The organism is Sphingopyxis indica (assembly GCF_032879645.1).
Taxonomy (GTDB): Bacteria; Pseudomonadota; Alphaproteobacteria; order Sphingomonadales; family Sphingomonadaceae; genus Sphingopyxis; species Sphingopyxis indica.
The window spans coordinates 1,963,836-2,019,742 of the sequence record NZ_CP076394.1; the positions used below are offsets into that span (position 1 = coordinate 1,963,836).

The following is a 55,907-nucleotide window of genomic DNA, read 5'->3' on the forward strand; positions in this document are numbered from 1 at the left end:
GGCGACGGCGCCGCCACGACCATCACACGTTTCGTCCGGCAGGGGCGCGACAGCGAGTCCGCCTCGCGAGACTATGACTTCTCCGACATCGCGATCCGCGCCAACCAGCAGCAAGGCTATGCACTCGTGAAGGAAACTCTCCCCAAGGCCGCAAAAAGACAGATCGTAGCCGCGCGAAACCTGGCGGAAGAACCGGCCACGCCGCCGCGCTCGCTTCCGTCCGTCAGCGAAAGCGATCGAATGGCGCCCATTCGCAGTCGGACCACCGAGGCGAAACCACAATCATAGAGCCCTGGGCAAGGAAATGAGCGGAGAAGAGATCTGCCCAAACGGAGTCACAGCGAATGACGCGCGATGAATCTTCGACCTTCCTTCAGGCCGAACCTCATCCCGACGGCTCCACTGCCGAGCTGCCGAACAAAGATCGACCATATCGGCCTGCTCCAGGTTCACCCGACCCACGCCGTGACGCCGATCGCGGCGCTCGATCAGCTTCGACGAACGTATCGTCGAGGCGATCTCGTTCGAAAGCAACGATCCAGACTTTGCCGGAACGATGACACTTACCATGACCTTAAGGCCGGTTACCGGGGGTACGAAGGTCTCCTTCTTGGCAGAAAATGTCCCGCCCTGCATCAAACTGGAAGACCATCGCGAGGGAATGGAATCGTCGCTTAAGAACCTTGCGAACCTGCTCAAATGACGCGGGGCCTGGTCCTGTGCAGGATCGGTATCGATACGCACGCAGAGCTTGCGACCTCGCTATGGACGGCCCGATTCCCTGTGTTGGCCATCTACGGCTTTGAGTGGTGTGTACCCTTTGCCAATGCACCCGCTTCGGACGTGGTAAGAGCTTGGTGAAGCTGCTAGCAGTGGCCTCGCCGATCCTCCACTTCGTTGCTCCAAAGCTTATCAATGAGTTCACGTCGGATGCCTGGGCGAGCGGGCCGCCGCTAGGGCCCGGAAAGCAATGACTGACGACTCAGAACCAATCCAGTCTGCGCAGGCAAGCGACCACGAACCCTCCATCCAAGCGACCAGCCAAAGCCCAGTCCAACAGCTTCTTGCCCTGCTCGAGATCGAATACGAGTCGCTACTGACGCGCCTGTCGGCGCATCTCCGCTCCCCCGAGGCGGCAGCCGACGCGCTTCACGATGTCTATGTGAAGCTGAGGGCAGAACCCGCCATCGGCGACCTTCGCAATCCGCGCTCCTACCTTTACCGAATGGCGGTCAATCTCGCCATAAACCGACGTAGAGGCGACAGGCACACGGTGAACATGGACGCCGTCGAGCTATCCGAATTTCCGGATGGCGCGCCGGATCAGGAGTCCGCTGCCCTCGCAATGGACGAGATGGACCGAGCTCTGCGGGCGCTTCATGCTCTGCCGGCCAAGCGGCAGGCCATCTTTTTGGCCAAGTGGCGCGACGAGAAATCGCAGGCGGAGATCGCCACCGAACTCGGTTTGCATAAGCGCTCCGTTCAAAAGGAGCTCGCTCGGGCGGAAACCTATCTCCGGAAGATCCTGCGTCGCCCCAAGCGACCGTTGTGATTGGCGCGCGATCCGTGGTCGATTGATCGGCGGCGAATGTCGAAGCCCCGGATTCCAAGGCAGATAAAAAAATGGGGCGTCTTTTGGCGCCCCCATGTGTCCTCCCGCTGGGAATAGTAGGGTTTCCTCCTTCGAGCACACGATGGTTTACGCCTCGTGTCTCAACGGTGGTGGCCGATAGGGCAGGGCGCTGAGGTTCCCGGCGCAAGCAATCTGTCCTGCAACCCATTGGGGGTCGCCATGGCGACTTTTGGGAGTGAGGGCGTGAGCCCGATGCGCTGCGCTCGACTGGCACAGACCAAAGTACATGCATCACCAACTGCACGGCAGAGGCATTTCGGCGGGCGACGAGCGGGCGCGGCGAGCAGTCAGCCGATGCTCGCTCCCTGGCAAGTCAGCCTCGCCATGCGAACCATGGGCCGCGACCTCGGCGGCCCGATCTCGATCTCCGAGGTCGCGTCACTATGCAGATTGTCGCTCTGTTACTTCGTGCGCGCTTTCACGAACACGGTCGGGATCGCACCCTATGCTTGGTTCGTGCGGCAGCGCATCATGTGTGCGCAACGCCTTCTGACCGATACCGCGCTTCCACTGGTGCAAGTCGCTCTCGAATGCGGATTCTCCGACCAGGCTCACTTCACCAGGGCATTTTCCAAGGCTGCCGGCATGACACCTGCAAAATGGCGTCGTCAAATCTGTGCGTCCTGAGCTTCAGCCGCATCAAAATTACAACCTGCGGCTGGCCTTGCTACTGTCCGCGATCGCCTCGTTCTCGGCCGCTTTGCCTTGTTTCCGAATGTGCCGGGAATCGCGAAGCGAAAAGAAAGGACGCCGGTTGCCCAGCGCCCTCCTATCTCGTCGGTCGGTACCCGATTTCCAGCTATCTCGTCCCTACGACGTGGCCGCTGGCGGCGCTGCCCGATCCTGCGCTTCCTTGTGAGAAACGCCTCATATTTACTGTAGGGACCGCAAGGTGCAAGTGCGGTCCGTACAGAAGTCGCGATAGGGCATCGTGTAGCCGAATTTGCCCTTGAGGGCGTAGATCAGCGGATTGCCGTCGTCACCGTCATGGGAGGTGATCTGCCGCCGGAAGACGCTCACGATCTTGAGGCGGCCATACCGTACCTTCGGGATCGGCCGCGTCGGATCAGTGACCACGCGATGTTGGTGAAGAGCGCTGAAGGTGACGACCTTATGTGCGTCGACATCGATTCCCATCTTTAGGCGTCAAATCCTCTCGCGCGATCTATGCGGCCCGGACATTTCCGAGGCCTGTGTTCAAATTCAGATCTCACCGGCACCCTATTCCTTCCTTTCATCATCCGCTCCCCGGGCAGCCGCACGGCGTTTGGCGAAGGCGAGCAGGGCGGGATCGTGCTCAGGCCGGTTCCAGCGCGCGGAATCGCGCAAAACCACCACATCCTCGAGGTGCGTAAGGAACGTGTAGACCTTGTTGACGATGTCGATCATCAACGCCTTCATCTCCGCATCGGAGATGCGGGATGCTTGGGTCCAGGGAATCTCGCCATAGGGCGTGACCACCTTCACATCGCTATAGTCGCCGATGAGACTGTCCGGGACGGTGCCGGCATGGAGGTCTTCCAGCCGGGTGTTGCGGACGCAATGCTCGACGAGCGCCAGAGCGATCCTGCGCATTGCTTCGTCTGGCACTTTCTCCTCGGGCATAAAGGTCCTCCCCGCCCGCAGGATTGGGAGGCGCGGTCTCCTCAGATCCGGGCGGACCTCCTGATGTTCTAAAGCTGGGCACGCAGCTCGGACAGCCTCTCCTGGCAAAGCTCGTTGACGATCGTGCCAAGCACCTCGACGCGCTCGGAGAGGAAAGCGAATTCCTCCTCCGTCATCTTGAAATGCTTCGAATGCCGGGCCTTCACATAGGCATCCTTGAGCTTGTTGAAGTAGGCTTCCTGCTTGCGCGTTTCCCTCGGCCACGCGTCGATGAGGCGGGCAGAAATCTTCTCGGCACGGCTCCGAAGAAATTTGATGTTGTGGCTATAGGGCGTGTAAAAGGTGTAGACGAGCAGAATACAGTAATAGAGGCGCTCGCACGCCTGCTGGAGGTTATAGGCCGCGTCGGGAAATTGCCGCGTGTCGTAGCAGAACTGGAAAATCCTTCGCGAGGAAACGGCCAGCTCAAACCACTGGTCGAAATATTCCTTCGCCATGTCATAGGCTTGCTGTGGGGTCTTGGGCTTTGGCTCGTGCAGTTCGCTATTGTCGACCTGATACAGCGCGATGCCGTCGCGCGCGAGGTCCATGAAGAAATAGCGGCCATGAGCCAGTCCATCATTCACTTCCTGCAGGGTGTGAACGATGAAATTGACCGGCGTGCGCAGGCGGTTGAGGATCATCGTTTCCCGGTCGAGGCGTTCTTCCGCCTTCTCCCAATATTCGGCTCTGTCCGTCAGTTCCTTCTGGTTGACGATAATGAGCAGATCGAAATCCGATCGATAGCCTCTCTCGGTATGCGGCTCATGCACCCAGCGTCCGGTCGCATAGGAGCCGTAGAGGATGATCTTGAGGATGCGGCCCAGCTTGCGATCCGAGGTCGGCTCGCCAACTGCGTCCTCGAACTCCTCGAAGAGGATCTGGATGACCCGGTCGAGTTCGCGCCGCTTGTTTACCGGAAGATGGTCAAGCTCGGTTTTCATCGTTTCAAATCATCCGGTTCAGGTGAGAGGGAAGCGGGATGGTTCGTCTTCCCACGGATTGAAGATCGCGGCACCGCTGTGCCGCGTGTCCTTGACGTTTCGGGTCACGAGGAAAAGGTCATGCTCGATCGCGGTCGCAGTGAGCAGGGTGTCGATCACCGGAGGCGACTGCCCGGTCCGCCGCTTCACCTCACCAGAGATTGCGCCCCAGCGGTATCCGATGGCATCGTCGATGGAGAGGAGCCTGTTGCTGAAGCGTTCGGCCAACGCATCGCGCGCCGCGACATAGCGCGACCGGTCGGGATGGTCAGGCTCGAGATTGTGAATGCCCTTGTCGTATTCCGCGAGCGTCAGAACGCTCAGGTACATCCGGTGTTCGGGTTGCGCCGTCGCCCATGCCTTGACGCTTGGCGCCCCGTTGGGGTTCGCCAACGCAGAGACGATATGGGTGTCCAGCAGCCAGCCTTTCACAAAGCGACGTCCCGCCCGCGGTCGATCTCGCGCTCAAGGTCGAGGCCATCGAGACCCAGGCTCTCGAGGAACGGCACGAAGGCAGGCTTGTCCGCATCCTTGGGCATCAGTCGGTCGAGTTCGTCTACGCTCATCACCACCACCGCTTCCCGGCCCCGGACAGTGACGCGCTGCGGTCCCTCACTCTGGGCACGCCTGACGACCTCGCTGAACCGGGCCTTGGCATCCTCGAGTTTCCAGGTGCCGCCTGGCGCGGATTGGTCGCGATCGCCCTTTCGAGTGGCGGTGCCCATCTTGTACACTCCTGACTAGCTAGTCAGATATAGCCGGACAGCTTTGGCTCTGCAAGCAGATCGGGAGTCGATCTATCGATTTGCGGCCATCCGTGTCAGGGCTCAACGATGGTCTTTCCGAAATGCCCGGCGAGCAAAGCTGCCGCTCCCGTTCCGATGATCAAATCATGCCGGGCTCCGAGCGAAATCGCGTCGGCTGCACGGTCGAAGATCGCTACGCAACGCTGATTGTCGAAGCGGGACGTGTATAGAATGCCGTCGGCCGACGTGGTTTCGTGTATGACCCGGCTTATCGCCCGGGTCTTCGCGTAGACATCGCCGTGAAGGTCTGTGAACGAAAGCCCATGTGCCGAGACGCCAGCGTCCAGAAGCGGGTAGAGCCTTAACGCGCGGGTGGTCACCAGTTCGCTGCGAAGCCGACTCTGCACAGCAGAATAGGTGATATGGGGAATTGTCGGTAAGCGGACCATGGTCTCGCCGAACGCGGTTTCCAGCGATCGCGCGGCATACAAAACCTTGTAGCTTCCGTCGGGCGCGTCGAAACGCCCTACCGGAATTTCATCCAGCGGGCCGAAGAAGATCGCGTCGTGACCCTTGCGATGGATCCTGTGAAGGCGCGCGCCGGCATTGATCCGGCGCAGTAGCGTGGCCGCCATGTTGGGTCAGGACGTCCAAACCGTCGCGAGGGCAACCAATTGGCGAACCGTCTCCTGGTCGGGCTTGCGCCGCAGAATTTCGAGCGCGGTTTCCGGCTCGCTGCTAAATCCCTCGAGCGGGGTGGTAAGCAGCATCAACTGTTCCCAGGGGTTGGTGTCGTCAAACGCTTCGAGTACCCGCCTGAGATGCGGGACTGTCTCGCCGTCGACAAACTGTGCGGCGGGGAAGCGATTTTCGGAACCATAGGGCACGCCGAGAATCTGACGCCGCTGCCTCTGCTTTTCGATCGCCGCCGGGGAGACGCCGAGCATTGCCGCGACATGTGCGCGATCGAACATCCCGCCGGCGCGCTTCGCCATATCCTCGCGGAATTGGCCGGTTCGCTCGCGCGCCGCTTTGAGCGCCTCCAGATCGGCGGGCGCTTCCGGCGCGATGTCTCGCGGCGCGACGACCAGGGCATGGCGCAAGTCATGGGAGCCCACGATGTCGGCCAGAGTATCGTCGCTCGCGGCTTCCACTGCCTTGGCGATGGCGAGCGTGAGCTTCTCCAAAGCCTTTCGGCGGAGCGTGTCGGTTCCTGAAACGATCCGACGAGCAGTCGGTCGCCGATCCGATTTGACGATGGAGGCGTTGCTGGCCATATCTGTCCTTCCTGTCCTGATAATAGGATGTTTGACGGGAAAGACAAGTTGCGTTCGCCATTTTCTGATGACGGTCCGCGACCGATATGCTAGGGGAAGGCCGAAAGGATTTCCCCGGTGGAATCTGCCATCGACGAACACCGCGCCGAGAGTGCCGCTGGCCGACCGAAGCTGGCGGCCTGGCTCTGGCGGCCATGGTACGCCAAGCTCTGGTGGACCGCCATTCCCATATGGTGGCTTGGAATGGCGGCGGCGACGCGCGTTGACTTTCTTGCTGCATTTTATGGCGGGGCGCTCGCGGGCTATCTGAATATCCTGTTCTTCCCGATGACGACGTTGATGGTGCTGGGTATCGGCTATGTCCGTGAACGCTTGGACGGATTCGTGGGGCCAGGCGATGGAACGCCGCTGTCCGATGAGGAAGCCTTAGCTGTGACGCGTCGCGTTTGGGAAGAGCATGACCGAGCCATGAATAACCTTCGTGCGGGGAGCGATGTATTCGACCCGCGGTCGGGACTGCTCTGGATTGGCAACCCGGCGAACCCTAACAATCCGGGTTACATTGACCCGCATACAGGCAAGCACCGTTAACGCTTCTTGAAGCTGCTGTCGCCGTCACCAGGGCTGCCTTTGATGTCAGTAGAAAAGCTTCCTCTGGAGAGGACAGAGTTTTGTTCCACTGACGTCAGCGGACCTGTGATGTCGAAAGTCGCGCGACCATCGTCTGCGTCCTGGAGGTAGCGATTGCGCATGCCTTCGCTACCGAGGATGCGGTTCGACAACTCACGCGAAAATGTGGCTTCCGGATTTGGGGAGCGCGCAGCGGCACGCTCAGCTGCAGCGATCGATTCGCGCACGTCATAGTTGACGATGTCAATCGATGACTGAGCGGTTTCGCTCGTGGTGCCGGTGTCACGGCTATTGAAGCCAACGCCTGCGCCGAAACGTCCTGCCGTGGCGCGGTTCGTTGTTTCGACCGGCCCTCGGGCCGCCTGCCGCCCTCGACCCGAAGCGCCGCCGCGACCACCAGACGTTTCGGTATTGGAGACACTAACATCTCCGCCAACATTGAGGTCGACGCTGGTTCCCATCGTCGTCTGATCCTGGGCCAATCGTGATAGCGATCTCTGCCACCCGGTCTGCGCCATGATCGCCTGCACATCGCGCTGGAGTGTATCGGCGACCTGCGGCTTCAGGCGCCATTCGCCCTTGCGGTCCATCTCGAACCCGCCGCGCAGCCAGTTGGCGAGTTGGGCCTGGCCTTCAGCGCCCCCGCCCATGAAATGCTCGATCGTATCCGGCCCCGCCTGTTTGCCGGCCTCGAACCGTGTGCTGGTATCGCTGCGCGCCGACCGGCTGAAGTCCGTCCCACTGGAAACCAGCAAGTCATTATCCGCGAAGCTGAAGCGGGCGTGTCCGCCGTTTGCGATCGCGCCGAGCTGGCTCTCGTTGATAAGGCCCGACTTCCACATCGCCGCCGCGGTTTCCGGGGTGAGGTTGAGGCTGAGGTCGCCGTTCTGGTCCATCGCGATCTGTCGCTTCGACAGCTTGATGCCGTTTTCGGCGAGCAGCCCTTGCATCCGGGTCAGGCGCTCCCGGTCGACGATCGACGTCAGGCGCTCGTTCCGCGCGCGGTCGGCGATGCCGACAGCGCCGCCTTCGGTCATATCGACCTGGTTGCCCGCCGTCCGGCTCAGCGCCTGGATGAAGCTGTCGAGCCGCGCCGCCTCGCGTGTCGAAACGCCTGCCGCGGCAGCACCCTCGGCATAACCGAAATTCTCCGATTGGCGCCGCTGCTCGCCGATCCGTGCAGCGCTGCGCGTGCCATCGGTTCCAACTTCTCGCTGCGCATCGAGCCTGCCTGAGCGCTCCGCGAAGTCATAGCCAGCCGCCTCGCGCGTGCGGCCATAGATGGTCGTCCCCTCCCGAGCGGCTTCGGCGCTGGCGCCATCGGCGGTTCCAACCCGCACGGCGGCACTATATCGCTCGAGCGCGGCTTCCACCTGCGCCTCATTCCTTCCGGTGGCGCGGGAAAGCTGCGAGATGGCCGTGCTGCGTGCCTCGCCGGACAGGGCATTGATGAAGCCGATGCGTCGCGAGGTCTCATCGACGGATAGCCCAAGCATCGAGGCCGCCTCGCGTTGACCCTGATTGCTACCGCTGCGCCAGCCCTGCTCGGTTGCAACATTGGCACGTTCGACACCCGCGACATTATCGCCCGCATAGTCGCGCCGCCCCTCCATGGCGCCCACCTGCACTTGCGCCGAAGTGAGATCGTTCCTCAGCATCTGCTCCTGGTCGAACGTGTTGGCGATCAGCTTGGCGAAGGTCGGGTCGGCCTGGGCCTCTCCGATCACACCCGATGCCTTGAGCTGCGCATCGCTGGTCGAATATCCTGCCCGCTCGAAATGGCGCGTCGCGGCCTGCATCATCATGCCATAAGCCCGCTGATCGCCGAATGCCCGCCACTGAACGAGGTTCTGGCTGAAGGCCGCGAATGTCCTCTCGCCGGCTTCTCCCTGACCAAAATAACCATTGCCAAGGTTCCGGAGGGCGTCCTTCTCTGCGAACTGATGGATCGCCGTGGTGGCGGCATTGGCCTGAACGGCGCGCGCAACCGCTGGATCGGCCATATCCCGGCCGGCCAGGGCCGGGGCGAGGCTGCCGAGCTGGCGAGAGCCCTCGATGCCGCCAAGCGCCATCGCTGTCCCGCCGGCGATACCGGGGCGCTCGCCGAGAATACGACCCGCCTCGCCGAACACGCGATTGGTGCCGAAGGTCGAGCGTTCTCCGAAGTCGCCGAAGCTCGACGCGGCTGCAGCGCGGGACCGTGTCCCCAAAGCCGAAGCCTGGGCCTCCAGCGCCGAGGCCTGCCCCTCGGCGGTGCCCATCGGTGTCGCGGCGGCCGTGCCCTGGCTCGCCACCCCGAGCGAGCCCGATGTGAAGGCCGTGAACACGTTGCCGCTGAAGCGGAACACGGTAAACACGAACGCGCCGGCTAGGCCGGCCGCTGCCGTGCGGAAGCTCCCGAAGATCGCGAGCGCCTTCATCGCTGCCGAAGGAGCGAGCAGCCAGGCGTTGGCCGCAAGCGCGTTCGAGCGAAGCTCCGCCAGTGTCGCCGTCGCGCGCCCGAGCGTGAGCTGATAGATGCCCGCGTCGATCACGCCCCAGAGCGCGACGAACACGAACATGCCGAGCGCAAAGCTGGCGACCCGCAGATTGATCGGCGTCAGGATGAACAGCAGCGCGATCGGGATCATGAACAGCATGATCCCGAATACGGTTGCACGGATCGTTGGCATCCATTCGTTCGCCACCGACATGGTAGCAAGCCCGTTGGAGATGACGGCCCGATTGGCCATGACCCGCGCCGCGCTCGCCGGCGAGTCCTCGAACAGCACATCGCCCACCGTGTTGCCGAGCAGGATATGGGTCAGGAAAGCTTGTGCGCTCAGCGGACGCCCCAGCATCATCTGGCCCATTTCGCCGAGCTGTTCCCGGCATCGCGCCATCTGCGCGGCATTCTCCGTATCGTAGCCCGTCCGGGCGCAGATCTGCTTAGTGTAGCTATCGAACAGCACCGGGTCGGACAAGCGATCCGAGATATGCGTCCAGGCATCGGTGCAACTGACCGTCGTGCCGCCCTTGTCGGCTTCGGTATAGACCGTCGAGAAGGTGGCGGGCCCCGCCATCGCCCCAAACGAGGCGGGGAGGTCGGTCGAGGTCCGGAAGAGCTGGTCATCGTCGACGCCGTAGGCCGCCGAGACCCGCGCGACGGGATAGCATTGACGGACATAGTCCTTGATCGTCGCATCCAGAAAAACGTCGGTCATCGGACCGCGCGGCGAGACGGCGTTCAGGAACAGGTCGAAGCTGTGCCCGCCGGCGCCGAACTCGATCTTGGCATCGGGATCGAGCGTGTTGTCGTCGATCGTCTCGACCATCGCCCGCTCGATCATGTTGGTCGCGCCGGCGACGAGCACGAGGAGGTTGGGGACGCCGCCGACCGGCTGATAGGCGTTGCGCACCCGGTCATAGACATGGACCGTGCCGGTCGTCGCGACGAGCCCGACGAACAGGCCGACACCGATCAGGATCTGGAACCCGAAGGCGACCAGCCCCATGCCCGTGCCGCGCACGCTCGCGAGGATCGCGCCAAGCCCGATCCCGACCGTCGCGACGATCATCACCAGCGTCTCGTAGCGTGGGTCGCCGAAGATCATCGACACCATGCGGAAGGCGTCGACCGTCTCGGCGAAGCCGTCATAGGTGTGGAAGCTTGTATCGACCGCCAATGCGGGCGAGGCGAGGAACAGGGCGGGAAGGGCGGCAAGAAGCCTTGCAAGCCGACGCATGGGGTCCGATCCTATTGGTTGCCGGCGGCGTCGCGGGCATCGCGGTCGCGGTCGCGCAGAAGTCCTGCGTAGTTGGCGGAGAGATTGGCCTGATTGAGCGCCGCCATGTAGCTTTGACGCATCCGCGCGCGCTGGCGCAGCACCTCGTCCCTGAGATCGCGCAGTTGCTCGATGCCCTTGGAAAGAATCCGCGTTTGGCAGACATTCTTGGTGTTCGCATCGCCCGAGCCCGCGACCGTCGCGCCGCGCTCGGCATTCGAGACGGTGAAGTCGATGGTCCGGGTCAGGTCGTTGAGCATCTGGTAGGCGAGGGTAAGCGCCACCAGCTCGTCGGTATCGGCGATCACGGAATCGACGACGCCCTGGCGTACCCCCCATTCGAGCATGCGATAGACGGGAAGCGTCCGGACATTGGCGACGAACTGTCTCTCGTCCGCCGACAAGGCAGCGCGCGTCCGAATCTTGACGGCGATCGACTGCATGCGCTCGCGGGCGAGCACAAGCGCACCGCGCCCACTGCCATCCTGCGAACAGTCGGCGCCCGTCGGCGGAATATTGAGGGAGCGGCGCTGGACCTGGCCGGTCAAGAAATCTTGCGCGCTTTCCGTGTCTTGTGCGGGGCACTGCGGAATAGCCGTGAACAGCGGCACGCGGTCGCCATCGTCCCACCGCATATAGACGTCGCCGACCCTGGCACGCATCACGCTGGCCCAGTCGCCCGCGCCGACCCGCGATGCGGCATGGGAAAGCAGCGAGCCGGTGCGGAAAATGTCAGTCACCTCCGCCGGGCAGTTGGCGAGAGCGTCCTTCAAGTCCTCGGTGGGATTGTTGTTGTTGGCCTCGATCCTCTCGCGGCTCTGTTGGTAGCTCTTGGCGAACCCTTGCTTGACCGAACGGTAGCCCGTCATCTCCTCGATGATGCCGCTCATGTTGTCGTCGCCCTTGGCGATCTGGACCATGCGGTTGGCGAGGCGGCAGTCGTTGACCTGGATCGAATTGAGGAAGTTGGTCGCCGCTTCCATCTTCGAGATGATATTGCCCATCTTTTCGTCGAGCGTCTCGAGCAGATACTGGAACGCGACCGCCGGCGCCGCCTGCAGGATGCTCTCCAGCTTCTGAACCAGATAGTCGGGGTCGAGGAACGACATGCCCCCCAGGAACATGTCTATGCCGCCGCAGCCGGCCCGCACTTTCGGCAGGCTCACCGACATGAGATAGTCATTGTGGACGTCCACCCGGCCGGACATGCCACCAGCCGTCACATAGCCCCGGGTCTGATCCTCGAAGCTGCCCGGCGAGGTGTAAGTGACATTATCGAACCAGCTCTCCGCCCAACTCTGCGCATGGGCAGGCGTGGCAGAAACAACTGTTGCCAGGGCGAGGACGATCAGCGCGCGGACGGTGGCGCGACGGCGAGCGAACATGGCGGACTCCGAACGATATGGGATGAAGGAGGAAGGACCGAGCCCGCCATCGCTCAGCGCCTTCCCGGGCGGGTCGCCGGCAGCCCCACGATGCCGGTGAACTTGGACATGGCCCGGACGCCGACATCGGGCCGCACGCCCGTCAACATCTTCGCGGCCAGATAAAGGTTTCGGGCCAGATTGGGCGCATGATCCGTGCCGATCGCCACCGGCACGATGCGCGCATCGTCGGCCACGGGCCGCACCCAGGCAACCGGATGCCCGACCCACGGCAGACCTAGGCGCCCCGAACGGATCATCGCCTCCTGATTGCCGATCGTGTGGACCTGCCAGCCATAGCGCGCGCCCAGCGCCGTCAGCTTGGTCCACAGGTCTCCGCACGGTACGCAGCCGGGGCTTGTCGTCATCTCGATGACGAAGGCGGCCCCATGGCCGCGAAGCGTCGTGGCGAAGTCGTCGGGAAAGTCACGCGTGACGGGTACGCGCGAGAGCCAAGTCTGCATGGTCTTCGCTTCCCCGACCGGGTGGATCGCGGCTCGCATCGCGTCCTCCCGGCTGACGGTCTGCGCGGCTGCCGATCCCATGCCAATAACGAGGCCCGGGATGCCGAGGAGAATGAGCCCGCGCATCACGGCCTCGGCTCGCTGGAAGCATCGACCAGGTCGCCGCCAAGCGCCCTCGGATCGGTCGCCGAGACAGGGCCGTTGCCCAGCGCGTCGAAGAAGCCGGCATCCTCGCCCGGGCCTGTCATGAACTGCTCAGGCCGGATGTCGCCGCGTAGCAGGCGCACCGCCTGATAGGCCATCTGCGCCAGATTGGGATAAGCCTCGACGCCCGAGGCGATGATCATGCGCTGCTGACTTCCCCGTCGGATGACCATTGTCGTCGGTGTGATCTCGACTCCAAACCGCTCCCTGATCTCGGGGCGCTTGTCGAGATCCATGAGGGTGACCTGCCAGCCCATCTCTTCCTGAAAGCGCTGGATGATCGGCCACTGGACACGGCAATAGCCGCAGGTCGAACGCGAGAACATCACGAGAGCGAACTCGCCGGCATGGGCGCGCAGGTAGGACCGCCGGATGGCATCCTTTTCGGCGGTCAGCTCCGAACGGGCGTCGCCGACCATCGGGTTCGCGGACTTCGAGTTGAGTTCGGGATATTGCAGCATCGCGATCTGCGTGACGCCGGCGAAGGCCCGCGCCTTACGCCGCGCGAAATCCTGAAGCCTCCAGAAATCCGCGACGGCATCGACCGTCAGCACTGTCGCTGCATAGTCTCGCTGCTCCTCGATGAGCTTGCGGATCCTTGGCGGCGTCCAGGTCGCCAACTCCGCCATCGGCGGGATCGTCGGCTTCACGAGTGAGTCGGGCTGCTGTTTCTCCTCTGCCTTGGGCTTCGGCGCTTCATACCACCAATAGCCTTGATGCGATCCGGAGGCCTGGCCGGCCGTCTGCGCGGCCGCCAGCGCGGGCGTGAGAAGGAAGCAGACGCCTGCAACTATGAACCTTGGCGCGCTCACAGGATGCGCTCCATCCGAGTGAGACGCACAATCGGCAGGAGCCCGAAATAACGGCTGTCGAATCCACGCGGATGCGTCGAGCCTACATAGACCATCCCGGGGGGAATGATCCCGCTCCACCGCATATGATCGAGCTTCATACCGTTATGGGCCTGCGGAAGGCTCACGCCCAGGAGCACGCCGTTGCAATAATAGTGGCCGTCCCGGCTGCGCGGGAGGAGAGGCGACGGGGTCTCGAACATCGTCAGCCGATCGCCCGCCATGCAGAGCGCGTGCTTTGTCACGGACACCGGATCTGGCCCGGCGATGGGGTGATGAAGCGTGAACATCACATAGTCGCCGCGCGCTATCGGCCCTGGGCTCTTGCGCACCGCGAAAGCATCGATCGACGGCGACATGACCAGCGCGACCTGCGGCACGATGAACGCCGCGATCGCAGCAATCGGCAGCACGACAAGCATGGCGCGTGCGAGCCGCTCAGGCCGTGCCGGCTGATCCGGCCCCGGTGCCCCGAGCGCAATCGCCGCCTTGCGCGGCAATCGGCGCAGACGCGGCCACAGGCCGGCGATCGCCCTAGCGAGCGCCCAGAAGAGCCTGAGCATGGCTTACCTCCTCCTTTCCGCCGAGGCGGGCATACTCTTCGAACATCCCGGAAAGCGCGCTGTCCCCAAAGACGACGTGGGCGGCACGGGGGCTTTCATCGTCGCGCTCGCAATAGGCCTGGGTCGGATCGCCCGGGATCATGGCAAGCGCCGGAACCTGGGATATCCCGTGCTGGCGAAAGACGATCGGATCGATGATGAGTTGAACGTCGCGCATCGCGCAGTTCGGCCCTTCGCAGCCCGGATCGAGCCGGAGGATCTGCGCTGTCAGCTTCGCCATGGGCCCCATTTTCCTGAGACCCCCCGGAGCGCCGCGAAACGCCATGACGCCGCGGACCTTCTCGAGCTGGATCGCATAGTTGCGCAGAGTCGAGATCGGCATGGAAGAGGACACGAACAGGACCGGGACCCAACCCTTGGCAGCGGAAGCTGGACTCGCCTTGGCGAGCGCCTTCTCCTCCGCAGGCTCAAGCCCCAGCGCCTGGCGCAGCGCCTTGGCCTGCCGTTCGCGCTCGGCCGCGAGGCTCGCCTCGCCGCGAGCCTGCGCGGCGCGAGCGCGTGCCTCCATGTCCGGCGCCGGAAGTCGCTTGTGCAGGCCGTCGAATGCGCGCCGTCGGTCCGCTGGGTTGTCGGTGCGTGGAAGCTGGGGATCGGGACGCTGGGCCGCATCGGCCTTGCCGCGCGAGACCACGCTCTCGAGCCGGTTCATGCTGTCTTGGCCCTGGTCTGCCGCTGACTGGCGCGCGCTGTCCTGCGCGAGCGCGGCGGTCGCCGTGCCCAGCAGCGCGAGAAGGACGGCGCTATGGATTGACCGCTTTGAGATACGCATCGATGCGCTCCCCCATGTCTATCTGGATGTCGGATTGGGCGCGGGCCTCGATGTCCGCATAATATTCGGAGAGATCCATCTTGCTGAAATCGAGCGCCTGAAACTCCTCGGGCGTGAACCCGCGGCACATCGGCTTTTTGGCCGTGCCCCAGAGGTTGCCGTTGAAGGCCTTGAGCTGGGGTCGGCCTTGCTCCTGGATGATGCGGCCGAGCTTGGTGTTGAAGCAGCAGTGCCCGCGCGCCTTCTGCAGGCAGATGCCGAGAAAGCTCGAGGTGCAATAGCTGCCGATCTCGTGGCACATGCCCGACGAGCGCAGCATCGCCGTCTCCATGTCCTGCTGGTCACAGCCCGAAAACAGGAAGTCGATCATGAAGTTGATCGCCAGGCTTACGGCGAGCGATGTCGGGTCGAGGCCGACGATCAGGGCATTGGCACCGGCGCTTGCGGCCTGGCTCGCGGTCGCTCCGGCCTTGAAGGCCACATAGGCGGCTTTCATGCCCGTGAAAACGCCCTTGGCGACCGCGATCTTGGTGCCGATCGACGAGATGGAGGACCCCATCCCGTCCTTCACGATCTTTCCCTTGTCCTTGCAGCAGTTCGCAAAGGTGGTCGAAAGCCCTGCGGGCCGGCACCGCACCCCGCGGCCCGAGAATATCTCGATATTCCCGAGGCAATTGCCGTCTGCATCGATGCCGCCATCGGGCTCCGTGCCCGGATCGTCCATCGGCGGCTCATCCACGATCGGATTGGTCGCGAGATCGGCGCACTGATTGGGCGAGCAGGCCGGCGGGCCGCCCTCGGTCTTCACCAGGCAGGCATATTGCGGGCCGACTGGGCAGCTATATTGCCCCATCGCGTCCGCGACGCAGTCGACCTTCTGGATCGGGCAAAGCCACGCGCCGCTGGTCGTCGAACGGCAGCTTGCCTGCTCGCCCTCATCGGCCGCATCGCCATTGTTGTTGAGGTCAGCCGCGCAGATATTCTGCGCGCGGGCGGCGCTCGGACAGCCAATCGCAACGCCCGCTCCGAGCACCAGCGCGAGCGCGGCGCTGCGCGGGTCGAGATACCAGTATCGCGTTGTCGCAAGACCCGTCATGGCACGTTCCCCGTGCAGACCATGTCGACCCCGGCGAGGCGCACCGTCTGCATCATCACCACCGCTTCCGGGAAATCGTCGAGGCATCCGCAGGCGGAGACAATTTCCTCGCCGGGGCCTGCCGGGCATCGATTGTCCGAGGTGCAGGCGTGGAAGAAGCTGTCGTAGCCCGTCGGCACATTCTGTTTCGCGCCCACCACGCCATCGGGCGCGGCTTCGCTATTGGCTTTGGGCGCGCGCGTCTTGCAGACGGGCTCGCACGCCGGCACGCTGCCCCGGTCGGGGAGGCTGAAAGCGCGCGTCGATGTCGCGTAGCTGCCGTCGCTTTGGAGCGTCCGGTCGGCCAGCATCGTCTCCGTCGAATGGTCGATGATATAGGCGCCGCGGCTCGTATCGGGCCTCGCGATATCGTCGACCGCGCAACGATAGGTCCGATCCTTCAGGAAGAAGTCGCGGGTGAGTTGTGTCGGGCAACTTGGTCCACCCAATATGCGGGTTTGGGGCAGGGGCCTCAGGCCGGTCGCGACGCCGTTGATCCATGTCTGGACACCGTCGACCAACTCGCTGTCGAGCTTGCATTGCGGGTTGGACACGATCGCTCCGCAACCGTCGACGACCTGCTCCAGCGTCTTGCAGCTATTGTCGACATCGACATGGACCTGCGCAAAACCTTCGCCGCCCGAAGCGACCGCGACACGCAGCCAGATCTCGTGATCGCCTTCTGTCAGGAAGGGCTTCAGATCCAGGTTGGGGTACTGGTAAAAAGTCTTCTTCAGCTCGCACTTGCCCGGCGGAAGTCCGAGCGTGGTCCAGGGCGAGGGGCCAGAGCCCACCAAAATCCCGTCGATCCGCACCTGCGCCCAATCGTCGGCGAAGAACTGAACAAGCCGTGCGTCAACGATCCGGTCGGGATCGTTTACATGCAGCACCATACGGAAGTCGATGAGCGTGCAGCTTCCACCGGCCAGGCTGTTATCCGCCGGTGAGCCCATCAGGAAGTCGAACGAGGTGCCGTTCTCGATCGTCGAATAACCGCCCGACGTTCGGCTGATGATATCCTCGGCGCCGGGTTTCAATACGGTCACTCGCCGTTCGATCGAGCAATGGCGATATTGGAGCGCCGTGCCGCTGCCGATCGCCGACCCCTTGAGCGCCTGAAACACCGAATTGCCCGTCGATGCGGCATAGGCATCCGATGCGATGGTCGCGGGATTGGCGCGATAAGCGGTCTGCGGGAGATCGGGGTTGGCGGAGCAGGCGGTCGATTGCGCGCCGACATAGCGGATAGAGGGCCCGTCGATGACGGCCTCGGCAACGCCATAGCGCGGGTCGGCCGTGGTGAGCGCCCCGATCATCCCGCCGCCAAGGTCGCGCAGCACCGAGGCCATGTTGCCCCAGGCGAGGTTGGTGCCGCAGCTATTGTTGAGGCAATAGCATCCCGCGAGCTTGGGCATGTCGACCGAGGTCAGCTTGAGCGCTTGTCCCGCGTCGACATCCCAGCGGAAGAAGCTGCAACCGTTCCAGGTTCCGGGCTGGCAGGAGATGACTCCGTTCGCGCAAATTCCCGATACCGGCACGGGAAGGTTCGCCGTGCTGTCGACCGATCCGTCGAGATCGGTGTCGCGGGCGATCGTGACCTTGCCGAGGTCGCCGGTCCCTGCCGGCTGCACGAGCACTTCGAGCATCGTCGCGGTCTTCTGGCAGGCGATGTTGGGCGCGAAGGTCCGGCTGTTGTCGACAGTCGAAATCTGCTGACTGGCGAGGCCTGGCGTCACATAATTCTGCTGAAGCGCGTCGCTGTCGCTGGTCTTTGCACGCGACGCCTCGGCGGCGGCGCGGGCGCGCTCTTCCATCGTCTGCGCCGATGCGGGCGAAGCAAGAGGAAGGGCCAGCGCGGTCGCGACGATGGAACAGGCGGAGAGGAAGCGCCGATCCCATCGGGGGTGTATCGCGGCCGCGCTGGCCGGGGGTGGAGCGACGCCGCCAAGGGGGCATAGCGGCGCCGCTCCGGTCCCGCACGGAAGCCATCGGCCGTAGGGGCCTTGGCGAACAGACCTCCGGAGTGGACGGCTGTCTCGCGCGGAACAGGGAGGAAGGGACCCGCTCACGGCACCGGTATCCCGGCGCAGCAGATCACCTTTTCGAAAAGCATGAACTGGGCGTTGTCCTTCCCCGGCGCATGCTTGGCCGAGGACCAAAGCGCGCCTGGGCGGCCAATGTTGACGCACTTGCCGCCCTTCACCGGCTCCATGATCTGGAGCTTGTAACGGGACTTGGTCCAGACGGGCTGGGGCACGAACGAGCAGCCGTCCGCCGAACTGACGGTAAGCGCGCCCAGCCGCCCCATCATGAAGACGCCGCGGGCCGCGAGCCCTGCCCAGGCTTCGACCGAGTCATCGAAATGAATATCGCCGGCGATCGGATAGGTCGCGCCCCAGCTCCCCATGCACCAGAACAGGGGGTCGATCACCTTGCCCGCCGCGGCTGCGGCGCTGTCGCCCATGCAGGCGAGGCCGGCAGCGGGGTTGCCGAACAATATGCCCTCAGGCTGGATGATCGCGCCGAGCGTCCCCGACTGCCAGGTCGGCAGAACCTCGGTGATCATGGCGACATCGAAGCCGTCATTCTCGAGGCACGGCAGGTCCGTGAACATGTCGAGCATCGCCCAGACCGGCGAGATGTAATAGTGCATCTGGGCAAACATCTTGCGCGTGTTCGTCCCGTCGGAAATCGACGATTGGCTGCCCTGCAGCTTGCCGCCGGTCGGCAGCAGATCCGCGCCCAGCGCCATCATGCAGCCCGGTTCGGTCACGACGTCGACCATCCGGTTCGGCGACCAGTAGGAGACCTTGACCCCGAACCAGAACTGGATGCCCTTGCGGCAGGCGCACAGAGGCTTGGATGAGGATTGCGCGTCGAGCGCCTTGTCGAGCTTGTCGAAGCTCCCCACCCGAATGCCGCCAACCGTGATCGGAAAGATGCAGGTCCAGCGCACTTTGGTGATCGGATTGAAGACGGTGCCCGCCTCGCATTTGGAGGCGTGGGCCTGGCTCGGCCAGGCGAGCGTCATCAGCAGCCCGATGATAAGACCCGTAACAAAGACGGGGAGACGCCCGATCATCGCGTCGCTCCTTTCGCCACGGCCGCGACGGCCCGGCTCTTCGGTCCATATTCGGTGAGGATGAGGCGGGTGCCGGACTGCTCGACAATGACCGGCGCCACGGTGAGCCCCAAGCGCTGCTTGACCCGTTCCTCGAGGATGTAGATCGGACGACCGGTCTTCTCACTCAGGTCGATCGCGTCGCCATTCTGAGTCCCAAGCGCCGAGAGCAGGATGAAATCGCTCGCGCGAGCGTTGCGCAGCGCCCAGCCGAGATCTCGGGGATGCACGACGATGAGGCGCTGTGGCAGCTTCACATAGGTCAACGGGTTGAAAGTGAAGCCCTTCGGGTAGAGCGTCTTGCCGCCCGGCAGCGTGATGTCGAAGTCGAGCGTGTAGAAGGGAACGACGCTGCGCACCCGGTCAGCGCCGGCGACCCCGAGCGGCGCGGCCTTGAGCGCGCTCCATTTGTCGCGCGGGCCGAACGCCTTGCTCATGTCGCTGGGCAGGGTCGCGACCTTGGCCTCGATCTCGGCAAGCGCGTCGGGCTCCGCGATCGGCCAGGTCCGGCCGATCGTGCTGCGCGATGGGGTGCTGCCGGCGACCGGCCCAGCCGCGGCGAACGCGGCAGCCGCAGCCAGCGCATTGCCCGTCAGGAGCACGAGGACGATGGGCCTGCGGCGGACCCGGCGTAGCAGATCAGCGGCCATGACGGCGCCTCCAATGCTGTTCGGGTGGCTCGGGAATGCCGATAAGGGCGGCGATGAACGCGCAGGAGGCGAGGGGGGTCAGAGTCCAGATCAGAACGCCTGCCCCAGCGCCGAGCGCCGGCGACATGAGCAAGAGCGTGCTCTGCACCAGCATGAGCAGGAAGCCGCTGACCGTGAGCCGGATCGCCGATTGCGACGGCGCGGAAGAGATGAGGCCGTTCATTTGCCTCTTCTCCTGCGCAGGCGGCTCATCAGCTTTGCTGTACCCGCCGAAAGGCTGAGCAGCAGGAGGCCGGTCGCGAAGCAAGAGGCAGCAACGAGGAGCGAGGCGCGCAGCACCATCATCGTCGGCTGTTTGAGAAGGAGTCCGGCGACCAGCACCAGCAGGCCGATCATCACCGTCTCGATCGCCACGAGCCGGAACCGCCATTGGAAGGACTCCGCTTCGAACCGCTCAGCAAGACGCCGCTCGACGATCACTTCAATGGCTTCGTTGTCGGACCAGTTGAGCGGCAACTGATCGGGATGCGGACGATGGCGTGCCATGACCGTCATGCTCCCGCGAAGGCCGGCGCGCCGGGCGCGCCGAGGATTTGCGAGGGCTCGACACCGGCCAGCCGGCACACCGCCTCGAGCGGCGAAAGGCCCTGGCGCATCAGCGCCTCGAACGCGGCGACCTCATCCGGCGCGGAGGTATTGATCCAATAAGAGAAGGGATCGACGACCAGCCGCGCAATGCCGAGGCCAAGCGGAGAGTCGATGAACACCTCGGAATAGTGGGGCTTTGAATTGCGCACCGACTTCAGGAGGTCGAGGACGAAGCCCGAATAATCGAGAATCTTGTTGTCGACCGCGCGATCGTAGGTCGATCCCTGCAGGAGGAACCGGGTCGCGGCGTTTTCGAGGATGACCTGGCCGGTTCCGCCGAACAGCATGAGGTCGTTCATGCTCTGCAGGACGACGCCGAAGCTGCCGCGATATTTGCGCGCGCGTCGATAGCCCTGGCTGATCGCTTCGGCCAAACGACTGAGATCTTGCCCTGCAGTGGGCGTGATGAACTGGGCGGCTTCCTCGCACAGCACGAAGCGCGGGCGATCGCGCGCGGAGAGATAGAGTTCCTGGGTAACTGCGTTGACCACGACCATGACGATGACGTTGAACAGGTCAGGCATTGCCTTGAGGCGCTCGAGCTCGAGCACCACGAATTCGTCGTTGCGGATGTCGAGGGTCGAAGGACCGTTGAAATAATGGCCATAGGCGCCGCCCGACCCGAAATCGCGCAGGTTGAAGGCGAGCTCACGCGCCGTCGGCACGAGATGGTCGACGCGGTCGAGATCGGTCTCTACCAGCGAGGGATAGGTCCCGAGCCATTCGCGCACCGCGTCGATGCCATGATCGGCCCGCCCCGTGTCGATGGTCCATTGGACAGCGGACTTGAGCAGGTTCCACTCGGAGGTCGTGACGCCCTTGCGGGTCGATGCATTCGCCATTTCTGCGACGATCGCCACGGCCATCGTAATGGCCGACTGCTTGTCGTCGCCATCGAGCGCGAGCCCCATGTCGAAGGGGTTCAGAACCAGATGCTCTTCACCGATATCGATGTAGCGGCCCGAACAGAGCGTGCAGAGTTTCCGGTAGCTTCCGCCGATGTCGATGATGCGAATGAGCGCGCCGCAGGCATAATATTGCTGGCAGAGGTTGTTGAGCAGGAAGCTCTTGCCCGCCCCGCTCTCGGCCGAGACAATGAAATTGTAGTTGTTGATCCTCGGATCGAACAGATCGAGCGTGACGAGTTGGCCCTTGCGGCCGGTATAAAGCAACGCCGGACGCCCGCCGCCGCGAAAGTCGGTCTGGATCGGCGCCATCAGCACCGCCGCCTTCACCGGCATCCGAAAGTCCCGCTCGAGCAGGCGCAGCGTCGTGCGGTCGGGATAGAGCCCGAAGGGCAGACTCATCACGAGCAGCGTCGGATTGAGATAGCTCTCCTCCTGCATCGAGAAGGGCTGCGGCTCGCCCTCCCACAGCCGCTTGGCGCGCGCTGCGAGATCGCGGGCATGGGCACGGTCGCGGCCGAACACCCAGATTGTCGGGATCACCCGGACGAACTTGCTGTTGCCCGCCTCGTCGAGGATCCAGCCGATCTCCTCGATCTGCTTGCCAACCTCGACTGCGAAGCTGCCCGCCGCCTTCTGCGCCGAGAGGATTTGTGCGCGTTTGTGGATCTCGAACTGCGAATGATCGAACAGGACGTTGAGCGTGTAGAGGAACGGCCCGCCAATCTGGTCGCTGTCCTCGGACGCGCCGCGCATGCCGCCCATCAGACGATTGGCGCGTTCGGCGGTGATTCTGCGCGCCGGCGCCTTGGGCGTGAGGCAGCGCGCGACCTGGTTGCCAAGGAACACCTCCGCGCCCTCGAACACGAGATCGGGGCCCGCATCGATGATCTGCTTGGCGATCGGCGGTGCGCCGGTGGCCGATCCGTCGGCGAACACACCCGGCGCCGGATCGGCGACGCCGTTGAAGATGCGTCGATAGAAGGCGACCATCTCCTGCGGGGGCAGGCGGCGAATTCCGAGCTTTGAGAGCTGCTCCTCGACCTGCCGCCGCAGATCCTCGCCGAGCGGCCGCCGCGTCTTGATCGAGAGCAGCGTGCGGAAGTTGCGCACCGGGATGCCATGCAGCGCCTTCAGGCCATGACGACCCTCGCTCAGATAGGCATGGGTGCGCCGCGCCGAGGCCTGGATCAGCGGATCATCGCGGGTCTTGAGGTCGAGGAAGGCATCGAGTGCATCGTCGATCAGCGGATCGGCGAAGGTGTGGAGCTGGAGGACCGTCCCGTCCGGGAAGTGGATATTGAGGAGACCCTGCAGGGCGCCCTGGACATGGCCGAACATATAGGCGGTTGGAACCAGCTCCCAGGCATGCCCCCAGGTATCGTCGATGCAGAGAAATGCCTCTGTCTCGTCATCCCAGGCGACGAGCGGCAGATAGTCCGAAAAGCTGTCGCGCCGGACGGCATTGCGAAGGCGGGCGTAGGAGAGGCCGCTGCTCGATGCCGGCGGGCTCACCGCTTTGGCTCCGGTGCCGGGGCGACGATCGCCGGCGCGGGCGTGGTGGTCTCGCTCGACGCAGGTTCGCCATCCGGCGCGGCAGGTTCACGGACCTGCCCGAGAATAGGCGCTTGCGATGCGCGATCGGGCGCGCCGACAAGTGCGCCGCCCACGACCCAGACGGGCTTGTCGACCACCGAGTAGACGTACCGAGGCATATAGAGGCGATCCGGACGCTGGCGATCGGCATAGGGCAGGATCAGCGTGCGCACGGTACGCGCGGGCTTGAGCATCGGCGTGACCGGCGCTTCGACCAGGTCTTTCAATTCGCGGTAGACGCTGTCGCGATAGCTGCCATAGGCGTTGCCCGCGGCCTCGTTCCGCGATCGCGTGCTCCTGCGGGCGGTGTCCTGGCCGCGCAGCATGGCGCGGTCGTTGGTCACCTTCGGGTCGGACTTCGACGCGACGCCCGCGACCGCGTCCTCATAGGCCCGATCGGGATGGATGCACTGGCCGTGGTCGCTGTTCTTGCAGTCGAACTTCTCCGAATAGGGCGACATCATCGCGCCCACCGTCGCGCAGCCGCCCAGGGCTGCGAGCAGGCCGAACGAGAACAAGGTTCGATGGAGAGATTTGTAGGCCAGCACGCGCATGGCGGAACCTCCTGTGGATTGGGGAAGGCGTCGCATCAGAACTTGCTTCCGACCGATGGCTTGATCTCGAGCGCGAGACCTTCCTGAATGACGACCACGACATCCTTGGCGGCGCCGACTTCGACGACCGGGCCCGCCTGACGGGCGAGGTCGAGGTAGAAATCGGTGAGCTTGTCCGATGATTTGGAGAGGCCGCCGGCAATGCCCGACTTGGCGGCATCGCCCGCGTCGAGACTGCGCACGCTGCCGAGCGCCGAGGTCGAGAGGTTCCCGAACGATCCTTCGACCGATTGCGAGATACCGGCGATCGTCCCGGCAATGAACGACCGCGCAAGCGTCGCGCCGGCCCGCGTCACCACCTTGCCGGACAGCCCTTTCTTGCCGTCGGCATCGACGAAGAAGCCCTTGATCGCCTGGTCGACCACCGCATGCTCGTCGAAGTCGACGCAGCTTATGGAGACGAGCTGAACCTCGACCCGCTCCTTGGCGAGGCTTCCCGTTGCGTTGCCGATGACGAAGCAGCCGGAGAGATTGGCCTTGACCTCGTTCGGGAGCACCGCAGGCGCCTGGACGCGGGCGATGATCGGCTCGGGGTTACTTGTGGCGTCCCGGCTCGCCAACGCGTCGATCCCGGTCAGCAGCCGAGCCTTCATGAAACCAGGTGGCAAATAGATCGTCCGCTTGCCTTTTTTTGACCCGGCCCCGCCGCCAGCGCCTCCCTCCGGTGCTTGCGTGGCAGTCGCCGCGCCGATTGCGCCGACCTGTCTTTCCGTGGGTGGCGCAGGCGGCGCTGGTGGCGCAGCCGGCGCGCTCGGCGGCGCCGGGATTTCATCGGCAGATCCCCTGGCCTCGGGCGGCGCGGGCGGATAGGCTGGCGCATTGTCGGGAAGGGCGGGGGGCAAATCGCCGTCTCCGCCCACGCTCGGGGAATGGCCACCGCCGGCCACACCGGGAACCACCTTCCCTTCCTCGATCGCGGTCACCCGGTCTCCGAGCAGGGTCTGCCCGTCGAGAATCTTCTGAAGATCGCCGCGCAGCTTGACTTCGAGACTGTCGCCACGAAGGCCGGCGCCCATATCGAGGTTGGATGCCTGTGGCGCCTTGGGCGTTTCCTCATGACCGCTGCGGCTTGCCGTGTAGAGGCCAAGACCGAGCAGCGCGATCGAGGACACCACGCCCAACTGCTTGGCGCGCAGCTTCTGGTCGGACGTCAGCTTCGCCCACTGCGCGGGGAGGTCGAATAACGCGGGCCGGGCGATCGGCGCATGTTCGCTGCCTTCCCGGGGGCGGGAGGCGGCGACCGCGGACAGTCCCTCCGGGGTCTCTTCGGGCGCGCTCATTGCTGGGCACTCCGGCGGACGACGATCAGCCGCGCGGCCTCGTTAGGCCGCAACGTCAGCCGGTCGATCGTGATGGCAAAAATGTCGGCGCCGAGCGCCGCGTCGAGAAAATCGCGTTCGTCGAGCGTCATCGCCGCGCTCGCGCGCACCAGATACTCGCTCACCGAAAGCCCCATGCCCTCGACCTCGAGGCGCCGATGCTCGTCGAGCGACGCGCCTGGCAGGCCCGCGAGAATCAGCCGATCCTTCGAGGGCGCCACTTCGGAAAAGGACGCGGGCACCCGGTCCTGCAGGATTGCGAGCGCGATGCCCACCGCCCGCTCTTCTTCGACGAGCGGGCCAAGCAGCGCGTCATTGGCACGTGCGCGCTGCGCGCCGCCGGGGACCAGTGTCACGGTCTGCGCCGGAATGTCGGCGGGCTCGGCATAGAGGGGGTAGATCGCACCGTTGCAGGAAACGAAGAATTCCGACGGCGTCGTCACATAGGTGCGCGTTTTCGTGCCCATGTCCTCGGTCTCGAGGACGAGGAACTTGATCCAGGCGTCCGAGCCGCCTCGTTCGACTGCAAGACCCTTCTCGGCCGAGAATTTGACGTCGTCGATGTCGCCGCCGACGCACACGACATGATTGACGTCGCGGTTGGACAGCCGGATCCGGCTCGTCTGGTCAGGCAACGCCACGATCGATTGCGCGAAGGCAGCAGCGGGGAGGGACGCGACAAGCGCCCCCGCGAGGCAGGCGAGCCTCGCGCGATTACCGGACATCGGCACTGAAATTCTCCTCCTGGAGGGCGGTCAGCCAGAAGCGGCCATTCTCGAGCGCGTAGCGAATGCGCAGATTGCCTCGGAACTTGCGGATAACGCCGCCGATCACGCGGACCTTCTCGACGGGAACGAGGATCTCGCTGCCGGTCCAGGTGACCGGCTGATCGCCGCGGATGTAGGTCGCGATCGAGAGTGTCGGATTGTTGCCGAGTTCGTCGAGCAGACGGTTCAAGCTGTCGCGCAGGCCATTATATGCGCTGGGATGCGCGATCCGCAGCAGCTCCTGGAACTGGCGGTCCGCCGAATAGGCCGAATAGGTGCCGACCAGGCCGACGATGTTGAAGGTGATCGAACGGAGATAGCTCTCCGAAGGCTTGTTGCCCGTCACATAGAGATCGCCGTCCGCACCGAACGGCACGATTACGGTGCGTGTGTTCTGGTTCGAGGTGTAGATGAGCGTACCGAGCACCGCGGTGATGCCGAACAAGCCAGCGATCGCGATCTTCAGGAGCCGGTTCTCCTCGAACAGGTTCGCAGAGCCCTGCAGGTAGCGATGCAGGTGCCAGCTCGGACGCGTATCGCCGATCATGTCTGCCTGAGCCTTGCGTCGGAAGGGGTGTGCCATCGCGCTCACTCGAAGAAGCGGGTCTGGGTCGGACCCGGATAGTTGCGGAAGCGGGCGAGGCCCCAGCGCCAGGCCAGGTGCGGGATGAAACCGCGCGGCTTGGTCCGCTTCCAGGGAATGAAGAGGAGAAGAGCGCCGATGAGCGCCCAGCCGATCATCCCGCCGACGACGACCGCGACGAAGATCGTGGCCATGACGACGATGAATTCCTGGCTGTCGAACCAGAGGATCTGGACCGGCCGATGCAGGAACTGTGGCAGACGTTCGTCCACGCCCTTCTCCCTTGCTTCACCACGCCGCTGGGCGTGGTCTCCGGAAGGTGACCATCACCCTCCGTTCCGGTGGACGGGCGCCGGCAGACCGGCGGCCCGACCTGTCTTCAGATCAGCATGCCGAAGGTCTGGAGGATCGAATCCGCCTTGATGAGGCAGACCGCCGCCACGATCGTCGGGATGCCGATCATGATGTTCGAGAAGAGCCGCGAGACGCCGAACAGGAACGCGGCCACGCCGCCCACGAAGCCGAGAGGCCCCTTGACGCCCTGGTTCACGACGATGTCGTAGATGTCGTAACCGAGGTCGCCGGCGGCGGGCGCCGCGAACGCATGGGCCACACCGGCGGCAGCGAACGCGGCCAGGATGAAAAGGGCGGCCGCGTCGATCGTGCGGAACGTCCTTCCCCGGATCAGAGTCAACATATGTAGTCTCCTTGTCGTCAATGAAGCCGTCCCGAGCATGCTTGCCGGCACCGATGGTGATCGTGTCCGGCCGGCGACGGCGCTGGACGGCTCCTGGAGGCGCGCTCCCGCCGGCATTCCGGTCCTCGCGGGCGCCATGGCGAGCGCACTCCAGCGAGGTCCGCCTAAGTTCGACCGGTTCGCCCTCAGGGGCTGGCCTTGGCTTTCCGCGTTTCCGCGTCGAGAAAGGCCTCGAGTTCCGCCTGCTGGAAGCCGGAAATGAGTCTCCCGTCGACGAAGAGGGTCGGGGTGCCCGAAACGCCCATCTTGCGGACGGTCTCAGCGTCGCGGACGACCTTCTCGGCGCCGGGACGGCATTTGTGCAGCGTCGCAGGCTGAGCACCGGCATAGACGGATTTGAAGGTCGCCTGCTGGTCCGGGGAGCAAAGGATATGCTCGGCTTTTGCGGCTGCCTGCGGGTGAATGCCGCTCACGAAGTAGATGAGACGCTGAACCGGCTTCCCCTCGGCTTCCTTGGCGAGCCAGAAACGCTCGAGCGCCTGGCAATAGGGGCAATCGGGATCCGTGAACTCGATGACTTTGGGCGCGCCTGCGGGACCGATCACGAGAGCATCGGCGGGGTTGATCGCGCCCAGCCGCTTCCTAGCGCTGGTGTCCTGCGCCAGCGCCGTCAGGTTGACCCCGTTCTTGTCATAGATCGCGGCGAACAGGAGGTGCTGGCTCTCCGGTGCGAAATAGATGACTCGTCCGCCCGCAATAGCCTGATATATTGGGCCCTTGACCGGCGCGGGACCGAAATCCTCGAAAGTCAGATTGGTGAAGGTCTGGCGCAATTGACGCTGAGCCTCCGCGGCCGCCTCCGTGAGCGGCTCGGGGCTGTTCTCTTGCGCATAGGCAGGCGACGATGCGCAAAGCAGCGCGGCCAGGATCAGTTTACCGTTGCGGGACATCGGAGGACTCCGGACGAATGAGGGAGGTGTGCGCGAAAAGGCGGCCGTCGAGCGTGAGCGAGTTTCCAAGTTTGATGGCTGCGGGGAGAGGCGTCGGGGGCGGCGCGGGGGCAGGTGCGGCACGGCCGGGCTTTTCGCGGATCGCGAAGCCGGTATCGCTCTGGACAACCGCGAGTTGGGCAGTGCGAGCGCAAGGGTAAGCGTCGGCGTCGGCTCGAGACGTCTGGGCGATGGCGGGGGTGGCGCCGATGGCGAGTAGCAGTGCTCCTGCACGCATGGTCGGGGAGCATGGAAAGTCCATGGCACACGTCTCCTCGTGGCGCCGCGAGGCGCTCGGGTCTGGGGTTTGGGCAGTCCGGTGCGGCGGGGCTGGAACTTAGGGCTCGAAACCCCCGCCGATCCGGTGCGCCCCAAGCAATGACCATCGGGAAAGTCCGCCGCAATAGGCAGGGCACTGAAGTGCCGAAACGGCGAAACAAAGCATAGGAGAAGCAAAGCTGCTCAAATGAGCAGATGAGCGCTGGAAAGAACGGGTTCAGGCGCAAGCGGCAATAAAGTGCCGCTTTTGTCTCGCTTCGTCGCGGAAATGCACCCGCTCGGGATCCGGCGCGGGTGTTTGAGCGCTAGTTTTGGCAGGAGAAGAAGGCGATGGGCCGAGCACGACGCAGCTTCAAGCTCCGACTTTCACCGGCCGGATTGGACATCCTGATCGATTCGCATTGCCACCTGATTCGCGTCACCAGGTCGCTTATCGCCTGGGGCACGACACTCCACGTCGCGATCGAGTATCTGAACAGCTTGCCCACGGATAAGATCGTCGATCAATTGAAGAGGCAGGAGTTGAGTTGCTTCGGTGGAGCAGAGGAGCATCACGTCGGCGCTTCCTGTCAGCTCCGGGAAATCGCAACCAGCATCACCGAACGCGTCCACGAGGATTTGCCTGGGTTCCGACAACCCGCTCTTGGCACAATCTACATCGTCGCGCTCATGCAGATCACAAAAGCAGACCACGGCGCATTGCTGCGCGCTTTTGATCGCGCCTTGCAATCGGGAGCAAGAACGCCGGCCCCGCGCGATGCCAATGATCTTGTTGGATAAGTCCCGACAAGTTGGCCGAGGTTCCGTTTGACGTGGTGGTAAGTACACCTTAGCGTCTGATTCATGGAATTGCCTTGGCGGGCGGTATCTCCCGTAAGGAGACGCGGATATGTCGCATCATATAGCGACTTCCGTTGCTGAAAGTCCGATCCTGTATGTGAAGGTTCAGTCGGGACGGCAAATAGAAGAGGCACGGAAGAAACGGCGCCTGACGCAACGCGACTTGGCGCGCGAACTCGGCATGGGAGTGCGTTGGCTTCGGGAGATCGAGGCCGGCAACCCACGCTCTCGATTGGATGACCATCTCGCCTGCGCTTATCGCCTGGGCCTGTCGACTGGCCATATCCTCATTCCACTCCTCTTCGCGGGGCAGAAGATGTGCTTTCCGCGGCAGTTGGCAATGGGTGACCTCAGCGATCTCGAGCGACTTTGCATCGAGATGATCGCCCAGCGAAACCTGGATCACTTGACCCAGGCACTTACACCGGCTTGGACGAACCCCCCGATCCCGGCAGGAGCGGGGATGTGATGTCGGCGATGGACCCTCCACTACAGGAGCGTGTCTATCTCGGCCTCAAAGCCGACTACCTGGCCGGCCACTTCGTGCCGGGCAAACGGATCGACCTCCAGGACCTCGCCAACCGGTATCATTCAAGTAAGACCCCCGTCCGGGAGGCAGCTTTCATCTTCGTAGGCGAGGGTCTCTTCGTGCACCATGCCGATGGAGGCTTCCTTGTGCCGACTCTGGAGCCAGCAGTACTCATCGAGCTTCTGGACTGGCACATGCAGTTGCTGATCACGGCCCTGACGACCCTCAAGGAATCGGCTGTGCGTCGCGCCCTGCAACCGTATTCGACCTTAGGTGGCGAAACATCACCAGTGTGCGTCGCACTTCGAGCTATGGAGATTTTCTCATCATTGGCCGAAGCGACAGGAAACCGCCAAGCTACTCATGAAGTGCGCAGATTGAACGAGCGCCTTCACTATGCCCGGATCACTGAGACTGCCGAGACGACCCATGCCGAGAAGGAGTTGGCAATATTCGCCAGCATGGAGGTAGGGAATTTCCACAAAGCAACTCGCCGACGAATTGAAGCCTATCATGCAAGGAAAATCGCCCGTCAGCGAACAATCATCCAAAAATCCTCATAGCAATTATTATTGCAGTAAATTCAAATAGATAGTAGCTGTCTTTCTTTCGGGAATTGGACCAGTTGAGCATTGTTCGGGCGCACTAGCGGATATTCCGCCAATCTGTCTCGATATATTCGCCCCCATAGACCCTGAGACACCGCTAGCGTGGGACTGCCGCTTCTATCGCGGTAGATGAAGAGGAGTGTGTCATGGAACGCAACAACGATCGCAATGCCGACGAGCTGCTCGATCTCGGCTCGGTGACCGCCGAAACGAAGGGCAATGCCCCGGGCCTCGGCGACTCGTTCACGCTGCAGCAGCAGCAGGCCGGCATCGGTCTCGCCGACGACTGACTTTCGGGCGTGCGTTCGCTGCGGTGGACGCACGTTCGTACCGAGGGGCTCAGGCAATGTATTGCGGCGTTCCAGAGGATCTCCCTTATTGTGTGGTGGGGCAGTCTGTCATCTTTCTTGATATGAAAACGAGCAGATACCTGGGCCTCCCGCAGTCAAGCGCTCCGGCATTCTCACGACTGATCGCCAGCGACGGCGAAATCGATGAGAACGATCGAGGGAGTTTGATGCCTCTTTTCACCCGCGGATACCTGACGCAGATTCCCGGGCCGCAAAAGATGCCCCGCTGCCCCGAAATAGCGGCGCCGAGAACGGACTATGTCGCAGCCAATTTAGGTTCGGCTCCTCCAAAATATGTTCTTCGAGCAGCGCTTGCGCAGATCGGCATGGCGGCTCGCCTTGCGACCTTCTCACTGCCCCAGATACTTTCCTGGCTCCGTTCCCGGCCTTTGCCCGATACAACGACGACAGCAGATCAGGAATTGCAACTCCCGCAGATTGCCTCCGCGTTTGCCTCCGTCAGCTACGCATTTGGGCGTGCCGACCGATGCCTTCTACGTTCTCTCGCTATGTTTGCGCTATGCCGCAAATTCGGAATCCTTACAAATCTTGTGATCGCCGTTCGATCGGATCCTTTTTCTGCCCATTGTTGGGTTCAACGCGAGAGCACAGTCCTAAACGACAGCGTTGAAAACGTCAGAACCTATATTCCGATATTGGTGACCAAGTGACAGCGCACTTTGCGGCCATTTGCGGACGTCCAGAGGCGATCGCCCGGGTCGCGGCCACTGTTGCCGACCAATCTGAAGTGGAAATCTGTGAAGTATCGCCTGGCATCTTCCTGCTGGTGAACGATCCGACCTCTGTCCACATTCTTCCCGAGCAATGCGGCGTCATAATCGGGACGCTGTTTCATCGCTACGGCCCGCCGGAAGCCGTTCACAGCCTAGGCTCGGCCGACAGTAGCGCTATCGTAGCCACAGGTGGAGAACTGCTTCTGCAGCGATTTTGGGGAAGCTATGTAGCCATCTTCTCCACAAATCGTGGTCTGATGGTGCTGCGCGATCCCTCCGGCACGATGCCCTGCCACTACATCATCCGCCAAGACATGGTCGTTCTTGGCTCAGATCCAGAACTGCTCTTGAACATTGCGTCGCTCAGACCCGAAGTGGATACCCGGGGCCTCCTGCACTCCATCGCATTCCTCGGATTGCCGAGCGAACGTACAGCGCTTGATGGCGTCAACGACCTTCTCCCGGGAATGAGCATCCGTGTCCAGGATAATGACGTAGTCGTAGAAGTTCGTTGGAACCCGTGGGACTTCGTTGCTATTGCTCAAGGAGAAGACGCGCAAGAAAATATAGTGCAACTCCGGCGGCGGATCGAATACTGCATCAGTAGTTGGGCCAGCGTTTATGACCGCGGATTGGCCGCAGTTTCGGGAGGTTTGGATTCATCGATTGTGGCTGCGTGCCTAGCGAAGACAGGCGCCCTGCAGGCCTGCTTAACCCTGGTGACCAATGATCCGCTTGGTGACGAACGGCCCTATTCCGGTCTCCTTGCGGAGCATCTTCATGTGCCCATCGCCGAGGAGTATTATTCTATCGAGGATATCGATCTCGATCGGTCATCGGTAAGTCATCGGGCACGACCGTTCGGACGGCTCGATGCCTTGGCATATGACGCCGCAGCAGTAAGGACTGCTAATAGCCTGGGGTCGACAGCGATATTTTCAGGTAATGGCGGCGATAACGTGTTTTATTTGAGCCATTCGGCTAGGGGATGGGCGGATCGCTATCTTGCTGAGGGCATATCGTGGGGCTTGGTAGAAACGGCCCGCAACATTTGCCAAGTCACCGGGGCCAACCTTTTGCAACTCTTGCGACACGGCATTCAGGCGGTACGCCTCGCTGATAAGCCATACAAATGGGTTCCCGATACCGCGTTCCTTTCGGGCGATGCGATCGCCGCATTGGTTGATCACGAAATCACCCATCCGTGGCTAAGAACGCCGCCAAACGGCAGCTTGCCCGGGAAAGCAGCTCACGTCGCCATGCTCATGAGGATGCAACATTCGATAGAAGGCTACGCAGAGCGCGCTGGCGTGCCGGTTATTCATCCACTCGTTTCCCAACCGATCCTCGAGCTTTGCCTAGCTATTCCGACCTGGCAGCAATGTTCCGGCGGTCGGGATCGTGCGATTGCTCGAAGCGCGTTTGCGGGAGCGTTGCCGGCTTCACTCATCGAGCGCCGAAACAAAGGGAGCCCGCAAGGTTTCGCTTTTGAGGCTTTTCGGCACTTCCGCGCCAATATACGCGAACGCCTGATGGACGGGTGGTTGATTGAGAACCGCATACTGGACAAGCAAACCGTCGAGGCAGCCCTTGAGCCCGACGTACGCCATGACAGCAGAGCAATGCTCCGGCTGTCGCTGTTGGTGGACACCGAGGCTTGGATAAATCAGTGGCGCCACCGTGCTAAAGATGCGGCGACTACGGCCCCGGATTTCGACGCTCCTGGTTTGTCGCCGACGATACGCGCCGGATAAACCGAGGGTTGATCAATTCCGAAAACCGGAGCCGCCTATGTCAAGGTTGAGCGACTTGCTCGGCTGACTTTGCCGACGCGTCTCTAAAGCTGTCCCATTCGCTTGGACCTTCAGCACCGCGTAACCAAAAATCGAACCATCTTAGGTTCCGCTCATAAGCGGCCAATCGGTGAGCAGGCTGCCATTTGAAATGATACTCTCCCGGAAAAACATAAAGCGCCGCCGGCTTCCCGGCTTGTCGGAGAGCGGTATAACTCGCAACCGCCCCTCTAAACTCGTCGTCTGCCTGTTGCATCAACAGCGGAAACGTCACGCGCGGGGCATTCCGGATAAGCGACATTCGATCCCAGAATGCCGATTGCTCGTCTATGAGCGACGGCCACCCAGCCTCATGAAATGCGGTCGCCGCTGCCGGGCCAATAAAGGCATCCTGAAACGGATCCCAGCAACAGCCGCTGACCGATCCCGCCTTGAACAAATGGCTATTGATCGCCGCATACTGGACCGTGGAAGAGCCATCGCTCAACCCTGTTATCCCGACTCGTTCTGGATCGACGATACCACGGTTGATAAGTGCGTGAACGGCGAGCTCAATCGACGACAATACGCTCCGTCGATCCTTAAAATCCGTCAGGAGTCGTCGCTCCAGTTCGGTCCTATTTTCCGCATCGGGTATCAGCCGGGTCGCGCTCGGGCGCTGAACGCTGAGCACCGCGTATCCATGGTTTGAAAATAGCTGGATAGGAAACTCATCCCCAACACCGCCTCGCAGAAAGCCCCGAGAAATATATTGGACGACGATCAACGGGTAGGTTTGACCAGGGATATAGCCAACAGGGTACACAAGGTCGCCGAATGTTTCGACGCCGAAGTCATTCGTCCAATGAAGGCGCTCCACCTTTCCCAACGAGAAGCGTGAGAAATCCGGGTTTGGGTCGAATAGGACCTTGTCCCGTCGGGATGACAGATTGAGGACGATCAACTGCCGCGGAACATTAGACTTCTCCCGTGCGCACATCAAATTTCCACGGAGCGGCTGACAGTCTAAAAGCAGATCCGGAGTCGAATATAGTTGAACAGGATCAGATTGACCCGGTGCCCATTCGAAAATTGCAGTTTCGCTGTCCGCCCAACCTTGATGCCTGATATAGCGCACGCGCTTGCCGCTGTCCGTCCACCAGAGCTGATACGCTCCTCCGCAAGCTGCCGCCGCGCACAGGACAGGCCGGCCATCGACCCCATCCGCGTGAAGTTTGCTCGATCTTCCTAGGACTTGATCGCCGTCTTGTTCGATCCATGCGCGACGGCCCTCCGATTGCGTCGCCGAAGTCTCTGCGGGCAGGCTCGAAGCTTTCGATAGATATTCAGCGTCTCCGGACGACGCGGGCTCGATCGCACCGGTGCCGATATCGATGCTCAACAGTGCCTTGCGATTCGTTGGAAATGCGTCGGGGGTACTTGCCGAAAGCGGCATGAAGCGGTCGTCATAGTGGAAGCCCCGAGATCCTTCCTTTGTCAGCGCATCTCTCATCGCCGGATCTGGTTGTCGGCTCGAGAAAATCAAGCGAGTGCCATCCTCCGCCAGAACTAGATCTTCCACATCACCTTGAACATGCGAGAGCTGCTCACTCATTTTTCCATCGGAAGAGGCGCGCCATATCTGTGATGTTTTTCCTGTACGTTTGATAAAATAGACTGCCCGCCCGTCTCTCGACCAGACTGGCGCTATCGTGGCCGGAAACCCGGTATTGAGATTGACTCCGCCGATTCCGGTCACGACCCTTCGGATCAGATCGCCACCTTCGTCGATTGTAATGGGCGTGGAGCCCGCAAGATCCATGACCACTAGGCGAAGCTGGTAGCTGTTCGAATCCGGGTCTGCCTCCTGAATCGCAAAAGCAACCCGTTGACGGTCTGGTGAAAGTGCAAAGGCATGAGGGCCCACCTCGGACGTCATGGGTCCGATGTCCCGAATGCGAACGAGATCCTTCGCGCTCAATGGCCTATGCAGGCGAATGCCCGATGATTCGCGCTGTCGTTCTATGGACGCCCGACCAAATGCCTGTCCTGCGAAAGGTGTATAGCAAAGGGTTGTCGCTAACAGCGACCGCATGATCAGCCCCGGAAGCATTCAAAAGGCTTTGGATATGGAAAAACTGACGAAGCGGCCTATGCTTGGGAAATTCGTCGAATCGTATGGATAGGACTGGGAACTGAAGGTACGAACAAACCCCGGTTTTTCATTGAGGATATTGAGGATCGAGAGGGTGAGGCTCATACTTCCGAAGACGCCTTCCACGCCGTCGGTTTTGAGTTGCGCGACAACATCAACTGACTTGTAGTCTCTAACCCGCACGTAGGGCTGAGAACGATTGTCGAGCGAACCACCGATATAATTGAAGGTGCCGGCAAGCGAAAAGTTGTCCCGCTCCCAGAATATCGATGAGCGTGCCCGCCAATGTGGCGGACGAAAAATGATGCCAGCCATTTGTACGACAGCTTGGCCTGCGGACAATTGTTGTTCGCTCTTCAGGTAACTTCCGGCTGCATTGATTCCGATTTGATCTCGATGGGTTAGGGCGAATTTATAGTCTGCCGCAAGATCAATACCCTCGATGGATTGGCGGGCAGCGTTTTGCAGATAGTTGCTAACGATCGCGACAACATTCGCGGTTTTCGGATCACCGCCGCCTTGATCATAAATTACGGGCACATGGGAGATCGCAGCGAGGACCTGGTCGGTGGTGGGATTGAGAACAACGTAGTTGCCATAAATGGCCTGGAACGCCTGCGAGTTCGAAGGAATGGGCGAAACGACGCGGTCGCGGTACTTCACGCGAAAGTAGCTGACGTCGATCCGGAGATTCTCGACCGCCCGTGGCGTAAAGGACGCAGTGGCGGTCCAATTGGTCGCCCGCTCCGGTTTCAGATCGGGATTCCCTCCCGCCAGGTACAGGACGGTTCCAGGTGTCGGACTCGGCGGAAGGAAGAAGGTGGCCCCGATCTGCGAGGCGCCGATCTTGGGTTGTCCAGTTTGATATAGCGTCGGGGCTTTGAAAGATTTCCCCCAGCTAAATTTCAAGGCGAGGTCACTGCTCGGAGCATAGATGAGTCCGAGCTTGGGAGTGACCACGTCGCCGACCGAAGAAACATCCTCATAGCGGATCGCGCCGGACAGAATGAGGCGGTTGACGAGACGAATATCGTTATCGGCACTAACGAGTGGAAGCTGAAACTCCCCATAGGCATAGAGCGTATGCTGATTTACTGTGAAATCAGCGAATGTAACTGTCGCTCCTCCCGATCGCGCTGACGCGTTGATGTCGAAACTGGCGTCTCTTATGCCCAAACCTGCGGCAAACTTTGCCGGGCCTCCCGGCGCGGCGAAGAGAACTCCGGTGGCGCTAGCCTCGAACGAATTCAGGCGGTTTGTATAGAGATTGCGCTGAGATTGGCTCAATGCACCACCGAGAAAGGAGTCGCCCCCTTGATCCGTCTTGCTTTCGCTTACGGTTCCTGCGAGGCGGAATTCCCAATGATCGCCAAGTTCCATCTTGAGGGTTGGGGACAATGACCAAGACCTTGACAGAACTGAGATGTCATTTCCCGAATACACACAGTCAGCAGTCGCCGAAAAAATGACGCAGTTGTTGCTGCGCCTGTTGTTAAAGGATCCATCTACTTCGAACGTGACATTGTCCGTGAGTCTTTGATGACCTGCCACGATAGCGCTATATTGCCGCTGACCCGTGACAAGCATGGCGGTCGGAAAGAGTCGCTGCGTGTAGGAGCGATCGCCCGCGGTGATCGGAGTCGAATGGCGATAGTCGAAAGCTGCCATCAGACCGCCGGATTGCCAGCGCTTTCCGGCGATTATGCTATACTGCTGTTCGACATCACCGCCGTCGGTAGCCGCGCCGAACCGCGCTGAGGCCAGCGCGCCATCGAAATCCCGGCGCAGAATTACGTTTGCAACGCCTCCAACCGCGTCGGATCCGTAAAGGGCCGATGAACCATCGGTGACAACCTCGACACGGTCGACAGCAATGAGCGGTATCGCTGAGATGTCGACGCCTTGGCCTGAAGCATCATAGGATACTCTGTGGCCGTTTACGATCGTGAGGGTGGCATCCGGCCCAAGGCCGCGCAGGTTGAGCGCCGAAGATGACGTAACATTTTCAGAGCCGCCTTGCCCGCCTCCGCCGACACCCGGATTCTGACCGCCCGAGTAATTCTGCACCAGATCGCGAGCAAAGGCACCCAAATCGTTGATGCCGCGCTTTTCGATTTCGCTTCTTGTGCTTACAGTGAGCGGCGAAACGGGCTCGCCCCCGCGAATTCGTGATCCCGTGACCACGATCTCGCTTTGGACCGCCGAGCGATCGCTCAGATCGCCCGACGGTTCCGATCGCCCCCGGATGATGATGACATCCTTTCGATATTGGGCGACGAGATCGGACCCTTCCAGTAGCAGCCGGACAGCTTCATCGGCGTTGAAAGTGCCATGCAGCCGCGGCGCGGTCTTTCCCAGCACCGCTTCGGAGTTGAAGATGATCTCCTTGCCCGACAGGCGGCTGACGGCCTTCAGCGCTTCGCCCAGGTCCTCGGCTTCAATGTTGTACTCGATGCGCCGCTCTTCGGCGGCAAGGGCAGGGGCGGCCGGCACGAGCGCGCCGATCGCCACCGCTGCAAGGAGAGCACACCGAAACCGAGACCCCATTCGAACCATCTTTGCCCCCGTTTGAAACTCCCGACAATTTGGCGGGATTTTCAGGGAGCATCGCAACAAAACTGCAACCTACGGGGTAGGTCACAAAAAAAGTTTCTGTCTATCGTCGCTTGAGAGTGATTTCACCCGGTTTGGTCTTCTCGACGTCGAGGTCGAACAGCGAAGCCAGTCGATCGGCAACCTGATCGGCATCGTTCACCCGGAATCGGCCGCTCACCCGCAACGCCCCGATGCTCGGGTCGCCTAGATGGATCGTAGTCGCGGAATCCCTGTTGGCTTCGGCAATTACCGCAGCCAACGGTGTGCGCTCGAACTCGCGCACCGGCACGATATTCGCCGGGGGTTCAAGTGGCTGAAGCTCACCCTTTTGCGCAAGGGGATGAAGCACCGCCGGCGTAACGATCGCGAAGCTGAGGATCTCGCCAGGTTCAAGACGTGCGATGGCCGCCGGGCCGGTCGTTCCCTTGATGGCGCTAGGACGCTCGACATCGACGGCACCACGCAGCAGCCTCACCGTCACGCGTTCGTCACGCTCCAGACTGACCTCGAAGATCGTCCCGCGCGCAGTCACGCTCCCTCCGCCGGCCAGGACGACGAAGGGGCGAGCTTCATGTGCGACCTCAAAGCGGGCGCGGCCGCGCTCGAGCTTCAACTCGCGTCGGTCAAGGGTGAAGCTCGTGTAGAGTTCACTGTTGGCAGCGAGCTCGACCGAGGAACCATCGGCGAGCCGAACCGTCCTTCTGGACCCGTTCAACGTCGCGTAGCGCTGGCGTTCGGCCGGTTGATCCACCTTCGGCTGTGCCACTTGGACTTGAACCCCGCCCGTGCCGAGCAGCTCCATCTTCGCGATCCATCCTCCGACCCCGACGGTCAGGAGGAGACTGGCGGCGATCGCCGCCCATCTCCAACGGTGCCCGCTCTCGTCATTGTCATTGGCCTCGCCAGCTTGCTCCTCATCCTGGGCCGCCATGAAGCGACCCAAGGCAAATATCTCGCCGGCACGGTTATAGGCGCCGCGATGCGATGCCCCGAGGGCCAGCCAGTCCTCGAACTGAGGGCGCCACTCCTCCGCATCAGGACCCCGCATCCTGGCGAACCATAGGGACGCCTCTCGCATCTGCTGGTCCATCCTCGGCATAGGCTCCGGCATCTCGCCTTCAGCCATGGGTAATTCCGATGCTCTTGCCGATGCGCACAATGGCCTCAGCCACATGCCACTCCACGGTTCGGATGCTGATATCAAGCTGCTCAGCTATCTGCTTATATCCTAGTTCTTCGGCACGATGTAACAAATATACCTCTTTCGTCCTTGGCGGGAGGCTTTCGACAGCCAGTCGATAGCTTTCCCGCATGTCGTTTATTTCCGCGATCGTATCCGGCCCGGCAATGTCCTTGCCAGCCGAATAGACGACCGGATCGAAGGCCTCTGCCTTGGCCCAGGCCCGCGCGCGATCGGCGAGAAGATGTCGAACAATGCCTTGCAAATAGGCGCCGGGATTGCTTGTGGCCGCGCTGGATCGCGACGCGACCAGCCTCGTGAAAGCCTCCTGGACCAGGTCGTGCCTGTCCTCCTCCTGCCAGATCCGCCGTTTGAGGTATGAAAGCAGCTTAGGCGCCTCCCTCCGATAGACGGTTTCAAACTGGCGGTCGCCATAGCGTGCGGACGCACGCAGGCAGGTGCCTTTATCCTCACTGGCGCGAAACATGGGCCTACACGCACGTTTGGAGGTCGAAGCACGCCAAAGGGCGACGGCATACAGACAACGAAGACAGCATGAGAACCACCCAAGGGTGGCGGGCAATAACGTCCAATGCGTGCGCCCAACCGTCATGGATGGGCCCGTTGCCATGCCTGGAAGGTTTATCCTGCAGGCGGTTCCCAGCCGCTTTCCGCACTGCACCAAAACTCTGCAACGATTTCCGGATGGTTGCAAGGTACTAAGAGCGCGAGGCCTCCCATTCGCCGCTCCGTATCGCATTCCTAGCGTCCGGCCTGCTTGGGCGCCGGCTCAACCGTCACGAGTTCCACCATCCGGTCAAAGAAACGGTTGAGCAATATCCGCGTTTCCGGTTCCAGCTCGACAATGATCCTTCGACCATCGGTTGGATCGCGCCGGAGCTTGACAAGCCCCCGTTCAGCCATGCGATGGACGATCCGTTGCGAGTTTCGCTCCGATGCACTCGATGCTGCGGTCAGTGCGGTAAGCGAACGCGGCTGCCGGCACCTGCACGTATAGAGATCGAGAAGCATCTCGAAAGCCGGGATGGTGAAGAGGTCGCGACCCAGTTCGTTGGCGAGCAAGCGCTGAACCTGCTCCGTGAAGTCGGCCATGCTGCACCGGTCCACCGTCGCTGCGATGCGAGCCCCCTCCATCATGCCAGCCTCTCCCGGGGTGACCTGTCCGTTGGTCGGGAATCGGCAATCATATTGGTCGGATTGGGCATGACACGCTCCTTTCTCATTGGGGGGAAAGAAGCTCATGTCTCCACGCGGCATATTGTAAGTTCTTGCCTGTAAATTGCGCCCAGAATGCTTTGCTCCATTTTGGATGATTGCGAGGCCGGCAGTGAACAAGACTGAGATATGGAATAGGACGCTCTTAAGTCGATGCGTTGCGCTACTCAATTTCATGTGAGACGATTATGGTTTGGGCCGCCCACTATTGCGATTCAATTTGGTTTATCTGCTGCCAGCGATGAGCCTCCAACGTGTTACGCTCGCTTAATCCCGGCCGCTATAGCACCTCGTTCGAACTGTGCGGGGAAGTTGAATTGATCGAGATCGATCGCGTGATGTCCGATATGGCCAGACGGCGCCCGCTTTTCTGCTCGGAGGCCGATCTCCAGCATGAGCTGGCCATGGAACTGCGCATGCGACAGCCGCACCGGCAGATCCGACTGGAATATCCGCTTGGCGGCGACCTGCGTGGCGCGATCGACGCCCTCCTTCTCGGGGAACGACCCTTTGCTCTGGAATTGAAATATCTCTGCAAGGGCCTCGTTGCCGAGGTTGACGGGGAGCGATTCACGCTCCGGCAGCAGAGCGCCCATGACATCCGGCGCCATGACGTCTGCAAGGACGTGGCCCGAATGGAGGCCTTCGTTCGCCGGACGAACCATGACGCAGCCGTCCTAGTCCTTTCAAACGACCCTGCCTATTGGCAACCCCGCCGGCGCGGCGATACGGTCGATGCGGCCTTCGATATCGCCGAGGCGAAGGAACTCGCCGGCACACTCCAATGGGGTGACAAGGCCGGCGCGGGAACGACCAGAGGCCGGGACGTGCCCCTGCAACTGAGCGGCCGATATCCGCTTGCCTGGCGCGACTATTCCGATCTGGGCCTTCCGGCCGGCCGGTTTCGCTACCTGTGGATACCTGTCTCGGCCCCGGGGAACCGTGGCTCGCTAAGAGCGCCTTCGTTCGAATAGCGCCGCGAGTGGTCTGGGAGGGGAGGGAGAGCGGGGGTTGCCGAGTGATTTCAAGGCCGCACCGGTCCTGCAATCGCCAGCACTTGCCTGAACCGTCTGTCCTCGCATGGCTGCGCTGAGCGCGCGCATAAGGGACCAGAGCGGGCCGGGCCAACTCGCTCGGATATCCCCATGGCGCGCACCAACAACAACCGAAACCCGGAATTGGAGGCGATCGGCTCCGACATCGTCAAGCGCCTCGGCGGCACATGGAAGCCTGGCGGTGCCATGTGCCTGTGCCCGACGCACGCGGATCGCAGCCCCAGCCTGTCCGTGCGGGTCGGAGACAACGCCCTCCTCTTCAAATGCTTCGCCGGCTGCGACACGCGTGACGTCATCCGCGAGATCCTGCGCCTGGAGGAAAATGCCCTCCTCAATGTCGAGAGGACCGCTAATGCACCCTCGGACGCGGGAACGGACTTGTGGCGACGCCAGATCGCGCAGCGCATCTGGGACGAAGCGCGGCCGCTCAGCGGAACGCCGGCCGAACTCTATTTGCGCCGCCGCAGGATCGCCATCCTGCCGCGTTCGCTGCGCTTCCATCCGCGCACGCCGCTTGGGCAGGGCGATGCGGTAGATTTCCGGCCCGCCATGATCGCGGCGCTGCATGACGGCGGCCTCCACGATGAGGGGCGCTTCATCGCCATCCAGCGAACCTTCTTTGATCGGGACGATGCGCGGCGCGCCCGCGATCTCGCCGACCCACGGATGACGCTCGGCCGTCCCGAGCGCGCAGCCGTGATGCTGGGCACGGCGACGTCGATCCTTGGTCTCGCCGAAGGGGTCGAGACCGCCATCTCCGCGATGATCCTGTTCGGGATTCCGGTCTGGGCCACGCTTGGCAGCGAACGTCTCCATCAGATTGCGATCCCCGACCGCGTCAGACGCCTGATTCTCTTCCCCGACAACGACGTGGCCGGCGAAATCGGCCTTGCCCACGCGCTCGAGAGCTACGCGATGCCCGGTCGCGACATCGACATCGAGTTCCCGCCGAACGGCTTCAAGGACTGGAACGACGTGCTCCGGGTAGGAGGGGAGGGAGTGGGGGAGTGGTGGCGGCAAGTGGCCTGATGGTCAGGCTTTCCCCGCCAGGAGACTACCACAATGACGCAACTTCCCATCCTCGTCGCTGCGGCGAACCTCGCCAAATCGCCGAGCAACGTCCGAACTGTCGGCGATCCCGTCGCCGATGCCCAGCTCGAGGCGAACATCGCCGTCAAGGGCGTCCGCCAGAATCTGATTGGCGTGCCCGTGTCGCGCAAGAAGGGCCATTACCGGATCATCGCGGGCGGCAGGCGCCTCGACGCGGTCCATCGACTGATCGAGAAGGGCGTGTTCGATGCCGACTATCAGCTGGCGGTCCTGGTCCTCGGCAACGCCAAGGACGCGATCGAGACCAGCCTCGAAGAGAATTTCTTCAACCTTACGATGAACCCGGCCGACACCTGCCGGGCCTTCCAGGACATCATCGAGAGTGAGAAGAAAACCCCCGAGGACGTCGCGAAGCGCTTCGGCCTCACCGAACGGTTCGTGCGCAGTCGGCTCCGTCTTGCTGATCTGGCCGACCCGATCTTCGAAGCGCTGCGCAACGGCGAGATCACTCTGAATGTCGCTGTCGCCTATGCCAGCAACAGTGATCGCACCAAGCAGGCCGAGGTCTTCGAACTGCTCAAGGACGGCTATTACCGGGCCAACGTCAACGAGATCAAACGTCAGCTCGTTGAAGATACCTATGTCGGCAGCGATCCCAAGGCGCTGCTGGTCGGGCGCGATGCCTATATCGAGGCGGGCGGCCGGGTCGATCTCGACCTGTTCACCGACTCGACGACCGAGCGCTGGATCGACGGCGATCTCCTCAACCGTCTTGTTGCTGACAAGCTCGCGGCCGCCGCGGAGGCCCTGCGCGAACGTGAGGGGCTGGCGGAAGTCCGGGTCATTCCCTCGACCCATGTCAGCTATAACGACACCTGGGACCTGCGTCCGCTCAAGGGCGACACGCCCGAACTCACGGACGAGCAACAGGCGCGTCTCGAGGAAATCGAGGCCGAGATCGAGGCCGCCAACGAGGCCTGGGAAGACGCCGATGAAGACGGGCAGACCGAACAGGCCAATCGTGTCGAGATGCTCGAAGCCGAATATCGCGCGATCGAGAAGCCTGCGCCGGTCCTGTCCGACGAGCAGAAAGCAGGAGCGCTCGCCTATGTCGTCATCGGCCATGACGGCCAGCCGCGCCTTCATGAGCAGCTCTATGTCGCTCCGGTCGACGAGCCTGACGATGAGGAGCAGGGCGATCAGGTAGACGGTGAGGACGACAGTGACGATGTCGTCGCCGGTTCGGGCAAGTCCGCATACAGCCAGCGGCTCAGCCTGGAATTGGCCGAGATGAAGAGCGAATTGCTGCGTGTCCATATCGCCAGCGATCCGCGCTTCGCGCTCGACCTCGGCACCTTCTGGATGGTCGACAAGGCAACCCGTCATTCGGGCGGTTTCGATCTGGCGACCGAGCTCAAGGCGGACAAGCCCTACTCCGGGCTCACCGGCTACCAGAGCGGGACGCTTGCTGCCGAGGAATGGGGCAAGATCGACGAGGGGCTGGATCGTAGCTGGACCGAGGCTGGCGACGTCTGCCAGCGCTACGACGCCTTCTGCGCCCTTCCCGATGAGGCTCGTGCGGCCTGGCTCGCCTGGGCAATTGCCCGGACGCTCCACGCAGTCGTCGCGGGCAAGACGGGCGAGGCCATGATCGACCATCTCGGCACCAAGCTCGAGATCGATGTGGCGGCCTGGTGGCGTCCGACCGCGAACAACTATTTCGATCGCCTGAGCAGCAAGGCCGCGATCCTGACCCACCTCGAAGAGATTGGGGGCAGGGAACTGTCGAGCCGCTACGGTGCGTCGAAGAAGCATGACCTCGCGACCTCGGCCGAGAAGATCTTCGGTGGGTCCGTCCCCATCGAGGCTGAACTGCGCGAAGCGGCTCTCGCCTGGGTGCCCGATGTCATGCGTTTCGGCACGCCCGCGACCGCGCCCGAACAGGCGCCTGCGAACGACGAGAGCGTCACCGGCTCGGGTGACGAACTCCAGCAGGCCGCCTGATCCGACGCTCCTGGGACCGCAGCCTCGCGTTGCGGTCCCTTTTTTCGTCCACTTGCGCCTCGAGTGGCGAACCCAGGTTCAAGGAGCCAGGCCATGGCCGATATCACCCAGCTTCCCATAATGACCGCGCGCGATGCCGAAGCTGTGGGCTTTGCGCGCTTCAACGATGTACCGACCTTCCCGATCGATATTCCCGACGGAAACTTCACGATCAGCGCACGCACCAGCGATGGACGCCGTATCACCTTCTTCTTCGGCGAGTATGAACGCGGCGCGCCGCCGAGCTTCATCGACATCCAGTATCACGACAATGGCACCACCATTCCCAATGCGAATGGCGACACCTCGCCCAGCTTCGACATGCTGACGATCGGGCAGGGCGGCCGTCATGCCTATGACAGCAGGCGCCATCCGTTGGATGAGAAGCCGTCGATTGCCGTGATCCTCCTCGGATCATCATAGGCCGACACCTCCTTCTTTCCTTCTGCCTCCAACTCAGGGCCTGGCCTCGCGCCATGGCCCTGTTTTCATGCTGGCCGCACGCCCGGAGGGAAGGGGGGAGGGGATGAATGGGCCGCGATGGTCCTGATCCAATCCGGAGTTCCGCCATGTCTGTTCCTCTCCTTGCTCTCGCGCATCCCGACGAGCCCGAAAATTCCACCGCTACGCGTCTGTTCGGCGTCGCTACCCGGCTAGCCGACCTTCTCCAACGTGGGCGCTCAATCCGCCGCCAGGACCTCAAGCGCCTCATGGAGGAAGCCTTCAGGGCCTCCGACGCGACAGGCACCTGGTCGATGCGCGATGCCTATGACGCGCTTGAGGCCGCACAGGTCATCCTCCTCAAATCGTCGGGTGGCTGGGCCGGCGTCGATCTGGCCGGCACTGATGCATTCGCCTCGCTTCGCCGCTTCGAACGCGCTCTCCCGACCCAGACCTATCGCAGCGAGCATCAGGTGGAGATGCAGCAGTTCAGCACAACGATCTCGCTCGCCTGGCTCGCCGCACAGGCCGCGCGAATCCGCCCGGACGATCGGGTGCTTGAACCATCTGCGGGCACCGGCATGCTAGCCGTCCACGCCTTCGGGGTCGGCGCCGCACTGTCCCTCAACGAGCGCGACTCCTATCGCGCCGCGCTGCTCGGCAAGCTGCTCGGTGTGCCTGTCACGACCCACGATGCCGAATTCCTCAACGACCTGCTACCTGCCGGCGATTCCCCAAGCGTCGTGCTGATGAACCCGCCCTTCAGCCGGAGCGAAGGTCGGGGCAAGGACCGCTTCGCGGGCGCCCGTCATCTGCGTTCCGCGCTACTCCGCCTGGTGCCGGGCGGGCGCTGCGTCGCGATCATGCCACCCAGCTTCGCGGCGGACGGCACTGGCGCCACCGGCTATGCAATGGTTTGCGAGACCACGAACCCGCGTGTCGAGATCACCATCCTTGGTAACCCCTATGCCAAGCATGGCACCAGCATCGCCATCCGGCTGATCATCTTCGACAAAGGCTGGGCAGGGCCGACAGAGCGCTTGACCGCCCAATCCATCGAGGAGGCCGAGACCCTGGTCACAGCCGTTCCGCCGCGCCTTGTCGTTCCCGAGCCGGAGCCCCCAGCGCCAGCCGTCATTCCCTTGCGTCCGCGCCGTGCCATGATGCCGTCGCCATCGACGATCTTCGGTGGCATCCAGAAGCGCGCGCTGGTTGCGCCCGACCGCATCGCCGCGGATGGAAGCGCCAGACCCGTTGACTATGCGATCCGGGCCACGCCGCTGCCAGCGGGCGACCCTGTCGGGCATTACGCCCCCTGGCGGCCCGCGCGCATCGATATCCCCAACGCCAGGCCCCACCCGGACCAACTGGTGGAGTCGGTTGCGATGGCATCCGTGCTACCGCCCGCGCCCAGCTATCGCCCGATGTTCCAGCCGCAGGCCTTCGCCGCCCTGTCCGATGCCCAGCTCGAGACGATCATCCACGCTGGCGAAGCATGTGACCGCGATCTCAAGGGCACCTTCGCGCCCAACAAAGCGGGCGACCAGCTGCACGAGGATCCTGACGGTGCCGTTTACCGGACAGGCTTCTTCATCGCTGATGGCACTGGTGTCGGCAAAGGCCGTGAAGGCGCAGGCATCATCCTCGACCAATGGAACCGCGGCCGCCGCCGGGCGATCTGGATCTCCCGCAGTTCGGCCTTGATCGAGGACGCAAGGCGGGACTGGAGTGCGCTTGGCGGCGTCCCGATCGATATCCAACCGCTCGATGCATTTCCTCTCGGCGAACCCGTCGGCATGGCCAGCGGAATCGTCTTCCTCACCTATGCGACGCTGCGCTCCCAGCGCCATGACCGCGCGTCGCGCCTGCAGCAATTGCTCGACTGGGCGGGACCTGATTTCGACGGCGTCATCCTGCTCGACGAATCGCATGCGCTCGGCAATGCCGCCGGCACCGAGACCGAGTTTGGCGCCGCCAAAGGGTCCGAACAGGGCCTCGCCGGCGTCCGGCTGCAAATCGCGTTGCCGCGTGCCCGGGTCATCTACGTCTCAGCGACCGGCGCGACCAAGCCGGAAAATCTGAGCTACACCGCGCGGCTCGGCCTCTGGGGACCGGGCACCGCCTTCCGCGACCGAGACGCTTTCCTCGCCGCGATGGAAGAGGGCGGCATCGCGGCGATGGAGATCGTCGCGCGCGATACCAAGGCCATGGGCCTCTACACGGCCCGCGCGCTCAGTTTCGCCGGCGTCGAATATGACCCGCTTGAGCATAAGCTGACCCTCGCCCAGATCGAGATTTACGATGCTTATGCTGACGCCTGGGCCGTCATACATCGCAACGTCGATGCAGCGTTGAAAGCCGCCAATATCGTCGATCGCGCCTCGGGTCGGACGCTGAACGCCATGGCGAAGGGGTCGGCGCTCAGCCGGTTCGAAAGCTCCAAGCAGCGCTTTTGGTCGGCCTTGCTCATCTCGATGAAGATGCCGACGGTCTTCGAGGCGATCGAAACCGAAATCTCGGCCGGCAATGTTGCCGTCGTCCAACTCGTCAGCACCGCAGAAGCGATCCTCGACAGGCGGCTTGCCGAACTCTCGCCTGAAGAACGCGCCCATCTCGATCTGGAGCTCTCGCCGCGAGCGACCATGATCGACTACCTCAAAAACGCCTTCCCGACCCAGCAGATGCGCGTTTTCTCCACCAGCGACGGATCGCTCCGGTCAGAACCGATGCGCGACGAAGCGGGCAATATGGTCGAGTGCGCGGAAGCCATCGCAACGCGCGATGCGCTGATCGAGGAACTCTGCGCCATGCCTCCGGTTCCGGCGGCCCTCGATGCTCTGCTCGCCCATTTTGGGACGGCAAAAGTCGCCGAGGTAACCGGCCGGTCGCGGCGCATCGTCATAGGCAGCGACGGTTCCCAGAAGCTCGAACGGCGCGGCGCACGCGCCAATCTCTCCGAGACCCAGGCGTTCATGGATGGGCAGAAGCCAATCCTGGTCTTCTCCGACGCAGGCGGCACGGGCCGTTCCTATCATGCCGATCTCGCCTGCGGGACGGCCGACAAGCGCCGCGTCCATTTCCTGCTGGAGCCGGGCTGGCGCGCCGATGTCGCAATCCAGGGCCTGGGGCGCACCCATCGCACCAATCAGAGCACGCCGCCGGTATTCCGGCCGGTGACAACCGACTGCAAGGGCGAGCGACGCTTCATCTCGACGATCGCGCGGCGTCTCGACAGCCTGGGCGCACTGACACGCGGCCAGCGCCAGACAGGCGGCCAAAACCTGTTCGATCCGGCGGATAATCTGGAAAGCGACTATGCCCGGGAAGCCCTAACCCAATGGTATCATCTTCTCCATGGCAATAAGCTCTCGAGCGTGACCATGGAGAGTTTCCAGACCATGACCGGGCTCAAGCTCACCGACGAGGACGGCACACTTCTCGAAAAGCTGCCGCCGATCCAGCGCTGGCTCAACCGCATCCTCGCGCTCAGGATCGCGACCCAGAACGCGATCTTCGACGAATATATGGGGCTCATCCAGGCGCGCATCGACGCGGCGCGCGAAGCAGGCACGCTTGACGTCGGGGTCGAGACCATCCGCGCTGAGCAGATCATCACCCGATCCGAACAGACACTGCGCACCGATCCGGTGACCGGTGCCGAGACCCGATTGCTGCGGCTCGAGCTTCATCTGCGCCCGCGCGTGATGCACTGGAAGCGGCTGATGCAGATCTGGGACGGCACGCGTGAAATCGCTTATCTCTGGAACAGCCGGTCCAAACGCGTCGCTCTCAAGGTGCCGTCCTGGTCGATCACCGACGAGGAAGGGCGCATCGTGCCCATGTGCCAGCTTGTTCGTCCGACCGGCGGGACGCGCATGCAGGAGATAGCGATGTGGGCCAGCCTCTGGAAGGAGATAGACCGCGACGAGTTCCAGAAGCTTTGGGAAACCGAAGCAGCCGAGGCCGAGGCCAAGGTCGATATCGAGACCGTCAACGTGGCGACTGGCCTCCTCCTGCCGGTTTGGCACCGACTTCCTCAGGATGATGTCCGCGTCTGGCGGATCGATGATGGCCAGGGAATTTCGATCATCGGGCGCCTGATCCCACCAGCGGCGATGGCGGAACTGCAATCAGCCTTCGGTCTCGACGGCGCGGTCGAACTGACCGCTGCCGAACTTGGCGCCGCGGCCCAGAAAGGGACGGGCGTTGCGATCCCAGGCCTGGGCGGCGCGACCTTGGCAACCGCGCTCGTCAACGGCTCGCGCCGGCTCGAAATCCGCAACTACCGGCCGGAAGACCGCGAGCGATTGAAGACACGTGGCGTGTTCAGCGAGGTCATTCAGTACAAGACCCGGCTATTCATTCCGCTCGACCGGTCGAGCGAGATCATCGAGGCAATCCTGGCGATGTCGCGGATCTGATCCCATCTGAGATCCGATCACCCGCGAAAAGCGATCCGGGCGCCTCACGCACCCGGATCGCATCGATCAGTCTGCCGCCAGTGTGGTCTCCGCCGCCTGTTCAACGGGTGGAACCGCCTCGGTGCCTGTCTTTTTCGCCCGAATGCGCTTCGGCTTCGGTGCTGCAGCCCCGCTCGCGACAGGAGCCTTTGCGGCAACCGCCCTGGTGACCTTGCGCTTGGGCTTTGCCGCTACGGGCTTCGGTTTGGCCGCGGCGGCCTCGATGAGCGGATGATCTCCCGGCGCGGACACTGCCGGGAGTGTGTCGGCAACGGCAGGCTCGCCCGCTTCGGAAACCGGTGGTGCAGGCGCGTCCACAGCGACGGCCGCAGGCGCTGCCTTACGGTTAGGCTTCTTGGCCACCGGCTTCGGTTTGGCGTCGACAGTCTTGGCTCGCGAGCGACGTGCCGATGCGGGCTTTGCAGCGGGCGTGTCGGCGACAACAGGTTCGGGCGCTTCGGCGACCGGGGGTACAACTTCCTCGGCAACAGGCGCAGGCGAGGTTTTGCGCTTGCCGCCGAGGCCAAGCTTCAGTGCCACTTCCCTCCGGGCCGCCGAATATCCTTGCGCGACCATCGGATAGTCCGCCGGAAGGCCGTAGCGGCCACGATATTCTGCAGGCGTCAATCCATGCGCAGACAGATGTCGCTTGAGCGCCTTGTAAGGCTTGCCATCGATCAGGCTCAGTATGTAATCGGGCGAGGCCAGACTTTCCTCAATGGAGACCTTGGGCTTGTATTCCGCTGCGGCGACCGGCGTCTCCGGGACAATCTCTTCAGTCACTGGAGCGGGGACTGGAGCCTCCGGGGCAGCTTCTTCGGCTACTGGCGCGGCGACTGGCGTCGCTACAGGCGCGTCGCCCAGCAGCGCTCGCCGCGTCCCCTCCACTAGCGCCGGCAATTCGGCGCTCGGCACGGTGTTGTTCGCGAAATATGCGCTGAGCAAGGTCACGGTCAAAGACATGACGCCCGAATCTTCGGTCTCGGCCATCTAACATCCTTCTTCTTGCTGGGGATACGGGTCTTGAACCAGGCGCAGTTGCGCAAGTGTAAACGATCTCGTGCCTTCATTCGGCGGCCAAGTCAAAGGGAGGGGAGGAGGGTGGTTGTGGTTGGCGCGGCAATTGGGCTGCCCACTATCTTCATGGAGACCCCATGGCCGACCACTTTATCCAGGGCTCATTCGCCTTCACCTGCTCGATCGCCGAAGCCGCACTGATCGAAGAGGCATGGCAGCTTGCCGCCGATCTGATGGGGGATTTCGAACCTGCTCCCATCAGCGACGAATTGCTGGCAGTCTTTCCGCCGACCCTTGCCGATAAACCGCTGAGCGGGTTCACCGCGATCTTCGATGATGCGAACTTTCCCGACCTCGGCGCCTACATTCGGGTCGAGAATTCGATCGAAGATCCCAAAACCTGCTCGGTCAGCATTTATAGCGACACAGACTTCCAGCCGTGGCCCATTGCCGGGCTGATCCAACGTTGCTGCCAACCGTCACTGGCCATTGCTCCGATCGGCTTTGACTGGAGCCTAACCTGTAGCAAACCCCGCATCGACAGTTTTGGCGGAGGATGGTGCGCCATATTCTCGGACCGGATCGAGATCGAGACCACGCGGGAAGCGCTGTCGAAGGCGCTCGACGGTGGACTGTCATGAGCCGCCCCAGTCATTGGGATGACAATCCCGACCATCCTGTCGACGACTGGAAAACCGAAGTTGCGAACGACGATACCCGTCTTGGCTATCTCGACTGGGTTGAAGCCCGGTCGGAAATGCTCGCCTCCGAGGATAGCGCCAGAACGGCCGAAGTTTCACCGCGTCGTGATGCCGTTCGCATCCGTGCAACCGATCGGCTTGGCAACATCGCCTATATCCATCGTGAAACGAACCGCCCGATGCGCTGCACACTCGCCAGCGGCGTGTCCGCCGCGCTCTTCTACGCCGGCATCACGACCGATGAGATGATGTGTTGCTTCGCGCTCGATGATTGCGAAACCGCCGACCAGGCGCTTGCTGTCCTTCGGCGCTACGGATCGCTCGACTATGGCTATTGCCACGCCGGGCCGCCACCGGGCTGGTATAGCTCACCAGCGACCGCACCCGCACTTCATCTGCTCGCAGGCCTGCTTGGCCAGATCGACCGACTGGCGACCATCATGCCGGACGTCCTGGACCAGATCGACGAGGACGCCGTGAAGCGCGCCCGCGCCTTCATCGCGATGGAATTGCCCTCAGGGTCCCACGGGGCCTGACAACAGCCGGCCACCGGGCTGGCCGCCAAACCCTTACTACGGAGAAAGACCATGACCGACGTATCGACGCCGGGCGCGCCCGCGCGTCTGTACAGCCAGACCCCGTTCGACGAACGCGGCAATTTTCATTATGAGGGCGACCTCTATCGACCCGGCTACAATCTCGCGACACTCGCCGCGCGCATCGAAGGTCATCTCAAGACCAAATTCCCCGACACCCGCTTCGCGATCAGGACCGATAAGTTCGCGGGCGGCCGCAAGATCACCGCCGAAATCCTCGACACACCGGCGGACCTTATCGGACGCGACGCACAAAATGACTTCTTCGTAGCGGTGCGCGACCAGATGGAGCGCTTCGGCTACACCCGATCCAATCTCTATCAGGACTTCCACAACTGCTCCTTCTATTGCGAGGCACGGATCGGACAGGCTTATTGGGCAGCACTGGCCGGCCGCCGGGGGCGCAAGAACCCGGTCGAAGCCAAAGTCTCCCTTGCGGCGTTCAAGAAACAGGTCAGGGCTGGCGACAGCCTGAAGCTGGTCGATGCACCAGCCGGACATCGTTCCCTCGGGACGACAAGGGCAATCACCCAGGTTCGCTCAGGGGATCTCATTCTCGAAGGTCGCTCTTATCTGAGCTTTCCGCGCGCCTCCGCCTTCGCCTGCGACGGGCGGCTCGTGCGGATTTCGAATGGCTCGGAATATGACCCGGATTCGCATCTGCTCTATGAGTGGCTGCGCCGGGACGCCGCCTGAGCCATGGCCTTCATCGTCAAGGGACCGGCTGTCTGCAACAAGCCGGGCTGTGGCAAATGCTGGGACGTCGATCCCGTATTGCTTGTCCCATGCCCGGATTGCCAGGCGCCCGTCGGCGTCGGCTGCCGGCGCCCCAGCGGCCATGGTGGTCCTTTTGTCGAACTCCATGCCGCACGCGACCTGCTCGCCGACCGCGAGGGCAAATATGGCCCGTGCCCCTTAGGCATCTGCGGCCTTGCGGCCCGTAACCGGCAGTCGAGCCTGCCGCTGTTCGACTGAACGGAGCCTCACGAAACACGGCAGGCCTGTCTCCTCCATCATCTTGGGAGCAAAAGATGCCCGACACTCTCTTCCATCAATTTGCCGACAGCGAAGGATGGAGCGAGGCCACCCAGGTTGGCCTTCTGCTACGCTATATCGGCGCGCAAGACGATCTAGCCACCTTTGCGGACTTTCTTGCCCAATGCCGTGACAGCGAGCCTGACGGCGCGACCGACCCCGCGGATCGCTTCATGTGGGAGGTCGCCGAGAGCCTCGGCAATCCCGGTATCACCCTCAATGCAGCATTCCAGTCTTTTTGCGCCAACGCCTTCGACCTGCTCACCCCGCGCCAGGCCGCCGAACGCTGGTGCTGCTGGTCGGCCGGATAGTGCGAGGCCCCATGACGATCGACATCATGGTCGGGCTCCCGCACCTGGGCGATGGCGCAATTCTCAACCGCGCGGTCGACATGCGGGTACCGGCGCTGGTTTCAGCCAATGCGCTGTCGCGCTGGAGCCGCCGCAAGGGCTGGCCGGAATGGCTAGGGTGGAACCTCGGCCAACTCGCCAACGCGTCGAGACTGGCCAGCCTCTCACTCGATTCGGCGGGGTTCGTCGCCATGGCGCGCTATGGCGGCTTTCCCTGGACGACCATCGACTATCTGGCGCTTGCTGCATGCTTTCCGTTCCGCTGGTTCGCCAGCATGGACTATTGCGTCGAACCCGAAATCGCCCGCGACCGCGAGGAAGTGCTCGACCGCATATCGCGCACCATCCGTGCCAATTTCGATTGCCGGTCGGGCGCGCGCGATCTCGGCATCGAGCACCGCTTGATGCCGGTGATCCAGGGTAGGCGGCCCGAGGATTATGAACGCTGTCTCGACGGCCTCGCACTCGACTATGGCCGTACGCCCCTGATCGGCGTAGGCAGCATGTGCCGCCGGGAAGTCTCGGGCCCGGAGGGGCTGATTGCTGTCTTCGATCATCTTGACTGCATTCTGCCCAAGGGCGTCATGTTGCACGGCTTCGGAGTCAAGGGAACCGCGCTCTCCCACCTGAAGGGGATCGAGTACCGGATCGCCTCGATCGATAGCCAGGCTTATGGCCAGGCGGCAAGACACGATGCCTTCGCGCGCGGCGTCGCCAAGACCGACACCCTGGTGGCGCAGCACATGCAGGCGTGGACGGCCAGCCAGTTCGCGCGTCTTCGTGAGTCCGCTTCCCCCCGCCAGTCCGAATTGTTCCTGCCCCGAACTGATCCACTTCCGGGCGACCCCTGGGAACAGGCGATTGCGCAGGCGCGTGCCGAGATCCGCACCCTCGTTGAGGACGGCGACATTGGCCACGAGGACGTGACGACGCTCTGGGTCGAGCAATGGGCGGCCGACATCTACCGCGATCGTATCGCGCACTAAGCCCCAATCCGAGGCCGTGCGCGCCGGGATGGAGGGAAGGGGGTGGGGGAGAGTTGGCCGGTCCGAAGCGGATCGGGTCCTTCCAACCAGGAGATGTCCCATGGCAACGCTTGCCCAGCATATCGACGCGCCTCAGGTTTCTGGCGCCTACAAGGTCGACATATCCCGCGGTCGCAACATCGGACGGGTTTCGTCCGAATGGTATTCGCGTCCGGATGACGAGAAATTCCTGTCCCTCGACGACCTCTATGACAACGTGCGCCGTCGCGCTGACCGCGCACGCACGCGCATCGTCGAAAGCCGCGACGTCCGCGTCGAGGCAAGCATGGACAATGCCGAGCGCCTCAGCCTCATCGTCCCCGGCGAGGCCGAGCCGATCGCGCCCACCAACTGGTCGTTCGGGCAATTGTCGAGCCTGGTTGGCGCTCCCGCCTCCTATCTGCGGAGTCTGCCCGCCGCGCTCGCCGGCATCAATCTCCAGCACGGCCTGCTGTCGCACCGCGGCGAGCAGGTAAAGCTCCTCAAGACCAATGAGGGCCGCTCCGAACTGCGCGCCGTCACCGGACCCGATTATGGTCGCATCTGGGACCATGAACTGGTCGCGGCCGTCATGAAGATCGCGGGTAACGGCGTTTCCGATACGCGCTGGAAGGTTCCGGGCGTGCTCGACTGGCGGTCGATGCGCTATAATCCCTATGTCGATGTCACGCGCGAGACGACGACCCTCTATGCTTCGGATCGCGACGTTTTCCTGTTCCTGGTCGACGACACGCATCCGATCGAAGCCGGCAAGCTGCCGAACGGCGATCCCGATCTCTTCTTCCGCGGCTTCTATTGCTGGAACTCGGAAGTCGGCTCCAAGACATTGGGAATCGCGACTTTCTATCTCCGCGCGGTTTGCATGAATCGCAACCTTTGGGGCGTCGAGAATTTCGAGGAGATCTCGATACGCCACTCGAAATTCGCCGCCAATCGCTTCGCCCATGAAGCGGCGCCCGCGCTCGAGACCTTCGCCGACTCCTCGGCCATGAGCTTCATCGAGGGCATCAAGACCGCGCGCGGCCGCCTCGTCGCACGGTCCGACGAGGATCGCGACACCTTCCTGCGCAAGAACGGCTTCTCCAAGACCGACACCGCGAAGATCATCCAGTCGGTGATCGCCGAAGAAGGCCATCCGCCCGCCAGCCTGTTCGATTTCGTCCAGGGGATCACCGCGCACGCTCGCACCAAGTCCAACCAGGACACACGACTCGAAATCGAAGGCAAGGCGCGCAAGCTCTTCGCCAAGGCGAACTGAGGAGGACGCCATGCCGAGCTTCACGATCGAAAGCACCTACCGGCTGCCGGTTTTCCGGCACCGGACCTATGAGGCGGCCACCCCCGAAGATGCCTGTCAGCTCGCCATCGCTGACGAGGACTGGACCGGCCAGAAGGAGGACTATGAGAATAGCGGGGCCACTTATCTGACCGGCATCTGGCCCGGTGTGGATAGTGCCTATATGGCCCCTGCGCTGGCGCTGCCGCCCGGTTACGGCGAAGGTGAATGTCCGCCGCCGATGACGCAGACCGAGCCGTCTCCGCTTGCGGCGTCTCCGCTCATGCCACGCTGTCGCCATTGCGGCAGCGCGGACATCTGCCGGGATGCGAACGCCATCTGGGACGAGACCGCCCAGCAGTGGTCGCTGCTCGCAACCTATGACAGCCAGACCTGCGAGCGTTGCGGAGCAGACAGCAACAATCTTGCCCTCTGGGTCCCCGTCGCCGAAGCTGGCTCGGCCACCGCTTTCCTGTGGGAAGTGATCCAGGCGCTGGAAACCACATCCCTGGCTTGGGAAGCAGACTTCCAGTGTTTCTGCAAC

The 55,907-nt window shown here is 62.7% G+C and carries 57 protein-coding genes (2 of these 57 cut by a window edge); 24 read left to right on the plus strand and 33 right to left on the minus strand.

Annotated elements, in window-relative coordinates:
• The 4 genes from KNJ79_RS09250 to KNJ79_RS09265 form a co-directional block, all read left to right on the plus strand.
• A protein-coding gene (locus KNJ79_RS09250) for an FAD-dependent oxidoreductase (protein WP_317153706.1) crosses the window boundary here: on the plus strand, nucleotides 1-288 show its 3' end. Its footprint begins 2,091 nt before the window's first position; only the last 288 of its 2,379 coding nucleotides appear in the window; its start codon lies beyond the left edge, outside the window; the stop codon is at nucleotides 286-288.
• A 217-nt stretch (nucleotides 289-505) separates the two neighbouring features.
• Nucleotides 506-703, plus strand: a complete 198-nt coding sequence (locus KNJ79_RS09255) for an SRPBCC domain-containing protein (RefSeq protein ID WP_317153894.1) — start codon at nucleotides 506-508, stop codon at nucleotides 701-703.
• A 267-nt stretch (nucleotides 704-970) separates the two neighbouring features.
• Entirely contained in the window at nucleotides 971-1,552 is a 582-nt protein-coding gene (locus tag KNJ79_RS09260) for an RNA polymerase sigma factor (RefSeq protein WP_317153707.1), read from the plus strand.
• A 273-nt stretch (nucleotides 1,553-1,825) separates the two neighbouring features.
• Nucleotides 1,826-2,260, plus strand: a complete 435-nt coding sequence (locus KNJ79_RS09265) for a helix-turn-helix domain-containing protein (RefSeq protein WP_317153895.1) — start codon at nucleotides 1,826-1,828, stop codon at nucleotides 2,258-2,260.
• Nucleotides 2,261-2,506: 246 nt separating this feature from the next.
• Here KNJ79_RS09265 and KNJ79_RS09270 read toward each other — a convergent pair whose 3' ends face one another.
• From KNJ79_RS09270 to KNJ79_RS09300, 7 genes are all read right to left on the minus strand, one after another.
• Entirely contained in the window at nucleotides 2,507-2,770 is a 264-nt protein-coding gene (locus KNJ79_RS09270) for a hypothetical protein (protein WP_317153708.1), read from the minus strand.
• 84 nt (nucleotides 2,771-2,854) lie between these two features.
• Entirely contained in the window at nucleotides 2,855-3,238 is a 384-nt protein-coding gene (locus KNJ79_RS09275) for a hypothetical protein (RefSeq protein WP_150291051.1), read from the minus strand.
• 68 nt (nucleotides 3,239-3,306) lie between these two features.
• Nucleotides 3,307-4,221: a nucleotidyltransferase gene (locus KNJ79_RS09280; RefSeq protein WP_317153709.1), complete on the minus strand. Its 915-nt coding sequence runs from the start codon at nucleotides 4,219-4,221 to the stop codon at nucleotides 3,307-3,309.
• An 18-nt stretch (nucleotides 4,222-4,239) separates the two neighbouring features.
• The gene (locus tag KNJ79_RS09285; RefSeq protein ID WP_317153710.1) at nucleotides 4,240-4,692 is read right to left on the minus strand and encodes a type II toxin-antitoxin system VapC family toxin; all 453 of its coding nucleotides are present in this window, start codon (nucleotides 4,690-4,692) and stop codon (nucleotides 4,240-4,242) included.
• A complete protein-coding gene (locus tag KNJ79_RS09290) occupies nucleotides 4,689-4,985 on the minus strand; it encodes a type II toxin-antitoxin system Phd/YefM family antitoxin (RefSeq protein ID WP_317153711.1) in 297 nt (98 codons plus the stop codon). Before KNJ79_RS09290 ends, KNJ79_RS09285 begins: the two co-directional genes overlap by 4 nt.
• A gap of 95 nt (nucleotides 4,986-5,080) precedes the next feature.
• On the minus strand, nucleotides 5,081-5,641 hold the full coding sequence (locus tag KNJ79_RS09295; RefSeq protein WP_015458448.1) for an RES family NAD+ phosphorylase: 561 nt from the start codon (nucleotides 5,639-5,641) through the stop codon (nucleotides 5,081-5,083).
• A 6-nt stretch (nucleotides 5,642-5,647) separates the two neighbouring features.
• Nucleotides 5,648-6,283 carry a hypothetical protein gene (locus KNJ79_RS09300; RefSeq protein WP_317153712.1) on the minus strand — a complete coding sequence of 212 codons (636 nt, stop codon included), beginning with the start codon at nucleotides 6,281-6,283 and terminating at the stop codon, nucleotides 5,648-5,650.
• Between the two features lie 117 nt (nucleotides 6,284-6,400).
• Here KNJ79_RS09300 and KNJ79_RS09305 point away from each other — a divergent pair, with 117 nt between their 5' ends.
• Nucleotides 6,401-6,874: a hypothetical protein gene (locus KNJ79_RS09305; RefSeq protein WP_317153713.1), complete on the plus strand. Its 474-nt coding sequence runs from the start codon at nucleotides 6,401-6,403 to the stop codon at nucleotides 6,872-6,874.
• On the opposite strand, the gene KNJ79_RS09310 is transcribed toward KNJ79_RS09305, so the two are convergent.
• The 20 genes from KNJ79_RS09310 to KNJ79_RS09405 all read right to left on the minus strand — a co-directional run bounded on the left by KNJ79_RS09310 (nucleotide 6,871) and on the right by KNJ79_RS09405 (nucleotide 27,997).
• Nucleotides 6,871-10,638 (minus strand): conjugal transfer protein TraG N-terminal domain-containing protein, encoded by a 3,768-nt coding sequence (locus tag KNJ79_RS09310; RefSeq protein WP_317153714.1) that lies wholly within the window; start codon nucleotides 10,636-10,638, stop codon nucleotides 6,871-6,873. The two genes, KNJ79_RS09305 and KNJ79_RS09310, sit on opposite strands and share 4 nt — an antisense overlap.
• 11 nt (nucleotides 10,639-10,649) lie before the next feature.
• Entirely contained in the window at nucleotides 10,650-12,062 is a 1,413-nt protein-coding gene (locus tag KNJ79_RS09315) for a conjugal transfer protein TraH (protein WP_317153715.1), read from the minus strand.
• Between the two features lie 53 nt (nucleotides 12,063-12,115).
• Nucleotides 12,116-12,691, minus strand: coding sequence for a hypothetical protein (locus tag KNJ79_RS09320; protein ID WP_317153896.1), 576 nt, complete (start codon nucleotides 12,689-12,691; stop codon nucleotides 12,116-12,118).
• The gene (locus KNJ79_RS09325) at nucleotides 12,691-13,581 is read right to left on the minus strand and encodes a conjugal transfer protein TraF (protein ID WP_394357163.1); all 891 of its coding nucleotides are present in this window, start codon (nucleotides 13,579-13,581) and stop codon (nucleotides 12,691-12,693) included. Before KNJ79_RS09325 ends, KNJ79_RS09320 begins: the two co-directional genes overlap by 1 nt.
• Nucleotides 13,578-14,183: a S26 family signal peptidase gene (locus KNJ79_RS09330; RefSeq protein ID WP_317153716.1), complete on the minus strand. Its 606-nt coding sequence runs from the start codon at nucleotides 14,181-14,183 to the stop codon at nucleotides 13,578-13,580. Before KNJ79_RS09330 ends, KNJ79_RS09325 begins: the two co-directional genes overlap by 4 nt.
• The gene (locus tag KNJ79_RS09335) at nucleotides 14,155-15,012 is read right to left on the minus strand and encodes a type-F conjugative transfer system pilin assembly protein TrbC (RefSeq protein WP_317153717.1); all 858 of its coding nucleotides are present in this window, start codon (nucleotides 15,010-15,012) and stop codon (nucleotides 14,155-14,157) included. Before KNJ79_RS09335 ends, KNJ79_RS09330 begins: the two co-directional genes overlap by 29 nt.
• Nucleotides 14,984-16,108 carry a conjugal transfer protein TraN gene (gene traN / locus KNJ79_RS09340; protein WP_317153718.1) on the minus strand — a complete coding sequence of 375 codons (1,125 nt, stop codon included), beginning with the start codon at nucleotides 16,106-16,108 and terminating at the stop codon, nucleotides 14,984-14,986. The genes KNJ79_RS09335 and traN overlap by 29 nt, the downstream gene beginning before the upstream one ends.
• Complete coding sequence (locus tag KNJ79_RS09345) at nucleotides 16,105-17,961, minus strand: hypothetical protein (RefSeq protein ID WP_317153719.1); 1,857 nt, start codon at nucleotides 17,959-17,961, stop codon at nucleotides 16,105-16,107. The genes traN and KNJ79_RS09345 overlap by 4 nt, the downstream gene beginning before the upstream one ends.
• A 251-nt stretch (nucleotides 17,962-18,212) precedes the next feature.
• On the minus strand, nucleotides 18,213-19,229 hold the full coding sequence (locus KNJ79_RS09350) for a TraU family protein (protein ID WP_015458437.1): 1,017 nt from the start codon (nucleotides 19,227-19,229) through the stop codon (nucleotides 18,213-18,215).
• Nucleotides 19,226-19,918 (minus strand): conjugal transfer protein TraW, encoded by a 693-nt coding sequence (locus KNJ79_RS09355; RefSeq protein ID WP_317153720.1) that lies wholly within the window; start codon nucleotides 19,916-19,918, stop codon nucleotides 19,226-19,228. The genes KNJ79_RS09350 and KNJ79_RS09355 overlap by 4 nt, the downstream gene beginning before the upstream one ends.
• Nucleotides 19,908-20,141 carry a hypothetical protein gene (locus KNJ79_RS09360; protein ID WP_317153721.1) on the minus strand — a complete coding sequence of 78 codons (234 nt, stop codon included), beginning with the start codon at nucleotides 20,139-20,141 and terminating at the stop codon, nucleotides 19,908-19,910. Before KNJ79_RS09360 ends, KNJ79_RS09355 begins: the two co-directional genes overlap by 11 nt.
• Entirely contained in the window at nucleotides 20,138-20,464 is a 327-nt protein-coding gene (locus tag KNJ79_RS09365; RefSeq protein WP_317153722.1) for a hypothetical protein, read from the minus strand. Before KNJ79_RS09365 ends, KNJ79_RS09360 begins: the two co-directional genes overlap by 4 nt.
• A gap of 5 nt (nucleotides 20,465-20,469) precedes the next feature.
• On the minus strand, nucleotides 20,470-22,986 hold the full coding sequence (locus KNJ79_RS09370) for a TraC family protein (RefSeq protein WP_317153723.1): 2,517 nt from the start codon (nucleotides 22,984-22,986) through the stop codon (nucleotides 20,470-20,472).
• Nucleotides 22,983-23,621: a TraV family lipoprotein gene (locus tag KNJ79_RS09375; RefSeq protein ID WP_317153724.1), complete on the minus strand. Its 639-nt coding sequence runs from the start codon at nucleotides 23,619-23,621 to the stop codon at nucleotides 22,983-22,985. Before KNJ79_RS09375 ends, KNJ79_RS09370 begins: the two co-directional genes overlap by 4 nt.
• Nucleotides 23,622-23,656: 35 nt before the next feature.
• The gene (locus KNJ79_RS09380; protein ID WP_317153725.1) at nucleotides 23,657-24,961 is read right to left on the minus strand and encodes a TraB/VirB10 family protein; all 1,305 of its coding nucleotides are present in this window, start codon (nucleotides 24,959-24,961) and stop codon (nucleotides 23,657-23,659) included.
• Nucleotides 24,958-25,725 carry a type-F conjugative transfer system secretin TraK gene (locus KNJ79_RS09385; protein ID WP_317153726.1) on the minus strand — a complete coding sequence of 256 codons (768 nt, stop codon included), beginning with the start codon at nucleotides 25,723-25,725 and terminating at the stop codon, nucleotides 24,958-24,960. Before KNJ79_RS09385 ends, KNJ79_RS09380 begins: the two co-directional genes overlap by 4 nt.
• Nucleotides 25,715-26,314, minus strand: coding sequence for a TraE/TraK family type IV conjugative transfer system protein (locus KNJ79_RS09390; RefSeq protein WP_205451971.1), 600 nt, complete (start codon nucleotides 26,312-26,314; stop codon nucleotides 25,715-25,717). Before KNJ79_RS09390 ends, KNJ79_RS09385 begins: the two co-directional genes overlap by 11 nt.
• Nucleotides 26,315-26,355: 41 nt before the next feature.
• Nucleotides 26,356-26,622 (minus strand): type IV conjugative transfer system protein TraL, encoded by a 267-nt coding sequence (locus KNJ79_RS09395; protein ID WP_086486190.1) that lies wholly within the window; start codon nucleotides 26,620-26,622, stop codon nucleotides 26,356-26,358.
• Between the two features lie 107 nt (nucleotides 26,623-26,729).
• Complete coding sequence (locus KNJ79_RS09400) at nucleotides 26,730-27,047, minus strand: hypothetical protein (protein WP_317153727.1); 318 nt, start codon at nucleotides 27,045-27,047, stop codon at nucleotides 26,730-26,732.
• A 185-nt stretch (nucleotides 27,048-27,232) separates the two neighbouring features.
• A complete protein-coding gene (locus tag KNJ79_RS09405; protein WP_317153898.1) occupies nucleotides 27,233-27,997 on the minus strand; it encodes a DsbC family protein in 765 nt (254 codons plus the stop codon).
• A 696-nt stretch (nucleotides 27,998-28,693) separates the two neighbouring features.
• Here KNJ79_RS09405 and KNJ79_RS09410 point away from each other — a divergent pair.
• The 6 genes from KNJ79_RS09410 to KNJ79_RS09435 all read left to right on the plus strand — a co-directional run bounded on the left by KNJ79_RS09410 (nucleotide 28,694) and on the right by KNJ79_RS09435 (nucleotide 33,130).
• On the plus strand, nucleotides 28,694-29,095 hold the full coding sequence (locus KNJ79_RS09410; RefSeq protein ID WP_317153728.1) for a hypothetical protein: 402 nt from the start codon (nucleotides 28,694-28,696) through the stop codon (nucleotides 29,093-29,095).
• A gap of 109 nt (nucleotides 29,096-29,204) precedes the next feature.
• Nucleotides 29,205-29,624, plus strand: a complete 420-nt coding sequence (locus KNJ79_RS09415) for a helix-turn-helix domain-containing protein (RefSeq protein WP_317153729.1) — start codon at nucleotides 29,205-29,207, stop codon at nucleotides 29,622-29,624.
• Nucleotides 29,624-30,247, plus strand: coding sequence for a GntR family transcriptional regulator (locus KNJ79_RS09420; protein ID WP_317153899.1), 624 nt, complete (start codon nucleotides 29,624-29,626; stop codon nucleotides 30,245-30,247). Before KNJ79_RS09415 ends, KNJ79_RS09420 begins: the two co-directional genes overlap by 1 nt.
• A gap of 191 nt (nucleotides 30,248-30,438) precedes the next feature.
• The gene (locus KNJ79_RS09425; protein ID WP_317153730.1) at nucleotides 30,439-30,582 is read left to right on the plus strand and encodes a benenodin family lasso peptide; all 144 of its coding nucleotides are present in this window, start codon (nucleotides 30,439-30,441) and stop codon (nucleotides 30,580-30,582) included.
• Nucleotides 30,583-30,605: 23 nt separating this feature from the next.
• Entirely contained in the window at nucleotides 30,606-31,313 is a 708-nt protein-coding gene (locus KNJ79_RS09430; protein WP_317153731.1) for a lasso peptide biosynthesis B2 protein, read from the plus strand.
• Nucleotides 31,310-33,130, plus strand: a complete 1,821-nt coding sequence (locus tag KNJ79_RS09435) for an asparagine synthase-related protein (protein WP_317153732.1) — start codon at nucleotides 31,310-31,312, stop codon at nucleotides 33,128-33,130. Before KNJ79_RS09430 ends, KNJ79_RS09435 begins: the two co-directional genes overlap by 4 nt.
• 40 nt (nucleotides 33,131-33,170) lie before the next feature.
• Here KNJ79_RS09435 and KNJ79_RS09440 read toward each other — a convergent pair whose 3' ends face one another.
• From KNJ79_RS09440 to KNJ79_RS09460, 5 genes are all read right to left on the minus strand, one after another.
• Nucleotides 33,171-35,087 carry an Atxe2 family lasso peptide isopeptidase gene (locus KNJ79_RS09440; protein WP_317153733.1) on the minus strand — a complete coding sequence of 639 codons (1,917 nt, stop codon included), beginning with the start codon at nucleotides 35,085-35,087 and terminating at the stop codon, nucleotides 33,171-33,173.
• Nucleotides 35,088-35,261: 174 nt separating this feature from the next.
• Complete coding sequence (locus KNJ79_RS09445; protein WP_317153734.1) at nucleotides 35,262-37,814, minus strand: TonB-dependent receptor; 2,553 nt, start codon at nucleotides 37,812-37,814, stop codon at nucleotides 35,262-35,264.
• A gap of 145 nt (nucleotides 37,815-37,959) precedes the next feature.
• The gene (locus tag KNJ79_RS09450) at nucleotides 37,960-39,024 is read right to left on the minus strand and encodes a FecR family protein (protein ID WP_317153735.1); all 1,065 of its coding nucleotides are present in this window, start codon (nucleotides 39,022-39,024) and stop codon (nucleotides 37,960-37,962) included.
• Nucleotides 39,017-39,565: an RNA polymerase sigma factor gene (locus KNJ79_RS09455; protein WP_317153736.1), complete on the minus strand. Its 549-nt coding sequence runs from the start codon at nucleotides 39,563-39,565 to the stop codon at nucleotides 39,017-39,019. Before KNJ79_RS09455 ends, KNJ79_RS09450 begins: the two co-directional genes overlap by 8 nt.
• A 275-nt stretch (nucleotides 39,566-39,840) precedes the next feature.
• A complete protein-coding gene (locus KNJ79_RS09460; RefSeq protein WP_317153737.1) occupies nucleotides 39,841-40,341 on the minus strand; it encodes a MarR family winged helix-turn-helix transcriptional regulator in 501 nt (166 codons plus the stop codon).
• Nucleotides 40,342-40,631: 290 nt separating this feature from the next.
• Between KNJ79_RS09460 and KNJ79_RS09465 the strand changes: the two genes are divergently transcribed.
• The 5 genes from KNJ79_RS09465 (at nucleotide 40,632) to KNJ79_RS09485 (ending at nucleotide 49,324) form a co-directional block, all read left to right on the plus strand.
• Complete coding sequence (locus KNJ79_RS09465) at nucleotides 40,632-41,288, plus strand: hypothetical protein (protein WP_317153738.1); 657 nt, start codon at nucleotides 40,632-40,634, stop codon at nucleotides 41,286-41,288.
• Nucleotides 41,289-41,459: 171 nt separating this feature from the next.
• Entirely contained in the window at nucleotides 41,460-42,398 is a 939-nt protein-coding gene (locus tag KNJ79_RS09470; RefSeq protein ID WP_317153739.1) for a DUF7146 domain-containing protein, read from the plus strand.
• A 33-nt stretch (nucleotides 42,399-42,431) separates the two neighbouring features.
• On the plus strand, nucleotides 42,432-44,423 hold the full coding sequence (locus tag KNJ79_RS09475) for a ParB/RepB/Spo0J family partition protein (protein WP_317153740.1): 1,992 nt from the start codon (nucleotides 42,432-42,434) through the stop codon (nucleotides 44,421-44,423).
• 93 nt (nucleotides 44,424-44,516) lie between these two features.
• On the plus strand, nucleotides 44,517-44,885 hold the full coding sequence (locus tag KNJ79_RS09480) for a hypothetical protein (RefSeq protein WP_317153741.1): 369 nt from the start codon (nucleotides 44,517-44,519) through the stop codon (nucleotides 44,883-44,885).
• A gap of 146 nt (nucleotides 44,886-45,031) precedes the next feature.
• Entirely contained in the window at nucleotides 45,032-49,324 is a 4,293-nt protein-coding gene (locus KNJ79_RS09485; protein WP_394357174.1) for a strawberry notch-like NTP hydrolase domain-containing protein, read from the plus strand.
• Between the two features lie 66 nt (nucleotides 49,325-49,390).
• Here KNJ79_RS09485 and KNJ79_RS09490 read toward each other — a convergent pair whose 3' ends face one another.
• Entirely contained in the window at nucleotides 49,391-50,353 is a 963-nt protein-coding gene (locus tag KNJ79_RS09490) for a MucR family transcriptional regulator (RefSeq protein ID WP_317153743.1), read from the minus strand.
• Nucleotides 50,354-50,517: 164 nt separating this feature from the next.
• On the opposite strand from KNJ79_RS09490, the gene KNJ79_RS09495 reads away from it, so the two are divergent.
• The 8 genes from KNJ79_RS09495 to KNJ79_RS09530 form a co-directional block, all read left to right on the plus strand.
• On the plus strand, nucleotides 50,518-51,021 hold the full coding sequence (locus KNJ79_RS09495) for a hypothetical protein (RefSeq protein WP_317153744.1): 504 nt from the start codon (nucleotides 50,518-50,520) through the stop codon (nucleotides 51,019-51,021).
• Nucleotides 51,018-51,617, plus strand: a complete 600-nt coding sequence (locus tag KNJ79_RS09500) for a hypothetical protein (RefSeq protein ID WP_317153745.1) — start codon at nucleotides 51,018-51,020, stop codon at nucleotides 51,615-51,617. Before KNJ79_RS09495 ends, KNJ79_RS09500 begins: the two co-directional genes overlap by 4 nt.
• Nucleotides 51,618-51,668: 51 nt before the next feature.
• Nucleotides 51,669-52,373 (plus strand): hypothetical protein, encoded by a 705-nt coding sequence (locus tag KNJ79_RS09505; protein WP_317153746.1) that lies wholly within the window; start codon nucleotides 51,669-51,671, stop codon nucleotides 52,371-52,373.
• A 3-nt stretch (nucleotides 52,374-52,376) separates the two neighbouring features.
• The gene (locus KNJ79_RS09510; protein ID WP_317153747.1) at nucleotides 52,377-52,652 is read left to right on the plus strand and encodes a zinc finger domain-containing protein; all 276 of its coding nucleotides are present in this window, start codon (nucleotides 52,377-52,379) and stop codon (nucleotides 52,650-52,652) included.
• A 56-nt stretch (nucleotides 52,653-52,708) separates the two neighbouring features.
• Nucleotides 52,709-53,023 (plus strand): hypothetical protein, encoded by a 315-nt coding sequence (locus KNJ79_RS09515; RefSeq protein WP_317153748.1) that lies wholly within the window; start codon nucleotides 52,709-52,711, stop codon nucleotides 53,021-53,023.
• Between the two features lie 11 nt (nucleotides 53,024-53,034).
• Nucleotides 53,035-54,048: a deazapurine DNA modification protein DpdA family protein gene (locus KNJ79_RS09520; protein ID WP_317153749.1), complete on the plus strand. Its 1,014-nt coding sequence runs from the start codon at nucleotides 53,035-53,037 to the stop codon at nucleotides 54,046-54,048.
• A gap of 100 nt (nucleotides 54,049-54,148) precedes the next feature.
• The gene (locus tag KNJ79_RS09525) at nucleotides 54,149-55,345 is read left to right on the plus strand and encodes a DUF932 domain-containing protein (protein WP_317153750.1); all 1,197 of its coding nucleotides are present in this window, start codon (nucleotides 54,149-54,151) and stop codon (nucleotides 55,343-55,345) included.
• A gap of 10 nt (nucleotides 55,346-55,355) precedes the next feature.
• Nucleotides 55,356-55,907 carry the 5' portion of a hypothetical protein gene (locus KNJ79_RS09530; protein WP_317153751.1) on the plus strand. It continues 66 nt past the right edge of the window, so only the first 552 of its 618 coding nucleotides appear in the window; the start codon lies at nucleotides 55,356-55,358; the stop codon falls past the right edge of the window.

What these genes read in the sequence shown, in the direction of transcription:
- KNJ79_RS09260 (WP_317153707.1), top strand. Translation starts at nt 971, where the DNA reads ATGACTGACGACTCAGAACCAATCCAGTCTGCGCAGGCAAGCGACCAC.
- KNJ79_RS09265 (WP_317153895.1), top strand. Translation starts at nt 1,826, where the DNA reads ATGCGCTGCGCTCGACTGGCACAGACCAAAGTACATGCATCACCAACT.
- KNJ79_RS09270 (WP_317153708.1), bottom strand. Translation starts at nt 2,770, where the DNA reads ATGGGAATCGATGTCGACGCACATAAGGTCGTCACCTTCAGCGCTCTT.
- KNJ79_RS09275 (WP_150291051.1), bottom strand. Translation starts at nt 3,238, where the DNA reads ATGCCCGAGGAGAAAGTGCCAGACGAAGCAATGCGCAGGATCGCTCTG.
- KNJ79_RS09280 (WP_317153709.1), bottom strand. Translation starts at nt 4,221, where the DNA reads ATGAAAACCGAGCTTGACCATCTTCCGGTAAACAAGCGGCGCGAACTC.
- KNJ79_RS09290 (WP_317153711.1), bottom strand. Translation starts at nt 4,985, where the DNA reads ATGGGCACCGCCACTCGAAAGGGCGATCGCGACCAATCCGCGCCAGGC.
- KNJ79_RS09295 (WP_015458448.1), bottom strand. Translation starts at nt 5,641, where the DNA reads ATGGCGGCCACGCTACTGCGCCGGATCAATGCCGGCGCGCGCCTTCAC.
- KNJ79_RS09300 (WP_317153712.1), bottom strand. Translation starts at nt 6,283, where the DNA reads ATGGCCAGCAACGCCTCCATCGTCAAATCGGATCGGCGACCGACTGCT.
- KNJ79_RS09310 (WP_317153714.1), bottom strand. Translation starts at nt 10,638, where the DNA reads ATGCGTCGGCTTGCAAGGCTTCTTGCCGCCCTTCCCGCCCTGTTCCTC.
- KNJ79_RS09315 (WP_317153715.1), bottom strand. Translation starts at nt 12,062, where the DNA reads ATGTTCGCTCGCCGTCGCGCCACCGTCCGCGCGCTGATCGTCCTCGCC.
- KNJ79_RS09320 (WP_317153896.1), bottom strand. Translation starts at nt 12,691, where the DNA reads ATGCGCGGGCTCATTCTCCTCGGCATCCCGGGCCTCGTTATTGGCATG.
- KNJ79_RS09330 (WP_317153716.1), bottom strand. Translation starts at nt 14,183, where the DNA reads ATGCTCAGGCTCTTCTGGGCGCTCGCTAGGGCGATCGCCGGCCTGTGG.
- KNJ79_RS09335 (WP_317153717.1), bottom strand. Translation starts at nt 15,012, where the DNA reads ATGCGTATCTCAAAGCGGTCAATCCATAGCGCCGTCCTTCTCGCGCTG.
- traN (WP_317153718.1), bottom strand. Translation starts at nt 16,108, where the DNA reads ATGACGGGTCTTGCGACAACGCGATACTGGTATCTCGACCCGCGCAGC.
- KNJ79_RS09345 (WP_317153719.1), bottom strand. Translation starts at nt 17,961, where the DNA reads ATGGAAGAGCGCGCCCGCGCCGCCGCCGAGGCGTCGCGTGCAAAGACC.
- KNJ79_RS09350 (WP_015458437.1), bottom strand. Translation starts at nt 19,229, where the DNA reads ATGATCGGGCGTCTCCCCGTCTTTGTTACGGGTCTTATCATCGGGCTG.
- KNJ79_RS09355 (WP_317153720.1), bottom strand. Translation starts at nt 19,918, where the DNA reads ATGGCCGCTGATCTGCTACGCCGGGTCCGCCGCAGGCCCATCGTCCTC.
- KNJ79_RS09360 (WP_317153721.1), bottom strand. Translation starts at nt 20,141, where the DNA reads ATGAACGGCCTCATCTCTTCCGCGCCGTCGCAATCGGCGATCCGGCTC.
- KNJ79_RS09365 (WP_317153722.1), bottom strand. Translation starts at nt 20,464, where the DNA reads ATGGCACGCCATCGTCCGCATCCCGATCAGTTGCCGCTCAACTGGTCC.
- KNJ79_RS09375 (WP_317153724.1), bottom strand. Translation starts at nt 23,621, where the DNA reads ATGCGCGTGCTGGCCTACAAATCTCTCCATCGAACCTTGTTCTCGTTC.
- KNJ79_RS09380 (WP_317153725.1), bottom strand. Translation starts at nt 24,961, where the DNA reads ATGAGCGCGCCCGAAGAGACCCCGGAGGGACTGTCCGCGGTCGCCGCC.
- KNJ79_RS09385 (WP_317153726.1), bottom strand. Translation starts at nt 25,725, where the DNA reads ATGTCCGGTAATCGCGCGAGGCTCGCCTGCCTCGCGGGGGCGCTTGTC.
- KNJ79_RS09390 (WP_205451971.1), bottom strand. Translation starts at nt 26,314, where the DNA reads ATGATCGGCGATACGCGTCCGAGCTGGCACCTGCATCGCTACCTGCAG.
- KNJ79_RS09400 (WP_317153727.1), bottom strand. Translation starts at nt 27,047, where the DNA reads ATGTTGACTCTGATCCGGGGAAGGACGTTCCGCACGATCGACGCGGCC.
- KNJ79_RS09405 (WP_317153898.1), bottom strand. Translation starts at nt 27,997, where the DNA reads ATGTCCCGCAACGGTAAACTGATCCTGGCCGCGCTGCTTTGCGCATCG.
- KNJ79_RS09415 (WP_317153729.1), top strand. Translation starts at nt 29,205, where the DNA reads ATGTCGCATCATATAGCGACTTCCGTTGCTGAAAGTCCGATCCTGTAT.
- KNJ79_RS09420 (WP_317153899.1), top strand. Translation starts at nt 29,624, where the DNA reads ATGTCGGCGATGGACCCTCCACTACAGGAGCGTGTCTATCTCGGCCTC.
- KNJ79_RS09425 (WP_317153730.1), top strand. Translation starts at nt 30,439, where the DNA reads ATGGAACGCAACAACGATCGCAATGCCGACGAGCTGCTCGATCTCGGC.
- KNJ79_RS09440 (WP_317153733.1), bottom strand. Translation starts at nt 35,087, where the DNA reads ATGACGTCCGAGGTGGGCCCTCATGCCTTTGCACTTTCACCAGACCGT.
- KNJ79_RS09450 (WP_317153735.1), bottom strand. Translation starts at nt 39,024, where the DNA reads ATGGCTGAAGGCGAGATGCCGGAGCCTATGCCGAGGATGGACCAGCAG.
- KNJ79_RS09455 (WP_317153736.1), bottom strand. Translation starts at nt 39,565, where the DNA reads ATGTTTCGCGCCAGTGAGGATAAAGGCACCTGCCTGCGTGCGTCCGCA.
- KNJ79_RS09460 (WP_317153737.1), bottom strand. Translation starts at nt 40,341, where the DNA reads ATGAGCTTCTTTCCCCCCAATGAGAAAGGAGCGTGTCATGCCCAATCC.
- KNJ79_RS09470 (WP_317153739.1), top strand. Translation starts at nt 41,460, where the DNA reads ATGGCGCGCACCAACAACAACCGAAACCCGGAATTGGAGGCGATCGGC.
- KNJ79_RS09475 (WP_317153740.1), top strand. Translation starts at nt 42,432, where the DNA reads ATGACGCAACTTCCCATCCTCGTCGCTGCGGCGAACCTCGCCAAATCG.
- KNJ79_RS09480 (WP_317153741.1), top strand. Translation starts at nt 44,517, where the DNA reads ATGGCCGATATCACCCAGCTTCCCATAATGACCGCGCGCGATGCCGAA.
- KNJ79_RS09485 (WP_394357174.1), top strand. Translation starts at nt 45,032, where the DNA reads ATGTCTGTTCCTCTCCTTGCTCTCGCGCATCCCGACGAGCCCGAAAAT.
- KNJ79_RS09490 (WP_317153743.1), bottom strand. Translation starts at nt 50,353, where the DNA reads ATGGCCGAGACCGAAGATTCGGGCGTCATGTCTTTGACCGTGACCTTG.
- KNJ79_RS09495 (WP_317153744.1), top strand. Translation starts at nt 50,518, where the DNA reads ATGGCCGACCACTTTATCCAGGGCTCATTCGCCTTCACCTGCTCGATC.
- KNJ79_RS09500 (WP_317153745.1), top strand. Translation starts at nt 51,018, where the DNA reads ATGAGCCGCCCCAGTCATTGGGATGACAATCCCGACCATCCTGTCGAC.
- KNJ79_RS09505 (WP_317153746.1), top strand. Translation starts at nt 51,669, where the DNA reads ATGACCGACGTATCGACGCCGGGCGCGCCCGCGCGTCTGTACAGCCAG.
- KNJ79_RS09510 (WP_317153747.1), top strand. Translation starts at nt 52,377, where the DNA reads ATGGCCTTCATCGTCAAGGGACCGGCTGTCTGCAACAAGCCGGGCTGT.
- KNJ79_RS09515 (WP_317153748.1), top strand. Translation starts at nt 52,709, where the DNA reads ATGCCCGACACTCTCTTCCATCAATTTGCCGACAGCGAAGGATGGAGC.
- KNJ79_RS09520 (WP_317153749.1), top strand. Translation starts at nt 53,035, where the DNA reads ATGACGATCGACATCATGGTCGGGCTCCCGCACCTGGGCGATGGCGCA.
- KNJ79_RS09525 (WP_317153750.1), top strand. Translation starts at nt 54,149, where the DNA reads ATGGCAACGCTTGCCCAGCATATCGACGCGCCTCAGGTTTCTGGCGCC.